This window comes from Saccharomonospora xinjiangensis XJ-54, from assembly GCF_000258175.1.
Lineage (GTDB): Bacteria > Actinomycetota > Actinomycetes > Mycobacteriales > Pseudonocardiaceae > Saccharomonospora > Saccharomonospora xinjiangensis.
This window is the reverse complement of sequence record NZ_JH636049.1, coordinates 2830323-2884774: the sequence shown is the minus strand read 5'-3', so window position 1 is coordinate 2884774 and position 54452 is coordinate 2830323. Positions and strand designations below refer to the sequence as shown.

The following is a 54452-nucleotide window of genomic DNA, read 5'->3' as shown; positions in this document are numbered from 1 at the left end:
TCACCGACCACGGCGGGCAGGTCTACCTGCCCGTGGTTGACCGATGACCGAGACGCCGAAGACCGCGCTCACCATCGCGGGTTCCGACTCCGGCGGAGGTGCGGGCCTTCAGGCGGACCTGCGGACGTTCTTCGCCTGCGGAGTGCACGGGATGACCGCGGTCACGGCGGTCACCGTGCAGAACTCGATCGGCGTGAGCGGGTTCACCGAGATCCCGCCCGGCATCGTCGCCGCGCAGATCGAGGCCGTGGCCAGCGACATGGGGGTGAACGCGGCGAAGACGGGAATGCTCGCCAGCGCCGAGATCATCTCCACTGTCGCGTCCACTGTGGACGCGCTTGGTTTCGGGAGGGAGCGGCAGACACCCTTCGTCGTCGATCCCGTGGCCGCGTCCATGCACGGCGATTCACTACTGCGTGACGACGCGCTGGAGGCGCTCCGCACGGAACTCCTGCCGAGAGCCACGCTGGTGACGCCCAACCTCGATGAGGTCCGGCTGCTGACGGGGCTCGACGTCAACGACGTCGCAGGCCAGCGCGACGCGGCCGAGGCTCTGCTCGCGCTCGGCCCGCAGTGGGTGCTCGTCAAGGGCGGGCACGCCACAGACAGCCCACGCTGCGTTGACCTGCTGTCGGACGGCACTCACGTGCTGGAGTTCGAAGGTCCTCGCTACGACACCCCGCACACCCACGGCGGCGGCGACACGCTGGCCTCCGCCATCACCGCGCATCTCGCGAAGGGGCTCGGGGTTCCCGACGCGGTGTCGGCAGGCAAGAAGTTCATCGAGCGCTGCGTTGCGGAGTCCTACCCGCTCGGCGCGGGCGCCGGCCCGGTCTCGCCGTTCTGGCGACTCGGGCCGGACATCCCTTCACCCGCATCGCGGGATTCCTGAAACCCCGCGAGCGCGCGTGTGTCAGCGGCGTGGGAACACTCCCACGCCGTTGGCCACGGCGCGGGGCCTTCCGTCGGAGGGATCGTTGACGACGGTGACGCTGCCCGCACCGTGCTCTCTGAGCACCATCGTCGATGACCCGCCGCCGTCGAGGTTGATCACGTCAGTTGCCCCGAACGACCGCATCAGCTCGGCGAGTTCGGCCACGGTCATGCCGACGCTGTCGTCCGAACGACCGTCAACGACGACAAGCCACACGGTGCGGCCGTCGGCGCTCACCCCCGCCGCGGTCCTCGGCGCGAGCGCTTTGGTGTCGAGCCCCGGCAGGTCCGCGCCCTCACGCGCGATGGGGAAACCACCGACCGCGAAGGACAGCGGCGGCCCTTCGGCAGGCACCAGCCGGTACTTCACGCGCACCCGATCGCCTGGGTCGAGCCGCTCCAGCTCGTCGGCGCCGTCCTCCCGGCCCACGAGCACGACGGTGTCGTCCGCGATCAGTCCCTCGCCCGGCCGGTCGTGCTCCCCGACCACGATCCCGTCGCGCACGACGACCTCCTCGGTCTCGTCGCTGCACGGTGCCTTGCGGCTGGTGTCACTACCGCAGGTGGCCCTGACCCTGTTGGCGCTGCCCCATTCGCTGGTGAACACCGCGATGCCGTTCTCGGCGAGCGCGTAGGTGTTGTAGCCCTCGATGTCGAAGACGTCCTCGCCGCTGATCACCCTGCCTGCGATGTCGAGCTCGGCCAGCCTGGCCTTGCCGTTGACCCCAACGCCGAGCACGTCACGGGTGGACGTCGTCGGCGGCAGCGCGGGACCGAAGCGCTGCGCGTCGGGGGCCGCCGTCTTGAGGTCTTCGCCTGCCGCGACGGCCGGTCCGACGGCGGCGCCCGTCGCGGGGATGCCGGGGTGCGTGGACGAGATGTTGAAGAAGTCGCCGTTGACCCCCGCGAGCGCACCCGCCGCGTCGGCCATGTCGGGCACCTCGTCGCGGGCGGCGACCCTGCCGGGGTGCAGCAGGTCCAGCCGCGCCTGCCGCAGGTCCACGGTCACCAGGTGACCCAGGACCCTGCCGTGTGCGGTGTCCAGCGTCAGCGAGCGGTACTCGACGCCCTCGGCGACGGTGGTGCCGTCTTCCGAAGCCGTGGCCGGGGCTGCGGGGAGGAGACACCCTGCGAGGACCGCCGCGGCAGCGAGCGAGCCGCCGCGACGAAGCAGTGGGGAGATCGTCATGCAGGCGAGGCTGGCATGGCACGCTTCCCCTCGGCCCAGCTGCCTGCGGCGTCGCGGTGAACGTGCGATGAACGAACGGCTGGATCACCCGAATGGCCCGAACCCTCGGCCTACGCTCACCTCTTCCGGCACAGGGGACACGAAAGCGCGCGTGATGATGTTGGGGCAGTTGTTGAGCTGGGTCGTGGAACTCCTCCTTTCCGACGAAACCACCTGGATTCTCGCCGTCGCAGCGGTGACGGCGATCGCCTCGCCTTTCGTCGATCGCTACGTCGTCCGGCGCAAGAGGCTGCACTACCGCGTCCAGTACAACTCCAAGATCGGCCTGAGCCCCGTCAACCTCCGTGACGACGACGACCAGGTGACGCACGTGGACTCCCAGCTGTCGCCGGTGATCGAACTGCTCGACCGGATGAGCATCGTGGTGATCCGCATCCGCAACACCGGGGTCGAGGACATCGCCGACGACGACTTCGCCGATCCGCTCGAGTTCTCCTTCGGGCGCAGAGTGGTGTGGAACGCCCGCATTTCCGAGCCGTCCGTCGAGTCGCATCGCAAACGGCTCAAGCAGGGTTTGGAGTTCTTCACCCGAGACGAACCTCGTCCATCCACAAAGGACCTCGCGGGGGTTCGCAGATCGCTGGGTGAACGGCTCGGCGTGTTGCTGAAGTCGCTGGTCGCGGGCAAGCCGGAACCGGAGAGAGCGGTGACACAGGCCCCGCAGTGGCACGGTGTCCGGCTTCGCAACCTGGCATTGCAGCGGCGGGAGGCGTTCAAACTCGTCGTGGTGCTGCGGGAACCGGACGACGCACTGGACAGCGAGGTGACGAAGGACATCTCCTGCTCAGGCGGCCACCTCTCCGGAGGGCGAGTGCTCGACGAGCGTCAGCAGCGCAGACTCACCTGGCCGCGCGCCGCCATGGCGATGGGCCTGCTGCTCACCGGCGTGCTGCTCACCACGATGCTCGTGGCTTTCTCCCGGCCCCAGCGGGTCTCCGAAGGAGTCGCCTGTGGCACGGGATCGCTGACCGTTGTGGGATCGAGCGCTTTCATGCCGGTGCTCGCCGAACTCGTCGAGCCGTACGAACAGGTATGCGGTGACGTGATCACACCGGAGAAGACGGGCAGCATCGGCGGGGTTCGCAGGCTGGCCGGTGCCGATTCCGGCGAAACGGGAGGGCTCGCCGCCCTGTCCGACGGGGAACCGCGCATCGCCGACGACGGCCTTGTCGCGCAGCCGCTTGCCGTGATCGTGTACGCGGTGGTGGTGGGTGACGGCGCCGGCATCGACTCCCTGACTCCGGACGAGTTACGAGGCATCTACTCCGGGAAGTACACCGACTGGAACCAACTGCGGCGTGGCCCGTCGTTGCCCATCCGCATCATCGGGCGAGGCCAGGAATCCGGTTCCCGGTTGACGTTCGAGTCCACCGTGCTCCGTGGCACCGAAGGCGAGTTGACCTCCGACTCGTGCGAGCGGGCCGACCGCTCCCCGACAGCGAACGTGATCCGCTGTGAACGCGGCTCCGAAACCGACGTGCTCGCGGAGGTCTCGACGACGCGGGGCGCGATCGGCTACGTGGACCTGCCCTCGGCCGTCGCGGCACGGACGGAAGGCGACGCGCTGACGATCGTGCAGCTGGGTGAGCACTTCCCTTCCATCGACACGGCGCGGCACGGCTACCCGTTCTGGACCATCGAGTACCTCTACACCCGCGGCGAGCACGAGGAGGGCTCCACGCTGGCGAGCTTCGTCGAGTACCTGCGCTCCGGCACGGCGAGAGCCGCACTCGCCGAGATGGGATATCCGCCGTGCCTCGACGGCGACGCAGGCCTCCACGAACTGTGTCGGGGATAGCGTCCGCGAACGGCCGACCTGCTCACACTCCGCCGGAGCCGTCGGTGACACTGGAGGGATGAGCGACAAGCGACCGCCGTCCGCCCTGACCATCGCCGGTTCCGATTCCGGAGGGGCCGCGGGGCTCGAAGCCGATCTGCGCACGTTCCTCACCTGCGGCGTGCACGGGCTCGTCGCTGTGACGGCCGTGACGGTGCAGAACACCCTCGGCGTTCACGACCGCTCCGACATCCCGGCGCGGATCGTCGCGGGCCAGATCGAGGCCGTCGCGGAAGACATGGGCGTCGATGCGGCCAAGACCGGGATGCTCGCCTCCGCCGAGATCATCGAGGCCGTCGCGGAAGCGTGCGAACGCGCGGGTATCGGTGGCAACGGGGCGACTCCCTTCGTCGTCGATCCCGTCGCCGCGTCCATGCACGGGCATCCGCTGTTCGACGACGCGGGGCTTTCGGCACTGCGTGAGCGGCTGCTGCCGATGGCGACCGTGGTGACCCCGAACCTCGACGAGGTGCGCCTGCTCACCGGCATCGAGGTGACGCGCAGGGAGCAGATGCCCGACGCCGCTGTGGCTCTGCACGCTCTCGGCCCCCGGTTCGTGCTCGTGAAGTCCGGTCACCTCACCGACGACCCGGAGTGTGTTGACCTGCTCTTCGACGGCACCGTGTTCACGGAACTGCCGGGGCCTCGCCACTCGACACCGCACACCCACGGCGCGGGCGACGCGATGGCTTCGGCACTGACCGCGGGTCTCGCTCGCGGGATGAGCATGCAGGAGGCCGCCAGGTTCGGGAAGTGGTACGTGGCCAACGCCGTCCGGCACTCCTACCCGATGGGGGCGAAGATCGGCCCGGTCTCGGCGTTCTGGAGGGTCGCGGACGAACCGGGCGCCTGAAACCCGGCCGTCAGTCACACCCTCGGCCGCTCCTCCTCGCCCAGCAGCGCTTCCAGTGCGGGAACGGCCGCCTCCAGTGCCTGGCGGTGTTCAGGGGAGAGCCGGTCGATGCGGGCGCTCAACTCGTGAATGCGGGTGGAGCGCACATCGGACAGCAGGCGTTCACCTTCGGCCGTGAGCGCCACGAGCCATGCCCTGCGGTCGATCGGATCGGGCTCGCGGTGCACGTACCCGCTCTCGACGAGCGCGGCCACGATCCGCGACATCGTGGCCGCGGCGACGCCCTCCCGTGCCGCGAGATCCCCGAGGCGCATCCGCCCGCACGACCCGAGCGTGGCCATGGCCGAGATCGCGCCGTGCCCCGGCCCCGGCGCGCTCGCCTGCCGCAGCGACCGGGAGAGCCGTCCGATGATCAGAAACAGCCTTCCGGGTACGTCGGACGACGACTCGGGCGACTCGGTCACATCGGGCTCCTTCGGTTCGCACCTCGGCGGGCTTTGCGCACACCTTACGGTCGGAAAAACCGGCTCAGGAGAGCGACCCTTCAGCGTGGCGGACTCGAAGCGTGTGCCCAGAACCGCTTCGGAATCCGGCCTGCCTGCCGCGCCAGCCTGCCCGCGATCACGGCCGCGCGCATGGCGCGCGCCATGCGCTCCGGGTCCTGCGCCCTCGTGACGGCTGTCGAGAGCAACACGCCGTCGCAGCCCAGTTCCATCGCGAGCGCCGCGTCGGACGCGGTGCCGACACCGGCGTCGAGGATGATCGGAACGCCCGCCCTCGCCACGATCAACTCGATGTTGTGCGGGTTGCGGATACCGAGGCCGGTGCCGATGGGCGAACCCAACGGCATCACAGCGGCACACCCGGCCTCTTCGAGGCGCAGAGCCAGCACGGGATCGTCGTTGGTGTAGGCCAGCACGGAGAATCCGTCGGCCACAAGGCGTTCGGCGGCCTCCAGTGTCTCGATCGGATCGGGCAACAGGGTGCGGTCGTCGGCGTGGACCTCCAGCTTCACGAGGTCGGTGCCGAATGCCTCACGCGCCAACTGTGCGGTGAGCACGGCCTCGGCGGCGTTACGGCAGCCCGCCGTGTTGGGCAGCAGTTCGATTCCGAGGCGCCGCAACAGGTCGAGCACCCCGGAGCCACCCTCGGCGTCGGCCCGCCGCAACGCGACCGTCGTCAGTTCCGTCCCCGACGCGACGAGCGCACGTTCGAGCACGCTCAGGTTGCTCGCCCCACCCGTTCCGATGATCAAGCGTGAGGTCAGCTTGTGGTCGTCGATGACAAGGTGGTCGCCTGCGTCGTTGGTGTGGTCGTGGCTCGTACGGCCCTCGGCGAGAGCGTCCTGGCCCACCTCAGGTTCGGTACCCGCGCTCATGTCACCCTCCCTGCACGGCGGTGAGGATCTCCACCGCCGCCCCTTCGACGACCTCGACCTCGCCCCATGCCCCTCGGCGGATCACCTCGCCGTCCACCGCGACGGCGACTCCCTTGGCGTCCCCGACGGCGATGGCCAGCACGTCGGCGACCGTGCTGCCGTCGGGAAGCTGTCTGCTCTCACCGTTGACAAACACCCGCATCAGCGCGCTCCTCACTCGCGTTCCTGTCCGGTCGTGCCTTTTCCGTGCCGGGCGGCGCCGGGGTGCCCGACAGCCACGCCAGCACCGCGTCCGAGGTGATCGGCGCCAGCAGGAGGCCGTTGCGGTGATGCCCCGTCGCCGCGTACACACCGTCGCTCAGCAGGCCGAGGTAGGGCACGTTGTCGTCGCTGCCTGCCCGAAGCCCTGCCGTGGTCTCGATCAGCTCGTACTCGGTGATGCTCGGGAAAACCCGCTCAGCCCCTTCGAGCAGTTCCCGCACACCCCGCGCTCGCACACCGGTGTCGAAGCCCGCCTCGTACTGCGTCGCGCCGAGCACCAGCGACCCGTCGTCCCTCGGCACCAGGTACACGGGGCGGGACTCGACCACGGCCCTGATCGTGTGCCGTGGCGGGGGGAGTGTGCCCCTGCGCGAACGCAGCCTCAGGATCTCCCCCTTCACCGGCCGCACCGCCGAGGCGAGTTCGGGATGAAGCGTGCCGCTGTGAGCGCCCGCGCAGAGCACCACGGCGTCGAACCGCCGCGCTCCGGACGACGCCGTCGCGACGCGGTCGGCTGCGAGTTCCACCACGGCCTCGGCAACGAACTCCGCACCACGCGCTCGCGCGGCGAGCAGCAGCGACTCCAGAAGGCGGCGGTTATCGACGAAGACGTCGCCCGGCACGAGCAGCCCCGACCGCACAGAGCCGAGGCCGGGTTCCGTGCGGCGGAGTTCCCTACCCGTGACGAGGGTGGCGCTCCTGCCGATGCCGTCGAGATACCCGGCGAGGACGCCGAGCTGGTCGGCATCGGCGCGGTCGAACGCGGCGACGATCGTGCCCTGCGCCGAAAGCCCGCAGTCGAAGCCCTGCGCCCGCAACTCACGCGCGAACGCGGGCCAGCGGCGTAACGACTCCTCACCGAGCGCGAGCGCGGCCTCCTCGCCCGGCCACGCCTCGGCGACGGGCGCGAGCATCCCGCCTGCCACCCAGGACGCACCACCGCGCGCGGGAAGGGGATCGAACACGGTGACGCGGTGACCTGCGGAGACCGCCCGCCACGCCACGGCGAGGCCGATGACACCGGCACCGACGACCGCGACGTCTGTACTCATCGAAGATCACGCTCCCTGCGCCGGCATGACCCGGATCAGGTTCCACGGTCGGAGCGCTTGCTCCCTCTCAGCCCTTCGCGGGCTCCCGTGCGGACGACTGCCAGCCTACCCCGCGCGTGCCGTGCGGCCGTACTACGGTGGCGGCATGCCCGGCCTCGACGGTGATCGCATCAGGAAGCGTCTCGACGACGCGCGGCTCTACCTCTGCACCGACGCCCGCGCGCGTCAGGGCGACCTCGCCGAGTTCGCCGACGCGGCACTCGCCGGCGGCGTGGACATCGTGCAGTTGAGGGACAAGACCGGCGGAAAGCCGCTCGAAGCGGCGCAGGAGATCGCGGCGCTTGAGATACTCGCCGAGGCATGCGCCAGGCACGGCGCCCTGCTCGCGGTCAACGACCGCGCCGATGTCGCGGTGGCCGTGGATGCCGACGTCCTGCACCTCGGCCAGGACGACCTTCCGGTCGCCGTCGCGAGGCGGATCGTCGGTGACGACGTGGTGATCGGCCGCTCGACCCACTCGTGGGAGCAGGCCGCCGCGGCTGCCACAGAGGAAGGCGTTGACTACTTCTGCGTCGGCCCGTGCTGGCCGACCCCCACCAAGCCGGGAAGGGCCGCGCCGGGACTCGACCTCGTCCGCGCCGTGTCCTCCGGCATCGAGACCACGCGACCGTGGTTCGCCATCGGCGGCATCGACCTGGCCCGCCTCGACGACGTGCTGGCGGCGGGAGCCGAAAGAGCCGTCGTGGTCCGCGCCATCACGGAGGCCGGCGATCCCGCCGAGGCGGCGCGGGAGCTACGGCACGGTCTCACCCGCGCGGGCTGAGTCCTCTCGCCGTCCTCTCGCCGTCCTCTCGCCGTCCTCTCGCCGTCCTCTCGCCGTCCTCTCGCCAGCCGCCTCACTCCTGGGAGCCCGGCTGCTCACCTCCCGCGGGATCGCTGGACGGCTCCCGCGACGGCTCGACGGACCCACCGGGTCCCTCGTCAACCGGAGTGCTCTCGTCCGGCTGCTCCGTCGGCTGGGTCGGCTCCACCGGCTCGGTCTCCCCTGGCGGAACGGTCCCGGTGCCGCTGCCGTCCTGGCCGTCCTCGTCGTTCCCGCCGTTCTCACCGCCCTGCTCGCCCTGGCTCTCCCGTTCGTCGGGCGGTACCGACGTCGAGGTGGTGCCGCCGTCGTCCGGCTGCCACAGGCCGTTCTGCGGCGACCGGTGCTCGCCGTCGGCTGCTCCGCCGCGAACGATGCTGCTCACCGTGGTCGAACCGTCCCCTGACAACGCTTTGCCGGTGACACCTTCGTAGCCGGTGACGACGAGCATCCCGATGACGAACGCCAGCGCACTCGTCGCCGCGAGTACCGGTCCCCTGCGGCGCCACCACTGGCGGCGTTCACGGGCGTTCTCGGCCTCGCCAGAGGAGGCCAGCACCCTGGTCCGCTCCCTGGCCTGGTGCATGGCCGCGTACTCGTCCAGCTGCTCCCGGCTCGGCGCGGGTAGGTACAGGGTCTTGTCGAGATCGGCCTGCCGCTCCCTGCGCCTGCGCCGCCCCGCCACAAGCTGTGCGGCCGCGCGGGTCCGCTCCAGGGACCTCATGAACAGTTCGCTGCCGACCGTCGTCACGACACTGAGCAGTCCAGCCCCGACCACGGTGCCGTAAACCCCGAGGGTGGAACACAGAAACGCCGCCGTCACGGCCGCGAGCGCGGCCGCGGCAACCTGCGCCGGTGACAATCCCGGCTTGCCAGGCTCGCGCGAATCGGTGTCGTCTGCCTTCGTCCTGTCGTCGATCATGCCTCTCGATCCGCTCGCACTCCCCGGACAACCCCTCTAACGTGACCATCGCCCGAGTTGCTCCCGGCGTTGCCCGACGTGAGCACGATTACGTCACATCAGGCTTTCCCTGCGAGACAAGACCATCCATTGTGGACCGAGGCCACTGACCCAGCGCGAAGGAACGGTCACGGACGGGTCAGCGTCGTGACGAACTTGTAGCGGTCGCCCCGGTAGATCGAGCGCACGTACTCCACCGGCTTGCCGTCCGAGGCGAACGTCTGCCGTGCCAGCAGCAGCACCGGCATGCCGACGTCGGCGCCGAGCAACTCCGCCTCCTGCGGGCCTGCGAGCGACGTCTCGATGGTCTCCTCCGCCCGGTCGAGTTCCACGCCGTAGCGGTCGCGCAACGCCTCGTACAACGAGCCGCCCGACGCGACGTGCTTGCGGAGGCCACGGAACCGCGCCGACGGCAGGTGCGTGGTCTCCAGCGCCATCGGTTCGCCGTCGGCGAGCCGCAGTCTGTGCAACCTCAGCACCTTGGCGCCGGTGCGGACACCGAGCAGTCTCGGCAGCTCACCCTCGGCGGGGACCTCGTCGATGTCGAGCACCTGCGACGACGGTTCCCTGCCCTGCGCGCGGATGTCCTCGGTGTAGGAGGACAACTCCAGCCGTTGGGCCAGCTTGGGTTCCGCGGCGAACGTGCCCTTGCCCTGCACCCGGTGCAACCGGCCCTCGGCCGTCAGATCGGCGAGCGCCTGCCTGACCGTGGTCCTGGAGACGGTGAACTCCGTCGCCAGTGCCCGCTCCGTCGGGATGGCCGATCCGGCAGGCAGGGATTCCAGCAGGTCGAGCAGGTGTTGTTTGAGCGCCCAGTACTTCGGCTCCCGCTGTGTTCGCGTGCCGGAAAGCGTCTCCACCATTGCCGACTCCCTCACTAAGACACCTACCCCCTCACCCTGGAACGTACCCTGCGGATAGTACGTTGAACGTGGTCAGTATTGGTCTAGACCGGTCAGGCCGCGACCTGGGTGACCGGCTCGGGTGAAAGCAGGGTGACGACGTTGAACGACACCGCATCTGGCAGGCACATGGCCGCCGAGGTGGCGCAGCAACCCGCCGTGCTCGCCGGGTTGGTCCAGGCACGTTCCGACATCGCCTCGGTCGCCTCCCGGATCGCCGAACGCCCCCCTCGGTTCGCCCTCCTGGCCGCGAGAGGGTCGAGCGACCACGCCGCCATCTACGCGAAGTACCTCGTCGAGGTCCTGCTCGGCCTGCCCGCGGGGCTGGTCTCGCCCTCCACCACCACGCTGTACCACGCGGAGCAGGACCTCTCCGACGTCCTGCTGATCTCGGTGAGTCAGAGCGGCGGCTCCTACGATCTGCTCGAGGTCACGCAGACCGCGAGGGCGCGCGGGGCGCTGACCGTCGCCGTCACCAACACCCCGTCGTCACCGCTGACCGAGGCCGCCGAGTTGTCGGTTGACGTCCGCGCTGGCACGGAGAACGCCGTCGCGGCCACCAAGACCTACTCGGCCACACTGCTCGCCCTCTACCTGCTGGTTGACGCGATCCGGGGCGGAAAGGGCGAACACGTCGCCGACATCGGCGAGCTGGCAGAGCGCACCCTCGCCGACACCGAGGACGACGTCGCGAGGGCTGTCGAGCGGTACCGGTTCGCCGACCGTATCCTCACCACCGCCCGCGGCTACTCGTTCGCCACCGCGCTGGAGGGTTCGCTGAAACTCGCGGAGACGAGCTACCTCTCCACCCGCGCCTACAGCGGTGCGGACCTCCTGCACGGCCCTGTCGCCGCCGTTGACACCGAGACCGCCGTACTCGGCGTCACGAGTGCGGGCAAGGGCGGCGCCGCGTTGCTCGACGTGCTCGACACGGTGTCGCAGCGCGGCGCGGACGTGCTGTGCGTCGGCTCGGCGGCGCGTTCCGTGCCCTCGGCCGCGCTGACCGTCCCCATCGCCGAAACCGCCGAGGAGGTCGCACCGATCCTGGAGGTGCTGCCACTCCAGCGCCTCGCGCTGGGGCTCGCGCTCGCCCGTGGCTACGACCCGGACTCCCCGCGCGGGCTTCGCAAGGTGACGAGGACGCGATGAGGCTCGCCGTCGGGGTTGACGCGGGTGGTACGTCCACGCGCGCCATGGTGATCGACGACAGCGGGCACGTCAGGGGCAGCGGCTCGGCAGGTGGAGGGAACCCGAACTCACATCCCCCCGAGTCGGCGGCGCTGGCGATGGCGGAGGCGGTGGCCCGCGCCCTCGGCGAGACCGGAGCGGACCCCGCCGACGTGTGCGCGTGGGTGATCGGCATGGCAGGGCGCAGCAAACTCACGGACCCCACGATCGCCGCCGTGTTCGAGCGCGCGTGGAACGGCCTCGGTCTCGTCCGTGCCGGACGGCCACGACTCGTGTCCGACGCGGTGGCGGCCTTCGTGTCGGCGACGCCCGAACCGGACGGCACGGTGCTCGTCGCGGGCACGGGTTCGGTGGCAGGCCGCATCAGGCAACGGGACCTCGTCGCCACCGTCGGCGGCTACGGCTGGCTGCTCGGCGACGAGGGATCGGGCTTCTGGCTCGGCAGGCAGGCCGTGCGGACGGCGCTCGACGTGCTCGGCGGCAACCACCCGCCGTCGCGGCTCGCCGATGCCGTGCTCCACAAGGCGGGTATCGAGGCGCACGCACCCGACGCGGCCTTCCGGCTGATCACCGCGGCCAACGCGGGGTCACCCATCGACCTCGCCCGCTTCGCGCCGCTGGTGAGCGCCGCACACGCCGAGGGCGACGCCGCCGCGCAGTCGATCGTGGAGCGTGCGGCGGAGCTGCTCACCGAGACCGTCCTCGCGGCGCGCGACGAGGGTGAGACCACTCCGGTTGTGCTCGTCGGCAGCGTGGTGGGCCGGAGCAGCCCGGTGGGCGACGCCGTGCGTGCCGCGCTGACAACCGCGACCGACGCCCCCGTGCTCAGCAGCGACAACGGCGTGCTCGGGGCTGCCTGGCTCGCGGCGCTGGACGCCTTCGGGCCCGGCCTGCCTCGCCCGGAAACGGGTACGGTGGAACAAGGCCCCCGGACCTCCCCCTCGCCGGGGGCCGCTTCCTGACCCGGTGAGGTGCCGAAGCGCCTGTGAGCCGTGCTCAGCCGGTTGCCGGCACAGACGCCGACACTCACGGTTGCCGACATGGTGTGCCGAGGGGTGCCGACAGGTGCCGTCAGCTCCGCTCGACGGCTTCGAGCGACGACGCGGGGTGCCGTAGTCCCGGATGGTCGTCGGGCAAGCAGCGGTATAGCACCCACCCGCTGGCCACGAGGGTGGCCAGCACCAGCGGCCACGACAACACCACCCGCGCGACGCTGAGCGCCACCACATCGCCTGCGGCCCAGAGCGCGCCGAACACGGCAACGCGCACCGAGTACTGGCCCACCCACAGCCAACTGGCGCGGGCGTAGGCGCGCACGAGCGCGGGGTCAGAACGCCACCGCGTCTTCTGGCCCAGCACGAAACCGACCACAACGCCGAGCATCGGCCAGCGCACCACGATGCTGATGGCCCATACGAGCGCGCTCGCGACGTTGGCCAGCAGTTGCGGGAGGAAGAAGTCCACCGCCCGGCCCGTGTACAGGGCGATCAGCGCGGCGACGACCACGGCGGCGAGGCTCACCAGCACAGCCCCCGCCCTGCCGCCTCGGGCGAGGCGGACCGCGCCGATCACGACGCTCACCGCGATCGCGACGGCGGCCCCCCAGCCGATGGACGAACCACCGGCAAGCCAGCCGATCCCGAACGCCACCGGTGGAAAACTCGCGTCCAGCGCACCCTTGCGCCCGCCGAGCAGGCTGGCGAGCGACTCGCGCCTGCCGTCGCCTCCGGACCCGTCGCTCACGTTCTCCAGCGTGCCGCAAACCTCGCCTCCGGGCTTCGACCGGGGCATCACCATACCGAGACGTTCACCACATACACCGAAAACAGCAGGACCAGGAGGGGAAAATTGTCGAGACTGGGGCTTGCGAACCAACCGACGGTAGCGTAGGTGGGTCTCGGGGGTGCATCCTGTCGGGTCGATTGCGGGATTTTCACGGGGCTTTTACTGGGAGGAGACGGTTGGTGACCCACTTCGACAGTTACGTCGCGATCGGGGACAGCTTCACCGAGGGCCTCAACGACACGCTTCCGGACGGCTCGTTCCGTGGCTGGGCCGACCGGCTGGCCGAGATCCTCGCCGGGGGACGCGACGACTTCAGGTACGCGAACTTCGCCATCCGGGGCAAGATGCTCGCGGAGATCATGGATGAGCAGCTGCCCATCGCGCTCGACATCAAGCCCGACCTCGTCACCGTGTGCGCGGGGGGCAACGACATCATCGTGCCCGGCGCCGACGTTGACGAGGTGGCTGCCGAGTTCGAGAAGGGCATCGTGAAGCTGCGTGAGGCAGGCATCGAGGTGCTTATCTTCACCGGTCCCGACACCAAGGGGCTCTCGGTGATGAGCATCCTGCGCAGCAAGGTCGGCATCTACAACGCTCACCTGTGGGCCATCGCCGACCGGCACGGAGCGAAGGTCGTGGATCTCTGGGCCATGCACGTCCTGCACGACCTTCGGGCATGGAGCGACGACCGGCTGCACTTCACGCCCGAAGGCCACCGCCGCATCGCCCTTCGCGCCGCCGAGGTGCTCGGCGTGCCTACCGAGAGCGACTGGCGCGAGCCGTGGCCGGAGAGCACCGCGCCCGTCAACTGGCTCACGCTGCGGCGTTCCGACCTCGAGTGGACGAAGACGCATCTGCTGCCGTGGATTCGCAGGCAGCTGCGCGGCGAGTCGATGGGCGACGGGGTACTGCCGAAGCGCCCGCAGCTCGCGCCGATCACGGTTCCCGCGCCGATGACCACGAAGCAGACCGTCGCGGCGCTGGCGGAGCAGTCCGTCGCCGAGCACTCGAAGTCGGCCTGAGGAATCGAGGAACCGAAGGGGCGTTCCCCTCCGCGATCCCGTAGGGGAACGCCCTTCTTCGGACACCCCTCGGAGACCCGGCCGGAGACGGTCGGTGCTCCACCCCGCGGTGACGTCGAACCGCGCGGTGAAGGGTGCGCTGCCGCTACCCTCGCCCTATGCCGGCTCCGCGTCTTCTCGCCGCGTTCGCCGCCCTCGCGGTGCTGGTCACCGGTGTGCTCGCACTCGTAGCCACCGTCGTCGAAAGGGGCGGCATCGAAGCCGACCTCACCGCCCGCTCGCGCGAGGCACTGAGCCGGTCGGGGCTGCCTGCCGAGGCGGTGAGCTTCTCAGGAAGGGACGCCACCGTGCGAGCGCGCTCGCCGCACGAGGCCCTGCTCGCCGAATCCGTCGTCGAGGACGTTGACGGTGTGCGTTCGGTCGATGTCGTCACCTCCGGCGGGCACGGCGGTCCGCCCACGCCCCAGCGCGGCGCCGCTCCAGCCGATCCTGGGGCCTCGGCCAAGGCACGGCTGCAACGTTCACTCGACGAGGTGCTCGCCGATAACCCGATCACCTTCCGGCCCTACTCCTCCGACCTCACGTCCGGCGGTGAGGACGCCGTGGCGCGGGTCGCCGAAACGCTGTCCGGTGCTCCCACGGATTGGCGGTTCGAGGTAGGGGGCCATACGGCGCGGGTATCCGGTGCGGACCCGGAAAGCGCCGAGGAGCTGTCGTACGCACGGGCCGAGGCGGTGGCCGAGGAGCTGGTGGACCTCGGTGTGCCACCCGACCAGGTGAAACCGGTCGGTTACGGCGATACCCGTCCCCTCTCGCGGCACGGCACATCCGCGATCGACCGGAGGGTGGAGATCAGCGTTCGTTAGCGCACGCGGCGCGAGGCACGACCTGGCAGGAGGCGCACGATGCTGTGGTTGTTCGGCGAGATCTGGCTGTGGTTGCTGGTCGCGTTCGTGCTCGGACTCTCGATGGCGGCGTTCGCGTTCCTGTCAGCGCGCCGATACCGGAGGGCCACGGCCGACGAGGAGCGAACCGACACGACCCCCAGGGTGGACGTACCCGATATCGTGCCCGACACCGAACGCACCCAGCGCATCCGAAGGGTCGGCCCTCAACTGCATTTCGGCGACCGCACGCCAGACCAGGGCACGCCATTGGAGAGCACCGCGAGGAGCAGGCCGGGTTACGACCTCGACGAAGTGCCCGACGAGGGCAGGCGAGCAGGCGTGTTGCCGCTGACGCCGTCGGAGTGGCATGCCCGCAACGAGTGGCCCGACGAACGCGACATCGCGGGCGCCGAGAAGGACGCGGAGGAGAACCGCCCGCGCCGCGAACGCTGACCGGTGAAGCTGATAAGTTCCCGGTTGATCCCCGGTTCGCGTTCGTAGTGAAGGACCGTGCATGCCGCTACCGCACTGGACGTCGGAGAACGTTCTCCCGCCAGGGCGGCACCTTGCCGACCTCTCCGACATCTACGAACGCTTCGTGTGGGACGCGCCGTATCGCAATGAGCGCGAGATCCTGTTCAGTGCGCTCAGCGGCTACCTCGGCGTGGTGTGCAGGCTGATCCCCTCGGGGCGCGCGTGGATAGGCGGGGAACTCGTCGTGCGGTCGGCTGAGGTGCCCCGCGACGTCGATGTGGTGTTCATCCCCGACGAGTGGGGAGCCCTGAAACGGCTCGACGGCCCAGCTCGATCCACCTTCTACGGCATGTTCACGCTCAGGGGCGTGATCGCGGAACACCCGGTGATGTATCTCGACCAGGTGCAGCCGGTCAGCGGCCTCGTGGACGGTTTCCTGTGCCACCCCGGCGACGAGGACGCCTGGGAGGCCGCGTGGTCGCGCGGGCCCGTGCCCGGCATGGTGAAGGGCTTCCCGGAGGTGGTGTGGTGAGCTTCCGGCAGATCGCCGAGAACATCCCCGGCGGCACCTGGCTCGACGACCTCGCGAGAGCATCGGCACTGGCCGCGCACGCGAAGTTCGAGCGCACGTCCCGTTCGCCGCTGCTGAGGGTCTCGGTCCTCGGCTCGTCCCATCTCGACGCCTACACCTCCTCCGACATCAGCCGCGCGCTTCAGGACGCCACGGCCAAGATCGGTCACATCGTGCGCAATCCGCAGGCCGAGATCACGTCGGTGCAGCCGTCCGACAGGGAGAAGGCGCCGCTCATCCAGCGCGGACAGGCCGGCAACGCGATGTTCTTCGGCTTCCCTGAGACCTCGATGCCTGACGCCCTGATCTCCGAAGGCATCGAGACGCTCTCCGAGCGCGCGGTCAAGGAACTCTGCGACTTCCTGCCGGTGAACGGCTCCGACGACGGCGCGCTCGACGCCGTGCTGCTCCAGCGAGACACCGTCCGCAACGCGGTGAGCGACATCGTCAACGCCGTGATGCGCACCGCCAGCATCGCCCTCTCACTCGTGCCGACGACGGGTGAGGAGGTCGCCCGAAGCATGACGAGCGAGCAAGCGAGGGTATTGCAGAGCAGTTTGCGTGAATCACGGGAGGACGTCGGGTACGAGACCGTCACGGGAAGGCTCGACGGTGTCCGCACCCGCAGGCGGATCTTCTACCTTGAACGCGACACCGGCTCCACCATCCAGGGCGCTGTGGCTCCCGATCTACTCGACAAGATCAAGGAGAACCTCGACCGCCCTGTCACGGCGCGGCTGCGGGTCGTGCGCACCACCACCATCGACGGCCGCAGGGGACGCCCTGTGTACGAACTGCTGGAGATCCGCTCGGAGACGAGCCTGTTCGACTGAGGCCGTCACCCATCGAATGGCAGGATCTCGAACGCCTTGAAACGGGGGGTTAACGGCCGGACCGCCCTGAAATCGCGCTGGTCGAGCGTGAAGATCTGGTTGGTGTTGTATCGGTCGGCCAAGACGACGCCCGCCGCGTCGGCGAGATCGAGTCGAAGACCGTCGTACTTCCCTCTGACCTCGTGTGCTTTCACGACATCGGCATGGCGAAGTTCGGCGAGCTTGTACTGGCCCGCAGCCATCCGGTCGAGCAACGCTTCCGAAGCCTGCATCGCTGCGGAGAACCCTAGATCCCGGCGAATCAGGTGGTCGAGTTCCGTCATGACGAACGGGGAGATCACCAATGGCTGGCTGTCCAGTACTGTGGCCGCCGCCGAGTGCTCCGGTTGTGCCGCGTCAAAGGCAGCGTGCAGCGCCGACGTATCCGCGACGATGATCACCGACGCGCTGTCCGCTCTTTGATCTGCTGATAGAGGTCGTCGTCCAGCTCCTCGGCGCTCCTGGCTCGACCGCTGTTGAAGACCGGCAACGGGCGCACATTCCTCGGCCGATGTGAGGCTTCGAGCACCATGGCGATTCCCCTACGGATCAGCTCGGCCTTGCTGATCCCTGTGGCAGCCGCCTCCGCGTCCAGCCTGATCTCCAACTCTTCCGGAAGATAGACTGTCGTTTTCACCATGCCATATATGGTACCACCCGTGCGTCGTCACCCCGCATACGAGTACGGCCCCATGTCACCAGTCCCGAATCTGGTGGCATGGGGCCGTACTCACGCAAATCCACACATCGCCGGTCGAGAACGGGCCTACCCCGAGCAAGGAGCACCCGGCTTCGTGACGGCGAACCTCACCAGCCGCGCCGTTGAGGTGCGGATACGGTAACAGACCGCGTCGGAACGGCTACGACCGCCCCGACGCGGTCTGCTCACGCCTGCGCGCCCGCCCTCGGTGTCAGCGGGTGAGCGGAGTGAAGTCCCGCGCGCCGATGAACGTCGGCCTCGGGTTCTTCGCCGCGAACGGCTCCACCAACGTGTTCTCCACGCTGTTGAACACGAGGAAGATGTTCGACCTCGGGTACGGCGTGATGTTGTTACCCGACCCGTGCATGATGTTGGAGTCGAAGAACAGCGCCGAACCGGCAGGCCCCGTGAACTGGTCGATGCCGTGCTCGGCGGCGAGTTTCGTGATGTCGTTCTCGCTGGGAACGCCGATCTCCTGCTCCTTCAGCGACGCCTTGTAGTGCTCCTCGGGGGTCTCACCGACGCACTGCACGAACGTGCGCTGAGAACCCGGCATCACCATCAGGCCGCCGTTGAACGGGTAGTTGTCGGTCAGCGCGATGGAGCAGCTCACCGCGCGCGGCCTCGGCATGCCGTCCTCGGCGTGCCAGGTCTCGAAGTCCGAGTGCCAGTAGAAGCCGTTTCCCTTGAATCCGGGCATGTAGTTCACCCGGCTCTGGTGAATGTAGACGTCAGAGCCGAGGATCTGCTGTGCCCTGTCCAGGATCCGGGGGTCGCGCGCCAACTCACCGATCAACTCGCTGATCCGGTGCACCTCGAAGATCGACCGGACGTTGCCGGACTTCTTCTCGGTGACGACGCGCTCGTCGGCCTTGAGTTCCTCGTCCGACGAGAGCCGCACGAGTTCCTGCCAGTACCCCTGTACCTCGGCAGGGGACAGCAATCCCTCGATGATCGAGTACCCCTTGGCGTCGTGCGAAGCAAGGGCGGCCGCGTCCATCGGGCCGTCCTGTTCGGCGCCCCAGACGGTGGGGTCCGTCCGCTCCAGCAGCGTCGCCTCACCGGCGACGCGGGTGGGGTACAAATCGGTGGTCCGGCTCTCCGCGAGAGTCACGTAACTCGCCTCCTCCGAGTGCCACTGTGCTGTTTTTCGGTCGGTTGTGTCGTTCCTTTTCTCGTTCTTCCGGGTGATACCCGTTCGGGATCCGTGGGAACCGCCCCAACGACGGCCCCCACGAAACCTGCACTGGGACCGCCTTGTCAGTCCTCGATGACGAGGGGGTAGACACCGTTCTCGTCGTGAACTTCACGGCCCGTGATCGGCGGGTTGAACACGCACACCGTGCGCATGTCGGTCTTCGGGCGCACCTGGTGCTTGTCGTGCTCGTCGAGCAGGTACAGCGAGCCGGGCTTCAGCTCGTAGGTCTCCCCCGTCGCCTTGTCCGTCAGTTCGCCCTCGCCCTCGACGACGAACACGGCCTCGATGTGGTTGGCGTACCAGAAGTCGTTGACGGTTCCGGCGTACAGCGTGGTCTCGTGCACGGAGAACCCGACCTTGTCCTTCGCGAGCACGATCCGCTTGCTCCGCCAGTTCGGCTGCTTGATGTCAGCCTCGGTGTCGGTGATCTCATCGACGGTCCGGACGATCAACTTTGCTCCTTCACAGGTCGGTTTCGGGATGGTCGGCACATGCTCGGTCAGTGCGCGAGCACGGCCTCGACGGACTCCTTGATGATGGAAAGGCCCTGCTCGATCTCCTCGTCGCTCGTGGTGAGCGCGGGCAGCAACTTCACCACTTCCCCGTCGGGGCCGGAGGTCTCCATCAGCAAACCACGGTCGAAGGCCGCGGCGCAGACCTTGCCCGCGATCTCGCCGTTCGGGAATTCCAGGCCGCGCGCGAGCCCTCGGCCCTTGGCGACGAGACCGGTGTCCGGGTACTGGTTCACCAGCTCGGTGAAGGTCTGGGCGATACGCTCACCCTTCGCCTTGGTGGCCTTCTCCAGCTCGCCGTCACGCCAGTACGTGCGCAGCGCCTCGGCGGCGGTGACGAACGCCGGGTTGATGCCCCGAAACGTTCCGTTGTGCTCGCCGGGAGCCCACACGTCGAGGTCGGGGCGGACGAGCGTGATGGCGAGTGGAAGGCCGTATCCGCCGATCGACTTGGAGAGACAGATCATGTCGGGCTTGATGCCCGCTTCCTCGAAGCTGAAGAACGGGCCAGTGCGCCCGCAGCCCATCTGAACGTCGTCAACGATCAGCAGGATGCCGTGGCGCTGGCACAGATCCGAGAGGCCCTTCAGCCATTCGAGGCGGGCGGCGTTGATGCCGCCCTCGCCCTGAACGGTCTCCACGATGACGGCGGCGGGCTCGTTCAGGCCGCTGCCGGAGTCGTCAAGCAACCGCTCGAAGTACAGGAAGTCCGGGTAGGCGCCGTCGAAGTACTTGTCGTACGGCATCGGTGTCGCGTGGACGAGCGGAACACCGGCACCGCCGCGTTTGAGGGAATTACCGGTGACCGAAAGGGCACCAAGCGTCATCCCGTGGAAGGCGTTGGTGAAGTTGATGACCGACTCCTTGCCGGTCACCTTGCGGGCCAGCTTCAGCGCGGCCTCCACGGCGTTCGCACCGCCGGGGCCGGGGAAGATGACTTTGTACTCCATGTCGCGCGGCTTCAGCACGACGTCGTTCAGCGTCTCGAGGAAGTCCCGCTTCGCGACGGTGAACATGTCGAGCGCGTGTGTCACGCCGTCGCGCGAAATGTAATCGATCAACGCCTTTTTCAACACGGGGTTGTTGTGCCCGTAGTTGAGCGCACCCGCACCGGCGAAGAAGTCGAGGTATGGTTTGCCGTCTTCTGAGTAGAGCCAACTACCCTGCGCCCGGTCGAACACGGTTGGCCAGCCACGGCTGTAGCTGCGCACTTCTGACTCGAGCGTTTCGAAGATGCTCACTTGCTCAGTCTCCTGCTATTGAGGAACAAATAGAATGGCGGCGAGATGGGTCACATTCGCGCCAATCGATCACTGTGGCCGTGCGGCGCCCGCGAGCGGACCGATCCGAAAGAGGTCCTCGGGCTCGTGCGCGTCGGGGAAGTCACCTTCCTCGAACAACCTCGATCGATCCAACGTGGCGTTCCACCTCTTCGCGAACGAGGAGAACAACCTGATCGAGGCCTCGTTGTCGGGCGTGATCGTCGTGTCCAGGTAGCGGACCCCGGTCTCGACGAGGCGGCCGAACAGCTCGTCGAGCAGCGTGCCCGCGAGTCCACGACCCCGCTGGGACGCATCCACGGCGACCTGCCACACGAGTACCGCGTCAGGATCGGTCGGCCGACGGTAACCGATGACGAAACCGACGATCTCACCATCGACACGGGCGACGACGGACGTCTCGGCGAAATCGACACACCACAGCAGGTAGGCGTACGACGAGTTGAGATCCAACTTCTGCGAATCGCGTGCGATTCGCCATAGGGCGGCGCCGTCCTGCTTGGTCGGCGTTTCGATCACAATGCGGCCCGCCGATTGATTATCGCCGTTGGCACGCTCGGAGTGCTTTCCGGACATATTCAAAGAACGTAACAGAGTGCTTTGAACGGTTCAGCCCGACGGGGTACGGCACAGCGTAGCTACCTGCAACAACGCAGAAACACATGTGACAATGCCGACAGAAAGGTTCCGATCATGACTTACGATGTGCTATGAGCACAGCCCTAGGGCCGCCGTATTCGGCGGGTACCTGAACAGGAACGGTAGTGGCGCCCGGCACAGAACGCGAGCGTCCGTATGAGTTAGCGCCCCGTCGGGTGAGTTCGTTACACCCGGACGCACCGGGCGCCACGATGTGGGCCGATGTGGATCTCAGCCCTTCTTCCCTGCGCTTGCCGCCTTGGCCGCCTTCTTGAACGAGCGAACCTCCTGGAGCGTCTGCTCGTCAACGACGTCGGCGATGGAGCGGCGCGAGCCCTCCTCGCCGTAGGCACCTGCCGCCTCGCGCCAGCCCTCCGGTCGCACGCCAAGTTGCTTGCCGAGCAGCGCGAGGAAGATCCTGGCCTTCTGGTCGCCGTAGCCGGGCAGCGCCTTGAGCCTGCGCAGCACCTCGAGGCCGTCCGGCTCACCTCCGGCCCACAGGTCGGCTGCCCGGCCCTCGTACTTCTCCAGCAGGTACCGGCACAAGGCCTGGATGCGCCTGGCCATCGCCCCGGGGAACCTGTGCACGGCCGGCTGACTGGCACACACGGCCGCGAACTCCTCCTCGTCCGCTTCGGCGATGGCACGGACGTCGAAGGAGCCCATCCGGTCCGCGATCTTCTTCGGCCCCGCGAACGCCACTTCCATCGCGATCTGCTGGTCGAGGAGCATGCCCGTGAGCAGCGCCGCCGGGTTCTCACTGAGCAGGGTGTCGGCGTCGGTGTCGCCAGTGAGATGCAGCGTCGGCGTCATGACCTCATCCTGGCAGACCGTCACAGCGCTCGCCGTAGGCGACACGGTCGGCCCTGCGGCGGCGGCCCCCTGACCTCGCTTGGCCTCACCTGGCCGCGATGCCGCGTTCCGATCGCCGCGCCCGCGGTGCGCTTCCCCCGCTGAGCGCCTGCATCACGACGCCCACCAGCCACACGCTCGCCAGCGCGATGACGGTCGGGTTCTTCACGATAAGCAGGACGCCGAGGTAGCCGTCCCTGGCGGACTCCGGCACCGCGGCACCGACGAGCTTCTCGGTGAGCAGGTCGAAGATCACGAATCCCGCCCCGAGCAAGCCGAGGTGGAACAGCAGGCTCATCGGGTGCTTCCGCAGGAACCGGCCCGCTTGTGCCCATGACGTCTCGACGCCGTCGAACGCCCAGCGGACGATCAGCGCGAGCAACACCAACCGCACCGCGCCGACAGCCACTTCGGAGGCCATCGAGACACCGCTCGGGATCTCCTCCTGCCAGGTGACAACGACGAGCCGCTGGATCCCGGGGAGCAACGAAAGCCCCACGATCACGCCGATGTGTCTCAGATAGAAGCGCCAGGTCCACACGAGCACCTCCGAGGCGAGCGTGACCTCGCTCGACAACTTGGCACGCACGGCGACCACCTCATTCGTTTTAGTTTAGTGAAGTAAAACGTATGGCGCGGTAAAGTGCAACCATGAGCGAGTCCCGGAATGCCGACCTCGGACGGGAGTTGAGCGCGGCCGTCGTGATGTTCCACGAGGCGGTGGGCGCCAGGCTGGGGCTGAGCGCGAGCGACCAGCGCGCACTGGCCCTCATCAGCAGGCACGGACCGCTCACGGCCGGACAGCTGGCCGAACACACCGGCCTCACCCCCGGAGCGATCACCGGCATGATCGACCGGCTCGAACGAGCCGGGCTCGCCAGCAGGAATGCCGATCCGGCCGACCGCAGGCGAGTGCTCATCAGCAGCACGGGACAAGGCGGTGACTCCGCGATCTTCCGTGACCTTGCCGCGGCAATGAACGCCGTCACCAGCCAGTACACCGAGTCGGAGCAGCAGTTGATCGCCGACTACGTGACCCGCACGATCAACGCGCTTCGTGAACAGACGAGGAAGTTGACGGAGCGCTGAGAGAGGAGGGCTGCCGCTGACGGTGACCGAACCGCCTGCGGTACTCGGTCGGGTTCACCCCGACGTGCTTGCGCAGCAGCAACCGCAGGTTCGACGCCGTGCCGAGCCCGCTGGACGCGGCCACCTGGTCGAGGGTCAGCTCGCCCTTCTCCAGCAACAGGCAGGCCAGGCGGACTCGCTCCCCCGTCAGCCACCCCAACGGCGTGGTGCCCAGTTCGGCCGCGAACCTGCGATGCAGGGTGGCAGGACTCACCGACGCCCGGCGAGCGAGATCACGAACAGTCAGTGGCTGGTCGAGACGTGCCTGGGCCCACTCGAGCACCGGCGCGAGGCCAGCCTCCGCGCGACGCGCCACAGGACGCTCGACGAACTGTCGTTGCCCTCCGTCCCGGTGACCGGCGAACACGGCACGTCTGCTCACCGCGTTGGCGACATCAGCGCCGTGGTCGTTGCGGATGATGTGCAGTCCGAGGTCGAGCGCAGCCGCACTGCCCGCGGCCGTGAGCACCGAACCCTCGTCGATGTAGAGGACGTCGGGGTCGAGGTCCACGCGCGGGAAGCGCGAGCGGAAGACGTCGGCCCAGCGCCAGTGGGTCGTCGCTCGACGGCCGTCGAGAACGCCGGCCTCGGCAAGAGTGAACGCGCCGGTGCAGAAGCTCATGAGCCGGGCGCCCCGCGACGCCGCGGTCCTGACGGCGTCGAGCACCGGCCCCGAAGGCGGCACCTCCGGGTCGGGCCGGTTGGGCACGAGTACGGTGTCGGCCTCCTCGACGGCTTCGAGCGGCGCGATACCGGAGATGGTGAAGAAGCCCGCGTGCATCGACACTGTCGGCGTCGCAGAGCAGAGCCGGAGCTCGTACCACGGTTTACGCAGCCGGCCTTCCAGTTCGGGCCTTCGCAGCCCGAACAGCTCCGTCGCCACCCCGACTTCGAATGGGTTCGACCCGTCGTCCACGATGGCGACCACGCGATGCGCCGACTGCGACGACTCTTGCGACATATGCGATTTGTAGCACTTACGGGGGACGCTCGCAGAAGCGATGATCAACTGATGGAGCACGCACCCATCGACCTCGCAGCAGCCCTCGCCACGTTCGACCAGCTGTGGAGCCCCCGCATTGTCACGACGGTGAACGACTACGACGTGCGCGTGGCCAAGGTGAAGGGCGAGCACGTCTGGCACGCCCACGACGACACCGACGAGTTCTTCGCCGTGCTCGACGGCGAACTCCAGATCGGACTGCGGGAAGGCGAGCGAGAGCGCACCGTGGTGCTGCCGAGAGGCTCGGTTTTCGTTGTGCCACGCGGCGTCGAGCACAAGCCGTCGTCGAAGGACGGCGCCGCCATCCTGCTGTTCGAGCCCAGCGGCACCTCCAGTGTCGGTGACCGGCACGAGACCGTGCCCGAGCACGTGGACGTCACCACGGGCCACGCTCTCGCCTGAACGACGGCCGGGCACAGGCTCGCATCCGGCTTCGGGCGACGTGCGCTTCGGTGGCCGAAGCGCACCAGCGGCACCTCGCCCCTGCGCCGTCTCCCGTTGCCGCGCCCTCGTGGCAGGTCAGCGCCGGAGCACGATCCCCCGCACGAACGCCGCCTGCCCCGCGTGCTGGAGGTCGTCGGCGATCACACTGACGAGCCGCACCCCCAGCGTCACCGGCGGGCTCCACGACTCGTCAACCACCACATCGAGATCCGCCTCTGTGATGCTCTCCAGGTAGGAGATCGTGTGCGCGTGAACGGCGTCGTGGTAGCCGGTCAGCAGCTTCGCGGAGTTGACCCGCACCGAGGCCACGTCCTCGCTCGTGTGCCCGAAACCGGTGTCGTCCTGCGGCAGCGGCAGCCCGAAGCGGTCGTAGAAGCCCTCCGCCGTCCACGACTGGTCACGTCCGGCCACTTCGGAAACGTGATCGTCCTGAACCCGCGTCAGGTGCCACAGCAACCACGCGATCGAGTTGGCCTGCTCGTCGATGCGACGGTTCAACTCGGTGGCGCCGAGCCCTCGCACGGCGTCGTGCACCGCCTCCCTGACACGCCCGAACCCGTCGATGAGTACGCCCATGCTGTCCATGCCGAGAATTCTCGTGCATCGGACGGGCGGGTGTGATGCCGAAAGGCCACGCGCAGGCGCACGGCCAGGAACCATCCGGAGCGCCTGCCTCGGGGTGCGGACAGGGTGCGCACACATGTGCGGGAAGTGCAGACACCCGTGCAGAGGGTGCGGACACATCGCGGGAGGTGCAGACACTCGTACACAAAGTGCAAGCACCCGTGCACAGGGTGCGGACACGGCTTCAGGGGGCGCGGCCGCAGAGGGCGTCCACCACCGTCGGGGACAACATCTCGTCGGCGACGAGACCGGAGAGTCCCACGCACGCGCCCCTGTCACCGAGCTGGGAGGCCGCGATGTCGAGCTTCCGTAACGCGCTGGCATGCGCGCCTGCCTCCACGGTCGCGCGCAATGCCTCCACGAACGGCGGAAGAACCCCCACCTCACCCCCGAGGCGGACGTAGCGGGGATTCACGATCGTCACCACGGTGGCGAGCACCGTTCCGACCAGCTTTCCCGCCGAGTACACCGCCTCGATGGCCTCGCGCCTGCCCTCGGAGACCCACCGCACGACGTCGTCCACCGAGCGAGCGCCGCTCGGGCGCAGCGACCGGACGAGAGCCTGCCCGCTCGCCTCGGCGGCGACACACCCGCGGCGCCCGCACGAGCAGCGCCGGTCGCTGCCCTCCACGCGCATGTGCCCGATCTCCCCCGCCGCACCGGTTTCGCCCCGGTGAGCCCTGCCACCGATGACGACCCCCGCCCCGATGCCCGTGCCCACCTTCACGCCGACCACCGTCGCCTCCGGCCTTCCCATCGCGTAGTAGTCGGCAAGCGCGAGTGCGTTGGCGTCATTCTCAAGCAGAACCGGAACGTCGAACGCGGCGACGAACGGGTCCCCCAAGCGCACGCCCGTCCACTCCCGCATCGTGGCAGGCGCGGTGGTGATGCCCGCTTCGTGGTCGATCTGCCCAGGGACGGAGAGCCCCACCGCGCGGAGTGTGCTCGCCCTTCCCGAGCCGCTGAGCAGCGAGCGGCCCTCCCCGACGAGCATCGGCAGCGTCGCATCAGGACTGTGCCGTGCAGACAGCCAGACGTCGCGTCTCGCGAAGACGGTGCCCCGAAGGTCGGTCACGGCGAGTGTCGCGTGACTCTGCCCGATGTCGGCGACCAGCGCTGTCAAGCCGGTGTCGTTGACGGCGAGCAGCTCAGCCCTCCTGCCTCCACTCGACTCCCTGTGCCCCGCACGCCGGACGAGGTCGGCCCTCCGCAGAGCGTCGAGACGTTCCACCATCGTGACGCGCGACACCCCGACCCGCTCCTGTAGCTCCTGGCGGGTGAGCGGCCCCTCCGCGCGCAGCACGGCGAGCACGTGCCCTGCGGAGGTGGGAGTGGTGTCGAGCATGTTGACAGGATGGCGCAGTCCACTTATGTTCACCAGCTAGACAAAAGTCGTGCGGTGCGAACCACACAGCCTGGGGGTCCCGATGCGGAGAGCCGGTCTCAGCCGCCGCTCACTCCTGCGTGCCGCCGGACTCGGCGGTGCAGCCCTCGCGGCTGGCTGCACCGGGTTCGCCACGACCGGCAACGGCGGCATGGTTTTCCTCTCGACGCAGTTCCGCCCGGTTGACGAGGCCGAACGGTTCCGGCGACTACTGGCGAGCGTTACGCCGGGCGAGGTCAGCTACGTCACCATCGAGGAAGGCCCATTCACCAGCCAGGTCCGCAGTCAGGTCGATGCGGGTCGCACTCAGCTCGGCCTTGTCGCCGGTCTGCACGGCGACCTCGCTCCGCTCGCGGGCGACTACCTCACCGACGTCACCGGCCTCCTGCGCAGGCTCGGCGATCGCGGCTGGCCGCCCGAATACCTCCGGCTCGCGCGCACGGGCACCGATCGCAGCTGGTATGTGCCGTGGGCGACGGCCAGCTACGTGCTCGCCGCACACGCCGACGCACTCGAACACCTCCCGCCGGGCGCCGAGGCCACGTCGCTCACCTACGACCAATTCCTCGACTGGGCCATCGCGGCGCGAAAAGCCAACGGCAACCGGCCCATGCTCGGACTCCCGGCAGGGCCGGAAGGCTTACTCCACCGCTTCACCCAGGGTTACCTGCTCCCGTCGTTCACGGGCGGCCAGATCACCACGTTCCGCTCGGCCGAGGCCGCGACGGCGTGGGAGTACCTTCGCGACCTCTGGGCCAACTGCGTCAGCGCCAGCACCACGTACGACTTCATGCAGGAACCACTGGAGACCGGTGAGGTGCGCATGGCGTGGGACCACGTCGTGCGGCTCGTCGAGGCGCCGGAGCGTGATCCGGCGCACTGGCGCATGCTCCCGAGCCCACGCGGTCCGCACGGGCTCGGCTACATGGCAGTCGTCGCCGGTCTCGCGATCCCGAAGGGCAGCACCGATCCGGCTTTGGCTGAACACACCATCGACGTTCTCTGCCGACCACGCACCCAGATCGAGCTTCTGCGTTCCAACAGCTTCTTCCCCACGGTGGACGCGGTGATCCCCGAAGAGCTGCCACCCGCGATCACCCTCGAGGCCGACGCGGTACGGCGCCAGCAAGAGGCCGAGGACGGCCTGCTGTCCCTTCCGCCCGTCGGGCTCGGCGCGAGAGAGGGCGAGGTGACAAAGGTCTTCCAGGACACGTTCCGCTCCATCGTGCTCGACGGCGAGCCGATTCGGTCCACTCTGGACCGTCAGGCCGCGAACCTCCAGCGCATTCTCGACGAGCTGCGCATCCCGTGCTGGGCTCCGGACCCGCAGTCGGATCGCTGCGAGGTGGCTTGATGACGAGGCTCGCTCGCTCACCGTGGGTTCTGTTGCTACCCTCCGTCATCCTCATGCTCGCGCTGTTCGGCTGGCCTGTGGTTCAGGCGGTGCTGGCCGCGTTCACCCGTGACGGCGAACTCACGCTGGATCACTGGCTGCGACTGATCGAAGACCCGTACTTCCTGCGGGCACTGCGCAACACGATGCTGCTCATCGTGATCGTCGTGCCGATCCAGCTCCTGCTCTCACTCGGCATGGCCCTGCTCGTGCAGGCACGCCCCCGCTTCGCCGGAGTCCACTTCTACCTCTGGTGTGTGCCACTCGCCATCTCCGAACTGGCCGCCGGACTGGTGTGGTTGTCGATCTTTGACAACCGGGGCTACCTGAACTCGTTACTCGTCTCGCTGGGGCTCTCCGAACACGGTCTGCCCTGGTTGGGCTATGACAACCCGGCGACGATGCTGCTCGCCGTCGTCGTCGCCGAGGTGTGGCGGGCCACGGCGTTGATGTTCGTGATCGTCGTCGCAGGCGTGCAGATGATCCCCCGCGACTACGACGAGGCCGCCCAGGTCTTCGGCGCGTCGTTCTGGCAGCGGCTGCGGCACGTCACACTCCCGCTGCTCGCACCGAGCCTCCAGGTGGCGCTGATCCTGCGCACCATACTGGCGCTTCAGGCGTTCGCGGTGGCACAGGCACTCACCGGCCGAGACTTCCCGCTGCTCGTCGGCGAGACCTACGAGTGGTACGTCAACCTCCAGAATCCGGCCGTGGCGAGCGCCGTCGCACTCGTGGTGCTCGCCATCTCTCTCGGCACCGCGGTGCTGTACCTGCGGACGGTGCGTGGTTCGGAGGACGCGCGATGAGCACACAGGTGACGACCTCGGTGAAGGCGCGGCGTGTCCTGCCTCCGGTTGACCGGGCTCCGTTGCGGCGACGGCGCAGGCGCGCCGCGGCCGCGCAGGCGGCCTGCACAACGGTGACGTTGTTCATGGCGCTTCCCATCCTGCTCATCGGTCTCGCGGCGGTCTCCTCGCGCGATGCGTTGGCCGAGTTTCCCAAGCCCCTCGTGCCGAGTGAGTTCTCCACCGAGACGCTGCGGGCTTTCGTGCAAGCCACGGGCACCGTCCCGGCGTTCGGCAACTCGCTACTCGTCGGCCTTTACACCGTGTTCTGGTCGCTCGTCGTCGGAGCGCCTGCCGGATACGCGCTCGCCAGACACGCCTTCAAGGGCAAGGACAGCTACCGGGTGTTCATGCTCCTCGTCAGGGCTCTGCCGATCGTGGTCCTCTCGGTCCCCCTGGCCACCATGTTCCTGCGGCTCGACGTCTACGACACCGTGTTCGCCACGACACTGGTCCATACCACGCTCGCGCTCCCGACCACCGTGCTGATCACAGCCAGCATCTTCGTCTCGGTGCCGAAGGACGTGGAGGAGGCCGCGCAGGTCTTCGGCTGCACCCGCTGGCAAGCCGCGCGCAAGGTCGTGGTCCCGCTCGCGCTACCCGGCCTCGCAGCATCGTCGATCTTCACGTTCGTCCTGTCGTGGAACGAGATCCTCGGCGCCACCGTGGTCACGCTCGGCCACCGCACCCTGCCTGCCCAGGTGCTGACGTCGCTCGCTGAAGCGTCCGTCGCCTACCGCTTCGCAGGCGGCTTCGCGCTGATCGTGCCCGCGTTGCTGTTCATCTTCCTGATGCGCCGATACCTGCTGAACATGTGGGGCACCACGCTTCGATGAGGGGGGTACCGCCATGGCCGAGGTCGTACTGAAAGACCTCGTCAAGACCTATCCGGGCAACGAATCCAGAGCCACCGACGCGGTGTCACTGGAGGTCGCCGACGGCGAGTTCATGGTCCTGCTCGGGCCGTCCGGCTGTGGCAAGACGACGCTACTGCGCATGGTCGCGGGACTGGAGCTGCCGGACTCCGGTCAGATCGTCATCGGCGACCGCGACGTCACCTATCTCGAACCACGGCGGCGCAACCTGTCGATGGTGTTCCAGTCCTACGCCGTGTTCCCGAACAAGTCCGTCGCCGACAACATCGGTTTCGGGCTGCGCGTGCGTGGAGTGGGCGCCGACGACGTGCGCCGCAAGGTGGCGTGGGCAGCCGAACTGCTGCAACTGACTCCCTACCTCGACCGTTACCCCGCTAAGCTCTCCGGAGGGCAGCGGCAGCGCGTGGCCGTGGCCAGGGCCATCGTTATGGACGCCGACGTGCTGCTCATGGACGAGCCCCTGTCCAATCTGGATGCTCTACTGCGGTTGTCGTTCCGTGCGGAGCTGAAGAAGCTGGTCGGCGAACTCGGCACGACCACGCTGTACGTCACGCACGACCAGGTGGAGGCCCTTTCGCTGGGTGATCGAGTCGCGGTGATGCGCGAGGGCGCCGTCGTGCAGTGTGCCGCGCCGACGTCGGTCTACGACGAGCCTGCCGACACGTTCGTCGGCGGGTTTCTCGGCAGCCCGCCGATGAACTTCCTGACCGGCACGGTCGGACATGACGGCACCGCCCTCCGCCTGGATCTTGGTGGGCAGTCGGTGCCGGTACCGCCCGCGCTGGCCTCCTACAAGGGCAGCGACCTCACTCTCGGCATCCGCCCCGAGTCCGTCACTGTGGAGGAGCCCGGCACCACGGCAATCGCTGACGACACGGCCACCGTGCGCGGCGCGCTCCAGGTGCTCGAACCGCTCGGCTCCGCCGTGTTACTGACCACCGAGGTGTGCGGGCAAACGGTGAAAGTACAGGCTCCCGCGGCGTTCCGCACCGAGCCCTCCTCGGAATTGCGACTGTGCATTCCCGCAGGCCAGTGCCGCTGGTACGACCCCGAGACCGGTTTGTTACTGGAGGTCCCGTGAGCACGGCCGCCGGCTCGGGGCGGCTTTCCGGCACCACCCTCGCCGCCCGCGCGGCGGCCGTGCTCCGGGACAACGACACCGGCGCACTCGTCACCGCGTCGCCCAAGCTGTACCCGCACATGTGGAGCTGGGACGCCGCGTTTATCGCCATCGGCCTTGCCTACCTCGACGTCCGCAGGGCACTCACGGAACTCGGCACGCTGCTGGCGGCCCAGTGGTCGGACGGGATGCTCCCCCACATCGTGTTCACCGACGCCGACGGCTACTTCCCAGGGCCGGACAGGTGGGGCACCGACACCGTCACGCGACGACCGGCCTCGGTGCGCACCTCGGGAATCTGCCAGCCGCCCGTGCATGCCATCGCGCTGCGCAGGATCGTGGACGTCGCCCGCGCTAATTCGGCAGGGGAAGCGGCACTCGCCGAGTCGTTCACCGCGCGAGCCTGGCAGGCGCTGTATCGCTGGCACCGCTGGATCGCACGCCACCGGATCGCGGAACCGCAGGGCCTGCTCACCATCGTGCACGGCTGGGAGTCCGGAATGGACAACTCGCCCCGCTGGGACGCGCCCTACGCCGGAGTCCGTCCCGGCCCTGACCTCCCCCCGTACGTGCGGCTCGACACACTCGGCGTTGACGACCCCGCCGAACGCCCCAGCGACGACGAGTACCACCGCTACCTGTGGCTCATCGAGCAGATGCGGCGTGTGGGCTACGAACCGGTCGAGGTGCTCGCCACCTCGGACTTCCGCGTGGGAGACGTGTTCAGCACCGCGTTGTTCGCGGTCGCGTGCGACGACCTCGCCGATCTCGCCGACGACCTCTCGCTGCCCTTCCGCGCCGAGGTCGCCGGCCTGCGGATGTGGGCAGCCCGTTCTCGCCGTGCCGTCGCCGACGCCGCAGACCCGGTCTCCGGGCTTGCCTTCGACCTCGATCTGCGCAGCGGCGAGCGGCTCCGCACCCGAACCGTCGCCGCATTCGCCCCGCTGCTGTGCTCCGCACTGGCGGAGCCCCTTGAGACACGCCTGCTCTCCGACCTCACCGGCCCGGACTGGGCAGGCCACCCAGGGCTCACCGCCGCCGTGCCGCCGTCGGTGTCACCCCGGGAGAACGGCTTCGATCCGCGCCGGTACTGGCGGGGTCCGCAGTGGCCGGTGGTCGTGTGGTTGTTCAGTTTCGCTCTCCGCAGAGGTGGCCACACCGCGCTCGCGCGGCATTGGAGACAGGAGGGTCTGCGGCTGCTCTCCGACGGCTCCTTCGGCGAATACTACGAGCCGTTCACCGGCGAGCCACTCGGCAGCACACAGCAGTCGTGGACCGCGGCCGTGGCTCTCGACTGGCTCTGCGGCTGGTGATCACCTCGCCGCCTCCTCCCCTGCCGGATCACACGCGCGCCACAGCCGTGCTCCGAAGCCGGAGATCCGCACGGTGCCCCGCACGAACGAGGGCCGCCTCACCGCGCGCGCAGCGTCGAGAACGACCTCGTCGGCCGCGAGCACCTCGTAATGCGTGCTCAGCGCGCCGTCCTCGGGACCGAGATCGGCGAGGCCGAACGCCACGAGCCTCGTGATGTAGCCGGGAACGTGGTCGGCGAGGGTCACGCCTGCCGCCCTGCCGACGGTCGAAGCGTTGCGCAGCACGAACCCGCCCGTGCCACCGAGAAGTGTGCGTTCTGCGACGTCGAGCGTAGGAAACGGTGAGCCCTCCGCAAGCGTGGCGAGCAGGCGCGCCTCGTCGGGTACGAGCGAGCGCAGCGCCGTCTCGTAAAGGCGAAGAGTGGCTTGCTGGCGACCGAGGTCGGCCGACTCGGTGAGCAGCTCTGCCATCAGAGCACGGAGCGAATCCGCACGGTGAGCCGGGAAGTGATCGGGCAAAGCGCCGGAATGCGGGACCCGTTCATTCTCGGCACTGGGTAACAGTTTCGTTAGCTGGTAACCCGTCCGAGCGGCCCACCCCGCCATTCTGCCTACGCGGTGTACCAGGTTTCGCGGCGCCACGCCCCGATATTACTGCGACGCACTATCCTTTCGGGTGGTTCTGACCGGGAGGGTAGAAACCCCAGAGCTGGAGTGCCTGACGAATGAAGTCGGCGCCGATCCGGTTCGCCTCCGCGACGTTGCCCTCCCGCCGGGCAGGCACGTCACCGCCCCAATCCACCACCCGATCACGCTCGGCGGAAGGGTGTTTCCAGTGCTCACCACATCCCGAGGGGCACGGCAGCTCGACAGTACGGAGAACACCGTGCTGCGGCTGCTCCCACGACAGCACCCCCGCGCCTTCGCACAGGGGGCAGTCGTCACTTCGGAACCTGGCCGAGTCCTCCGCAGTTCCCACAGGGGTCCTTCCGGTTTGGGGCGAGCCCGGAGCCGAGACAACGCGGGCAGTTCACCATGTCACCGAAGTTCATCGCGTCTTCCCTCACGTTTCCGGAAGCGAACACGACCATATTGGCCTGCCGACACGATCGTGACACCCCAACGGACAATTCACCCGTTCAACACGGTGAATTAACCCGTTCGTCAGTACGCCAGCCACTCCTTCGCGGCAGCCAGGCCGTCAACAGTGATCTGATGGCCTCCGCTGTGCCAGTGCTCGGTGACGTCGGCCCCTCGCTCCCTCAGCGCGGCGGCCAGCTCCTGGGCGGGACCGAGCGGAGCCATCGGGTCACGCCGACCGTTCACCATCAGCACCCGCGTGCCGGAAAGGTCGAGGCTCGGCGGATCGGGCACCGGGAGCATGGCCGCGAACAGCACAGCCTCCGTGACCACCTCGGGACGCGAGAGCAACACGGCAGCGGCGATGTTCGCCCCGTTGGAGAAGCCGGCGGCCACGAGCCTCCTGCCCCCGAGGTCGTAGCGTTCGCGCGCCTCGATCACGAAGTCGGCGAGCTGGCCGGCGCGGTGGACGACGTCCTCGGCGTCGAAGACACCTTCCGCGTGCCTGCGAAACCACCGGGCAGCGCCGTTCTCGGACACCTGGCCCTCGGGGGCGAGCATGGGCGAGGCTGGGCACAGCTCCTTGCCGAGCGCCAGGATGTCCGCCGGGCTCCCACCGGTTCCGTGCAGAAGCAGCAGAACCGGCGCCGAGGGACTGCCCTCGACGAACTCGTGGTCGAACATCAGCTCGCTCATGCACTCACCGGCTCATTCTCACTGGGCGCATCCGCTTCGGCCGACCGTCCGCCATGGCCTTCCAGCCTTCCCGCCATCGCCTGTGACGCGGCGCGGCCATCCTGCCCCGAAACGGCATCGGCTGAACGGCGTCGCTGAAATGGCGACGTCGGACAACAGCGCCCTCAGCGGAGCCCCTCCTCGGCAGGGCGGATACCTCTCACCATGTCCGGGTAAACTCTCGCGCGCAAGATATTGCGATGTCTACGTTTTTCTATACTGGCCCCCGTGCCGTCCGCCCCCGACGACGACGAACTGGTGAAGTGGTGGAGCCTCGTGATCGAGGGCTCCCTCACCACCCACGACCGGCTCATGGGCGAGATCACCGAGCGGTTCGGCCTTTCTCCCGCCTCTTTCGAGGTGCTGCTGCGACTGGCCCGAGCGCCGGGACACCGCCTTCCGTTGACTCACCTTGCCAGGGCGACGTCCCTGTCGAGCGGGGGCTTCACCAAGGTCGCGGACCGGATGTGCGCGGCAGGCCTGATCCACCGGTCGCCGAGCGGAAAGGACAGGAGGATCACCTACGCCTGCCTGACCGAGCACGGCGCCGACGTCGCACGGCGAGCTCGCACCACCTGCGCCGATCTGCTTCGCCACCTCCTGCTCGCCCCGCTCGGCCACGAAGAGTCGCGGGCACTGGCCGAGACGATGCGTGTTCTGCGGGACAGTTCACGAAATTGACGGCCGCCAATCACAAGATTTCATGCGCGTCAATCACTCACCGGCGTGACCTTTCCCGAAACGGTGTCACCTGATTCTGAAAAACGCCCTGGAAAGGGCGTGATTTCCCCGCGCGATCCTATTCCCCTACTGGGCGAAGTGATGTGCGACACCGAACCGGCGCGGCTTGATGGCGCCCGGATTCGGGTAGCAGAACGGCGAGGCATTCTCGCCTCGGTTACACGCCCTGTGTGTCTCGAGAAAGGACCATCTCATGCGCAGTGTCCGTCGCGGATTGGTTGCGACCGCCCTTGCTTTCCCGCTCGCGCTGGGCTTCGCCGGCGTCGCAGGCGCTTCGGAGAAGGGTGAAGTGGACTACGCCGCGTACGAGGCGAGCTTCGCCGCGGCAAGCCCCGAGGGTGCCGCAGCCGGCGAGGTGTCGAGCGAGGCTCTGCACGCCGAGTTCGAAAAGCACGGCAAGAAGCACCACGGCAAGAAGGACGGCGACGCCCGCCACGGCAAGCACGGCAAGCACGGCAAGGGCGAGAAGGAGATCGACTACGCCGCGTGGGAGTTCAGCGGTGCCGCCGCGGGCCCCCATGGCGCAATCGCGTGGGACATCGACTCGGAGGCTCTTCACGCCGAGAAGGGCTGAGGACGTTCCTTCGTCCAAGGTGCCCCGGACATCGATGTCCGGGGCACCTTTATGTGTTCTTCTGGTTGAGGACGTCGTCGAAGAAGCCGAGCAGCGCGGGCCAGACACCAGGAATCAGCAGTACGCCGAGAACCGTGAACACGGGAAAGAGAAAACCCGTTTCCACCTTATCCCCCGTGCGGAAACGCAACCAGCGCGGTGGCCGCAGTTCGTACCAGGTCTCGCCCGCGATGGGAACCGGGAACAGGAAGGGACACCCCGATTCGGTGAGCGCATCGCCGAGGCAGTGCGTGAAACAGCCGAGAGCTACCGCGATGCCGAGCAGTCCTGACACCGAATCGAGTTGCGCGAGCGCGCCGGGACTGTTCTCCGCGACCCACCACACGACGGCCCCCGCCGCCACGGGAAGCAGCCAGTCACCCAGCGCGTCCTCGGCGAGCAGCAGGCCGAACACCACGACTCCGACGACCACCCACGGCCCGCCTGCCGAGGTACCCGCCGCCGCCGCGCCACCAACGAGCAACGCGAACAGCAGCGTGTGGGAAAGGTGCCGGTGGCTGCCTTTCTTCCGTTCGTCCCTCGGTCCCTTCGTCACCCGGTACAGCGCGGCAGACGCGTTACGCAGCAGCCACGAAAGGCTCTTCGTCAGCGGCCCGAGGAGCTTGGACGCCCTCGCACCGGGGTGGTCCAGATCGGGCAACAGCGCATACCCCGCGGTCGTCGCCGCGAACACGAGCGCCTGCGAGAGCGTGGTGATACCCACCACCGGCGCCGCCGCAAGTCCGGCGCACCAGCCGGTCAACGCATGGGTGCGACCCATCATGGGAGTCGGGAACCTTCCAGCCGTCGGTCGGGAACGAGATCGAAATCGGTGCGAACAGTCTTCCCGACCGACCACGCGCAGTGATCAACACCCCTGCGCCGGACGCACACCGTGCTCGCCGACCCTACGAAAGTCGGGAATCTCGCGCCGGTTCGTCCGGATGTGAAACGTCTGTGAGTCCGCTCAGGATGATCGATCCAAACTTCTGTTGGAGGTCACCTGGTGGCAAGACAACCCTGGATGAGACGGCTCGGCGTCGCCACGGCGGTGAGCGCCGTCGCGGTGCTGGGACTCGGCGTTCCCCAAGCCACGGCCGGGCAGCAAGATCCGTTGCCGTCGCCGGAGCCCGGTGACGAGCAGCTCGACCGCGAGGACCGCATCCTGCTGGAGAAGGCGGAGAAGGCGGGCAAATCCTCGGTCACGCTGCTCGTCGCAGCGGAGCGGGGCAAGGCGGACACCGCCGAGAGCGAGCTGTCCTCTCTCGGCGGCACGGTGCGGGACACGAACGAGAAGCTCGACTACCTCAAGGTCACGATCCCGATCGCGAAGGCGGAGCAGGCCCAGAAGCTGCGCTCGGTGCACGCCGTGGATGTGGACGGGCTCATCGCGAGGGACGAACCGGAGCCGCTCGGCGCGACCGACCCGGCTCCCCAGCCCGCGCCCGGCACCGACACCCCGAAGAGCAACCCGTACCTGCCGACGCGGGACACCAAGGCCGACCGGTTCACCACGCTGTTCCCCCGCTGGGACGGCAGGGGAACCACGATCGCGATCCTCGACAGCGGTGTCGATCTCGACCACCCTGCCCTCGCGAAGACCAGCACGGGCGAGCGCAAGATCGTGGACTGGTACACGGCCAACTCGCCTTCGTCCGGCGACGGCACGTGGGTGAAGATGTCGAGCGAGACCCACTCCGGGGCGTTCACCGCGCAGGGTCGCGAATGGACCGCACCCGACGGCGAGCACACGTTCGGCCTGTTCTCCGAGACCGCCGGTGACCTGGGCTCCGGCTCCAGCGAACTGGGCGGTGACGTCAACAGGGACAGCGACCGCGAGGACAGCTGGGGTGTTCTGCTCGACACCGCGTCCAAGGAGGTGCGGGTCGATCTCGACGGCGACGGCGACTTCACCGACGAGAAGCCGATGCGCGACTACGCGGTCAACCACGACATCGGGTTCTTCGGCGAGGACGACCCCGCGACCGGTGTCGTCGATCGCATGGCTTTCGTCGTGCAGACCGACCAGCCCGGCTACGTCAACATCGGCCTCTCCGCCGGTGCGCACGGCTCGCACGTCGCCGGTATCGCCGCGGGTAACGACCTGTTCGGCGGGAAGATGGACGGCGCGGCCCCCGGCGCGAAACTGATGTCGGTGAAGGCGTGCCTCTCCACGCCTTCGTGCACGTCGAGCGGTCTCGTTGACGGCGTCATCTACGCCGCGACCCACGGCGCCGACATCGTCAACATCTCCATCGGCGGCCTGCCCGCACTGAACGACGGCAACAACGCGCGCGCCGAGTTGTACAACCGCATCATCGACACCTACGACGTGCAGCTGTTCATCTCGGCAGGCAACAGCGGTGCGGGGGCGAACTCCGTCGGTGACCCCTCCGTGGCCACCGACGCGCTGAGCGTCGGCTCCTACATCACCGACGACACCTGGCTTTCGAACTACGGCTCCGTCTCGTCGGAGGAGGAGAGCCTCCACCCGTTCTCCTCACGCGGTCCGCGTGAAGACGGCGGTTTCAAGCCCAACATCGTCGCGCCGGGCGCCGCCGTGTCCACCACGCCGAGGTGGCAGCCGGGCAGCGCGGTGCCGGGTACCTACGAACTGCCCGCCGGTTACGGCATGTTCAACGGCACCTCGATGGCGGCTCCGCAGGCCACCGGCTCCGGCGCGCTGCTGGTAAGCGCGTACAAGTCGATCTACGGCAAGCGCCCCGAGCCCTCGGTGCTGCGTTCGGCGATGACCTCGACGGCCCGGTTCGTCGATGGTGTCCCCGCGTACGCTCAGGGAGCCGGTCTCGTGGACACCATGAGGGCGCTCGACGTGCTTCGCGGCAGCGAGCACGCCGACGTCACGACGTCGGTCGAGGTCAACACGGTGCTGTCCCACCAGCTGTCCACTCCGGACACCGGTGTCGGCATCCACGACAGGGAGGGTGTGCAGGTCGGCGAGAGCTACACCCGCACCTATACCCTTGAAAGGAAGACCGGCCCGAAGAGGCCGGTGACCTACCGCGCGAGCTGGGTCGGCAACGACGGCACGTTCTCGTCGCAGCGAACCGTGACGCTGCCGCTCGGCCAACCGGTGACCTTCGACGTGCGGGTGAAGCCGTCGAAGACCGGTGCGCATTCGGCGCTGCTGCGCCTCGACGACCGCAGGACCTTCGGCTACGACGTGCAGACCATGAACGTCGTGTTCGCGCCGCTGGAATTCGCCGAGCAGGACGGTTTCACGGCGAAGGCGTCCGGCACGGTGGGCCGCAACCAGGTGTCGAAGGTGTTCGTCCGCGTTCCCGAAGGCACCGCCTCGATGAAGGTGGACATGGCCGCCGGTGGTGATGCGGGCAAGGGTCAAGTGCGTTTCGTCCGTTACGACCCCACCGGAATCCCCGTCGATTCCACGTCGTCGCTGGCCTGCTACAACCCCGACGCCGGTGGCGGCTGCCCCGGTGGCACGGCCACCAGCCGCACACTGACCGACCCGATGCCGGGTGTGTGGGAGATCGTGGTGGAGGCACGCCGGACCTCCGATGCCGCGACATCGCCGTGGTCGCTGACGATGGCCGTGCAGGGCGCCTCGGTGGAGCCGAACCCCGACGTCCTTCCCGAGGTGACGCTGGGCGAACCCGTGTCGCGCGAGTACACGGTGACGAACCGGCTCGGCAGCTTCACCGGAGCGCTGGAGGGCGTACCGCTCGACAGCGCCCGTAAGGAGCGCCCGAGCATCGGTGAAGGTGAGCAGCAGTCATACGACGTCACGGTGCCCGCAGGCGCCACGTCGCTGACCGCGACCATCGGTTCGGTGTCCGACGGAGGTGCCGATCTCGACCTCTTCGTCTACGACTGCACGTCGGGGACGTGTCAGCTCGCCGACTACACCGCCGACGGCGACTCCGAGGAGTCGGTGACCGTGGCGAACCCGGTTGCGGGCACGTGGCGGGTGGAGATCGACGCCTACGCGGTTCCCGCAGGCACCACCGAGTACGACTACCTCGACACCTACGCCGTCCAAGGGCTCGGAGTCGTCGAGGTCGCCGACGAGCCACAGGAGCGCGCCACCGGAGCCACGTGGACCGCACAGGCCACAGTGACCGCGAACGGTGACCCCGGCGAGGGCCGCCTTTTGCGGGGCGTGCTGACCGTGCGCACCACCGACGACCTGAGAGTCGGCAGCACGGAGGTGCTCGTGGAGTCCGTCACGGGCTGAGTTCCGGCGCGGAGAGTGGATCAGCCGGGTGCGGCCGTCGCCGTGCCCGGCTGATCTCGTCTTACGACACCGTCCTGGCATTCACCTGGCCTGCTCCGGGTACCCGGCGCGCATGGCTTCTCGACTCGATCCGTACCGGGCGAAACGGAGGAAGGGACGCACTCCCGAACCTCTGCCCGACGACGTGGAACCGGGAGAGGGTGGGGGCGAGCAGTTCGTCATCCACGAGCACCACGCGAGGCGGCTGCACTGGGACGTGCGGCTGGAACGCGACGGCGTGCTCGTGTCCTTCGCCGTGCCGAAGGGCCTTCCCGAGCAGCCGGGCACCGTGCGCCTCGCCGTCCACACCGAGGACCATCCTCTGGAGTACGCCACCTTCTCCGGCGACATTCCCAGCGGCGAGTACGGCGCGGGGCGCATGACGATCTGGGACAGGGGCCGATACGAAACCCTGAAGTGGAACGACCACGAGGTGTCCGTGGTGCTCCACGGCGAACGCGTCCACGGGCGGTACGTGTTCTTCCGCTCCCGTGGTGGCGAGGAGAACGGCAGAGACTGGAACGTCATCCGCTCCGACCCACCCGACGATCCCGAGTGGACGCCACTGCCGGAGAAGCTGAAGCCGATGCTGGCCGTCGCGGGAACGCTGCCTGATCCGGAGCACGATGCCGAGTACGCCTACGAGTTCAAGTGGGACGGCGTGCGCGCACTCGCCAGGGTCGAAGGCGGCAGAGCGACGTTCCACTCCCGGCGTGGCGACGACATCAGCGCGGCCTATCCCGAACTTCGCCCGCTCGGCGAGCAACTCGGCAGCACGAAGGTTTGGCTGGACGGCGAGATCGTGGCCATACGGGACGGCAGGCCCAGTTTCGCCGCGTTGCGGAACCGCATCCACGCAGGCGAGCAGCACGCACGGCGGCTGTCCCGGCAGCACCCTGTCACGTACCTGGTGTTCGATCTGCTTCACCTCGACGGCCGTTCGTGTCTCGGCCTGCCCTACCGACTGCGCCGCCGGTTGCTGGAGCGACTCGACATCTCGGGCGAGCACTGGCGGGTACCTCCCAGCTTCACCGGGGGCGGCGATGCCGTGGTGGTGGCCGCGGCTGAGCAGGGCCTCGAGGGAGTAATCGCCAAACGGCTCGACGCGCCCTACCGTCCCGGTGAACGCTCCCGGTCATGGGTGAAGATCACCGATCTGCTCACGTCGGAAGTGGTGATCGGCGGATGGCGGCCTGGCGAGGGAAGGCGGTCCGGCACGTTCGGCTCGCTCATGCTCGGCATACCGGACGGCGAGGGGCTGAGGTACGTCGGTCAGGTCGGCACCGGCTTCGACGACGCGACCCTGCGGTCGCTGGCGGCCCGGCTGCGGCGGCTGGAGCGCAGGAGAACACCGTTCACCACCCCGCTACCGAAGAGCAGGGCGGCAGATGCCCACTGGGTGAGCCCGAAACTCGTCGGCGAGGTGGCGTTCAAGGCGTGGACGGACGAAGGGAGGCTGCGCGCGCCGACCTGGCGTGGGCTGCGACCGGACCGTGGCCCCGAGGGGACGGCACGATGACAGGGCAACTCGTCGAGATCGAAGGCCGCCGCCTCCGGATGTCCAATCTGGACAAGGTGTTCTACCCGGAATCCGGGTTCACCAAGGGAGCGGTCATCGACTACTACGTGCGCATCGCACCGGTGTTGCTGCCACACCTGAGAGACCGCCCGCTCACCCTGAAACGCTATCCCAACGGCGTCGAGGCGAAGTCCTTCTTCGAGAAGAACGTCTCAGGCCACGCACCCGACTGGGTACGCACCGTGCGCATCGAGACTCCGGGGAGTTCCCGTGGCGCGGAGAGCGCGGACTTCGCGCTCGTGCAGGACCTTCCCACGCTGGTGTGGGCAGCACACCTTGCGGCCATCGAACTCCACATTCCGCAATGGACGGTTGGTCCCCGTGGCGCGAAGCGCGCCCCCGACCTGCTCGTGTTCGACCTCGACCCGGGAGCCCCCGCCACGATCGTCGAGTGCTGCGAGGTCGCATCGCTGCTGCGTGACACGCTCGCGGACGACGGCCTCACCGCCTACCCGAAGACCAGCGGTTCGAAAGGGCTGCAACTGTACGTGCCCGTCCGGACCCGCTCTGCCGAACGCACGAGCCACTACGCCAAGCGACTCGCCGAGCACCTCGAACGCGAGAAGCCGGAACTCGTCGTGTCCCGCATGGCGAAGAACCTCCGAGGCGGCAAGGTGCTCATCGACTGGAGCCAGAACAATCCGAAGAAGACCACCATCGCCCCGTACTCGCTGCGCGCGAGGCCGTCGCCGACCGTCTCGACCCCGGTGACCTGGGAGGAGGTCCAGGCATGCGAAGAGCCCGCCGATCTGGTGTTTCTCGCCGAGGAGACGCTCGGCAGGGTCGCCGACCACGGCGACCTCTTCGCCCCGCTGCTGGCGAGCGACCGCCCCACCCTGTGATCCCGCGTGTCCGCAGCCTGTGCGCGGGTGTTCGCAACGTGCGACACAAACACGCGTGCATAAGGTGCGGACACGCGTACGAGAAGTGCGGACACGCGTACGAGAAGTGCGGACACGGCGTCAGGGAGCGCGGAGCATCACGTTTGCGACGGCTGCCAAAGACGTACCCGGAGACTATGCTCGCCTCTATGCCACGGGCGGTCGATATGAGAAGAGCCGAAGACCGCCTGCGCCGGATCGAGGCGGTCACCGACGCGAAGTTCGCGTACCTGAGCCTCGAAGAGGTTCTCCAGGAATTACTGGACAGGGTGCGCGAGACGCTCGACGCCGACACGGCGACGGTCCTTCTCCTCGACAGCACTGAGCAGCAACTCATCGCCGCCGCCTCCTCGGGTTTGGAGGAGGAGGTACGGCAGGGCGTCCGGATTCGCGTTGGCGAGGGGTTCGCTGGCAGGATCGCCGCGAGGCGCGAGCCGTACATCATCGACGCCGTGAACGCGGAAACCGTGGTCAACCCGCTTCTATGGCGGAAGGGACTGCGCACCCTCGTCGGCGTTCCCCTGCTCGCCGAGAACCACCTGCTCGGCATCCTCCATGTCGGCACGACGAAGGAGCGCAGGTTCGACGACGACGAGGTGGAGTGGCTGCGGGTCGTCGGTGACCGAGTCGCCGTGCATGTGCGAAGCCAGCTCAGCTCCACCGAGCGCAACGCGGCGAACACTCTCCAACGCTCATTGCTGCCTGCCGAGCTGCCACGGGTCTCCGGCCTCGACTTCGGTTCCCGCTACGTGCCAGGCGAGCGCCTTGAGATCAGCGGCGACTGGTACGACGTGTTCACCCTGCCGTCCGGCAGAGTGTGTGTGGCCGTCGGCGACGTCGTCGGCAGGGGGCTCGCTGCCGCGATGGTGATGGGCCGGTTGCGAACCACCCTCCGCGCGTACGCGCTGGAGAGCGACGATCCGGCCGAGGTGCTCGCCAAGGTCGATCGGCATGTCAGGCACTTCGAGCCCGAGACAATGGCGACGGTGGCGTGCGGCATCTGGGAGCCGTCGTTCGACGCGGTGCGCCTCTCCCTGGCAGGCCACCTCGCCCCGGTCCTCGCGGTGCAGGACGCGCCGAGCCGCCTTCTCACCGAGGCCGAGGTGGACGCTCCCATCGGGGTCAGCTCCTCCGCGCAGGGGAGGCGCACCACCACGATCGCTGTTCCCTCCGGCGGGACGCTGCTCTTCTACACCGACGGATTGGTGGAGCGGCGGCAGCGCCAGCTCGACGACGGGCTTCGGCTGCTGTGCGAGGCCGTCCGCACCGGCCCTGCCGAGCTGTTGTGCGCCGAGGTCATGAGCAAACTCATCGGCGAGGAGACACCCGCCGACGACGTCGCTGTGCTCGCCGTTCGGAGGCAGCCCTCCACGGCGTCCCGGAAGCTGGACCTGGAGATCGACGCCGTCCCCGAGTCACTCGCCGATGTGCGCGGGGAGCTGAGGCGGTGGCTGCCCACGGTGGGAGCCACCGAGGACGACATCGCGGACCTGCTCATCGCTGTGGGCGAAGCCGTGGCCAACTCGATCGAGCACGCCTACGGACCGCAGGGCGGTAAGGTGGAACTTCACCTCGAAGCACATGACTTCGAAGTCCAAATCGGGATCTGCGACACGGGTACGTGGCGATCCCCAAGGGGCACCCACCGAGGGAGGGGAACACAGCTCATGCGCCAGCTCTGCGACGAGGTCACGGTAGACCACGACCAGACAGGCACGTGCGTTGTGCTGCGAAAGCGACTGGCGGAGAGCGAGCAGGCATGACCACTGCGAATGTCGAGGTCCGCTCACACGGCAACACCGTCGAGATCCTCCTGACCGGCGAGATCGACCTCTCCAACAGCGATGTGGTGAAGGAGAAGGTCTTCGCGTCCATCGACAACCATCTCCTCGCCGTGACCATCGACCTCGCCGGGCTGAGTTACATCGACAGCGCGGGGCTGCGGATTCTGTTCGCCCTCGCGGAGCGACTCCGCCTCCTGCAAACGACGTGCACCGTGATCGCGCCCCCCGGCACCCCAACCCGCCGTGTGCTGGAGATGTCGGGGATGGCCGCCGTGGCGCAGGTGAAACCCTGAGTCTCCGCGCCGTTTCTCCGCTGTCGGGGTGCGTGGTTACCCTGCCGGCGTGAGTACCGACACGGCCGCCAACCCCGCCTTCGCGCGGGAGGTCGCTCCCTACCGTCGCGAGTTGCTGGCCCACTGCTACCGCATGCTCGGCTCGGCGCACGAGGCGGAGGACGTGCTCCAGGAGACCCTGCTCAGGGCGTGGCGTGGCTACGCAGGCTTCGAGGGCAGGTCGTCTCTGCGCACGTGGCTGCACCGGGTCGCCACAACGACGTGCCTCAACGCGCTGAAAGGTATGCGGAGAAGGCCCACTCCGAGTGGCGTCGATGGCACGAGCAGCGACCCTTCCGACGACCTCGTGAACGGTCGTGAGGTGCCGTGGTTGCAGCCGATGCCCGACACGCTGGTCGATCTGCCCGACGATCCCGCCGCCGTCGTCTCGGGGAGGGAGAGTATCCGGCTTGCCTTCGTCGCGGCACTCCAGCATCTGCCACCTCGACAGCGTGCGGTGCTCCTGCTGCGCGACGTGCTGGCCTTGCGCGCTTCGGAGGTGGCCGACACTCTCGACACGACGACCGCCGCCGTCAACAGCCTGCTCCAGCGTGCCCGCGCGACGATGGACGACCTCACCTTGCGTCCCGACGCGGTGACGGAACCCACCGAAGCGGCACGGCGCGAGTTGCTCGACGACTACGTCGCGGCGTTCGAACGCAAGGACATCCCGAGGCTGGTGGAGTTGTTCACCTCCGACATCGTGTGGGAGATGCCGCCGTTCGTGTCGTGGTACCGGGGCGCGGACGCCGTGGGACGCCACCTCGCCACCCGCTGCCCCGGCAAGCCGGGTGGCATCCTCATGGTTCCGGTGACGGCCAACGGGCAGCCGGGTTTCGCGCAGTACTTCCGTGCCACCTCCGGCGAGGGCTACGACGCCTTTCTCGTGCAGATCCTGGATCCGTCGGCCGACGGCATCAGGCACGTGATGAACTATCTCGGCCCCGAAGTGTTCGACCTGTTCGGGCTGCCGAGGTGGGTCGCTCAGGCCGACAGCTCCGGGATGCGTTCGCCGTAGCGCGCCACGAGCTCCACGTTGCGCTCGTCCCCACCCGGCACGTTGGCGCTCGTCCACAACGGAAGTTCCACGCCTCGGTGAACGGCCAGGTCCTCCAGTTCGGCGAGCAGTGCCGCCCACAGGTACGCAGCGGCGACGGTGGAAGCGGCCGAGGTCCGGGGCGCGGTGGCCGGATACACGACGTCGCCCGGCGGCACATGGGTGTCGAGGACGACGGTGGCGAAATCGGCGAGCCTGCTGCCGCTGCGGTCGGTGGCCGCGGCCGACGCCGCGGTAGACGTGACAGCCACCACCGGCACACCCGAATCCCTCGCCACCTGCGCGATCTCGACCGGGTACGGGTTACGGCCACTGGTGGAGAACACCACCACCGCATCGCCGGTGCGGATGTCGGCGCGTTCGGCGAGACCTCGCCCCCTGCCAGGTACCCGCTCGGCAGCCGAGCTGCGCAGCGCCCCCGTCAGCGGAAGCACCTCGGGGTCCCACAGGGGTCGCACCGCGGCAAGACCACCTGCACGGTAGAACGTCTCGCACACCATCGCCAGCGAATGGCCTGCTCCAGCCGCGTGGACGATGCCGTCCCCGCTCACCACGTCGAGCAGCAGCCCAGCAGCCTTGCCCAGTTCCTCCTGCTGCGAATCGACGGCGTCGAGCAGCTCCCGCATCCTGTCACGCATCCGGCATGGTCTCCTTCACGTCCGTGATGAGCACGCGGCCATCTCATCTCCGCCGGCTGCCTCACGCAACCGGTGTGGCGCGAGCGCCACATCCAGCAGTGGTGGCGCCAACGCCACATCCAGCAGCGCTGGCGCCAACTCCACATCACGTGCGTTCCCGCGCGCGGCTCTCGCCACCTGCGGCACCCCGAACCTGTTGGGTGTGTTTCGTCACAGCCGCTCTTCCCTCGGAGTCCGGGGCAGGATTGCCACTTCCGGTCAGAACGCCAGCCGGATGCGAAGTCCCTCGGTGATCACGGCGTTCGACCCGTACAACGCGTTGATCTCCGAGTCTCCCAGTGCCCTGCCGTAGAGGCGAACCTCGTCCAGCTTGCCTGCGAGGTGTTGCGCCCCGTCGAGCCGCTGCCCGAGGTGAATGGCGAACGGGCGTTTCGGGCTCACCGAACCGAGTTCCGGTGCGGAGGTGGACGCGACGATCCGACCGTCCACATGCAACGTGAACCGGTCGCCGGCTCGGCGCAGCGCCACGTGATGCCAGCGTCGATCGTCGTAGGCGTCGCCGGTTTCGAGCACGGCGACGTCCTCACCGCTCTGCGCCCACGCCCTGAGCCGGTTCTGCCCCGGCTCAGCTCGCAGCCACACCTGCGAGTACACCGAACCCTGGTTGTACGCCCACAGCAACGGCTGCGGCGATGAGCCGCCGCTGTAGGAGAACCAGGCCGACCAGGTGAAATCGCCGCTGCTCACCGCCAGCTTCTCGGCGAAGGGCAGTTGCACGTGGTCGTCGATACCGTCCAGCGCCACGGCTGCGCCGAACCTCCCCGGCACGACGGCCGCCCCACCACGCAGCCAGGCGTCAAGGTCGTTCGGCGACGAGTCCTGGGTCACCGGCAACCCTTCGGTGTCGCCGTCGGGAAGGCCGAGGTCGGCTTCGGTGAATGTCGTGAACCACAGGTATCCGTGCGACCAGTGCACTGCCCGCTCGTACGCGAGGCCGACGCGGCCGTCGGCGAGCAGTGTCAGGTCGGTGTACGACGACATCCCCTCGTAGACCACCGTGCCACCGGAGGGATCGACCCACTCCGCTCCGCCCTTGTACGTGGAGCGGATCGCCATGCGCTCGCGCGTCTCCCCCTGGCGGGACGGCGCCGCTAACAGCACGCGGTTGTAGCGATCACCTCGGTCGGTCGCGCGCAGTTCAAGCGTGGATGCCTGCACCGTGGGCACGGCGAGGCTCCGCTCGGCCGCACCCGCGTGGAAGCGCTCGGAAAACCGCGAACCGCCGTCCACCGCGACCGCCGACGCCACGGTCGCCTCGCTCGTTCCCTTCTCGTTGCGCGCGAGCACGAACAGCGAGCCGTCCGGGCGTTCGAACACCGAGGGTTCCTGCACGTTCAACTCGGGTGCGGCCTCGTGGTCGTAGGCGCCGAGCCGCCACGTCAGCCCGCCGTCGTCGCTGTGGATCAACGCGACGCCCTTGGTGCCGTCGGCCGTGCGGTAGGTGGTCCCCGCCACGAGCCGTCCCCTGTGCACACTTCGCGTGAGCTGGATCGCGTGCGCGGGCCCTGTGGCGTAGGACGTCCATCCCGGTTCCGCGACCGAGTCCGTGATCTCGACGGGTTCCGACCACGTGACGCCGTCGTCGTCGCTGTGCTGCACCCATGCGCTGCGGTAGTTCCGGCTGGTCAGCAGCACGACCCTGCCGGTGCGCGAGTCCACGACGGGCGTGGGGTTGTGTGCCGTGGAATCGCCGCCCGCGTGAACCACGTGCGGATCGCTCCAGGTGGCACCGCCGTCTGTGGAGCGCACGACGATCACGTCGTGCCTTCCCGAGTCCGAACAGTCGGGCTTGCGTCCCTCGGCGAACATCAGGATCGTGCCGTCGTTCGTGGTGACGAGCGCTGGGATGCGATAGCAGTGATAGCCGTGGGTTCCGGGTGACAGGACGGCCTTTCCGGCGAGGTCGGCTGTGGGACGGGGGTCGTCTACGGCTGCGGGACGGGGGTCACTTGCCGCCGTGCCTGCCACGAGCGCGAGCAGGGCGAGCACGAGCAGGACTGTTCGCTGACGGAAGACGGGCATGACTGCTCCGTTCGGTCGCACTGGTCTTGACCATCGTGTGCCGGGCTCTCTAGTTTGCCGACATCGGACGTCCTATGTCCAGAACCCGACAGCGAGGAGGCGACGATGCCCGCCCTGTCCCGACGTAGCGCACTCTCACTGGCCGCCGCGGTGGCCGCGGGAGCCGTGCTGGCCGCTCCCGTTCCCGCCACAGCGGACCACTGCACCGGCGCCGTCCCCTATACCTCGGGAACGGAGGGCTACCACACCTTCCGCATCCCCGCGCTGGTACGAGCGCAGTCCGGCGACCTGCTCGCCTTCGCGGAAGGACGCATCGAGTCGGGCGGTGACACCGGCGCCATCGAGATCGTGGTTCGGCGCTCGAACGACGGCGGGTGCACATGGGGGCCGCTGTCCGTGGTGTCCAGCAACGGCGACGCCACGGCCGGCAATCCCAGCCCCGTCGTGCTTCCCGACGGCGACATCGTGCTCCTGACCACGCGCAACGGCCGCGTCACCGAACACGAGATCATGTCGGGCACAGTATCCGATGAGGACACTCGAAGGGTATGGGTGCAGCGGAGCACGGACGACGGAAGGACATTCTCGCGGGCCAGGGAGATCACCGACGTCGCGAAGGCGGAAAACTGGCGGTGGTACGCGACCGGACCCGGCCACGCCATCGTGCTTCGGAACTCCGAACACGCCGGCCGGATCGTCGTCCCCGCCAACCACTCCAGTGCTCCGCCCGAGGGGTCCACGGACATCGGCACCGAGGCCAAATACTACGGCGCACACAGCCTGATCAGCGACGACGGCGGGCACACGTGGCGGATCGGGTTCACCGACGACCGCACCGACGGCGTGATCGCGGCGAACGAGAGCACCGTGGCCGAACTTCCCGACGGGACGCTGTACTTCAACAGCAGGGACCACGGCACCGCCGAGGGCAACAGGGTGGACGCCTACAGCACGGACGGCGGGGAGTCGCTCGTCGAGCCCTACGCGCCACAGCCGACCATTGTGGACCCTCGGGTCCAGGGCAGTGTCCTGCAAACGACGCAGCCGAACGTTCTGCTGTTCTCGGCACCCTCCCACCCGGCACAGCGGCGCGCGATGGCCGTTCGGGTGAGCCAGGACGGCGGGAGGACATGGGGGGTGGCACACACGGTGTCGGACGACCCCGCGGCCTACTCGGACCTCGTCCAGCTCGACCGGCGCACGATCGGCCTGCTGTACGAGACGGGCAGCGACCGGCCGTACGAGACGATCACCTTCGAGCGACTGCCACTCCCCCGCCGCTGAAGCCGGTACCGAAAACCCCGAGCGCACGTCCGTGAAGTGCCGGCACTCGTACGTGAAGTGCCAACACCTGTGCACAGGCTGCGGACACGGCGATGTTCGCGCGTGTCCGCAGCCTGTGGACGCTTGTTTGCACTTTGTGGACGAGAGTTTGCAGTTCGGAGACGGAGTTGGTCGTTCGGAGACGGAGTGGGTCGTTCGGGGACGGAGTTGGTCGTTCGGAGACGGGGTCAGTCGGCTCGCTCGGCGTAGGTCAGCGACTCACCGCCGTGCACAGCCTCACCGGCCACAAACGTGGCCAGCACACCGACGGAGTCGATGGACGAGGCTGGCACGGCGGTGGGGTCGTCGTCGAGGAGCACGAGGTCGGCCTGCATACCTGCCGTGATCCGCCCACGCCGGTCCTCCTGGCCCGCCGCGTAGGCCGCGTGCGTCGTGAACGCGCGCAACGCCTCGACGGCGTCCACCCGCTCGTCCTCGGCGAGAACGACGCCCGCGCTGGTGGTGCGCTCGACCATGTTCCGCATCCCGGCCAGCGGAGCACCGGTTCCCACACACGGCCGGTCGGAGCTGCCCGGCACGCGCAGCCCCGCGTCGAGGAACGACCGGTGCCGGTACAGCCACGGCACGCGACCCTCACCGAGCGACTTCAGCATGGTGTCGCCGATCTCGTACAGGAACCTGGCCTGCGGGACGGGCACGATGTCGAGCGCCACGAGACGCGGAAGCTGATCGGGCCTCACCATCGCCGCGTGCTCGATGCGATGCCGCACTCCCGGCCGGGGGAACTCGCGCTGCGCTTGTTCGAAGGCGTCCAGTGTCAGGTCGATCGCGCGGTCGCCGATGGCGTGTGCCGCCACCCGCCAGCCGCTGCGGTGCGCGTCCAGGATGCGCTTGCGCAGCACCTCGGGGTCGTCGCCGAGCACGCCGAGCCCGCCGTCGCCCTCGAACGGCTCCGTCACGGCAGCGGTCCTGCTGCTCAACGCCCCGTCGGTGAAGATCTTCATCGGGCCGACACGTAGGAAGTCGTCCCCGAATCCGCTGCGTATCCCGAGATCCAGCCCGACGAGGTCGCCGACAAGCGGGTGAAGGGTCTCGGCCGCAGGCATCAGCTCGACGCGCACGGTCAGCTCACCGCGCTGCCGCGCGAGCTGGTAGGCGGCGGCCTCGGCGGGACTGTGGCCGATCCAGCCACCGCCGACACCCGCCTCCGTGACGTGCGTGAGCCCTTCGGCGACGTACACCTTCGCCGCCCGCGCAACGGCCTCAGCCAGCTCCTCGACCGGATACGGCTTCACCAGCGCATCGACGAGCTGCTGTGCCTGCTCGGCGAGCAGGCCGGTCGGCTCGCCCGAAGCGTCGCGCTCCACGACACCGCCCTCGGGCACGGTGGCCGTGCCGTCCAGAATGCCCGCGAGGCCGAGGATCACGCTGTTGACGGAACACATGTGTGCCGAGCGGTGCTTGAGCCAGACGGGGCGCCCTCCGCCAGCCCTGTCGAGGGCCGCGCGGTCGGGATGCCCGCCGAGCACGAAGTCGTCGTAGCGCGACCCGATGACCCAGGCGTCGGACGGCAGCCGCGCCGCACGCCTGGCCACCATGTCGTAGAGCTCGTCGAAGGAACGGCACCCCGAGAGATCGATCTCCGCGAGCGAAAGGCCGTACCACACCATGTGGTTGTGCGCGTCGGCGAAACCCGGTGTGAGCACCGCGCCGCCACCATCGACGACGGTGCGTGCCGAAAGACCCTCCACTTCCTCGTCCACACCCACGATGCGCCCGCCGAGTACCCCGACGGTGTGGGCTCTCGGTCGGTCCTCGCACATGGTCAGGGCACGCACGTCACGCAGAATCAGGTCGAGCACCGCGGTTCCTCCCTAGGATCGAGGCACGAGGTCAGCTGATTACGCTCGGAACTCGCTCGACGGTACCCGGGCTCGGAAGGAAGGGGCACCACGCTGTGCGGGAGAAGAGGGCCAGGCGCGCGGCGGCGATCGCGGCGGGGCTACTCGCGGCAGCGGCGTCGGCAGGCTGCGGCGGTGCCGGACCAGAGCAGAGCGCACCTGTGACCGAGACCCGCACGACGACGGTGCGCCCGTTCACCGGCGAGGGCGAGCCCGCACCGGGACTGCGAATCACTCAGTCGGTGTCCGCGAACTGCCTGCCCTCCGCGCTCAGTCCGGAGAACGAGCTGGCCCGCCGTTGCTTCACCAAGGAGACGTCCGTGGCGATGGACCCGTGTTTCGTGCCGGAGCGTCCCGTGGTGGAACAACGAGACCCGGACAACGAAGCCGCCGGAGCATTCGGGATGACGACCGTGGCCCTGTGCGTGTCCGGCCCGGGAAGCTCCGACGTCACCAAGGTCTACGTGCTGGAGGATCTCGGCGCCGGTGCGCGGGTCGCCACGCAGGCCGACCCGCACTGGGGACTTGAGCTGGCCGACGGCACCCGGTGTGTCAAGGCGCTCGGTGTTCCGGAAACCCGGAACAGCCAGCCCTTGAGCTACGGCTGCGACGACGGCGGCTTCTTGTACGGCTTCCCGGACTCGGCACGCGAGGTGTGGACGATCCAGCATCGTGCGGGCGGATCGGACGAGCTCACGCTCACCGAGGTGCGGACGGCCTGGCGGTGACCGACCAGCCTTCGCCTGCGGCGGTGTCAGCAGGCGAAGGCAGGTCACAGCCGTTCACACGGCCTCGGGCCACCGTCAGACGACAGCCTTGTCGGCGGCGTCATCGGCGGAGTCGGAGCCGGAGTCCGTGTCCTCGGAATCCTCGTCGTCCTCGTCCTCGTCGTCGGAGTCGTCGTCCAGCTTCCACTTGAGCTGGAACTCGATCTCCTCCTCGCCGTCACCGCGCTCGTGCTCGATCGAGAACGTGGCATGTGCGGGCACCCTGATCCGCTCACCGGCGATCTGGATACGAAACGGCTTCTCGGTTTCGAGCGCGTCGGCAAGGCGGCGGAGCTTGGCCACCACCTCTGCTGTCGGATACTCCTGCTCCACGTCGCGCGGTGCTCGCGGTGCTCGCGGTGCTATGGTCACCGGAATCCTCCCGAAAAGATGTCACTGGTAGCGACGATCTTGTCACGCCAGTCGGGAGTGAACGCGGCGATCTCGCGAAGTTCAGCCCTCGACGTTCTCGGCGTTCTCGTTGGGCTCGCCGGTCTCCGCAGTGGGAGGCCAGTTCTGTTCGGTCATCGCGCGGGTCCTCGGAAGCGAGCGAACGACGTCGAGGACTTCGGCGCGCAGCGCGTCAACGGCCGACACCGGGACGGCTCGCGAAGTCAGCACGTTGCCGACCCAGGTGGCCGCATCGCGCACGAGCCGTCCGTCTCCGGTGAGCAGCGCACCTTCGAGCGTGCGCAGCGGCTGCTCCACGCAATCGCGGATCACCAGCGTGAGATCGGTGTCGGTGACGATGTCGCCCCGGTCCACGACCCTGGCCGGTTCCCACCTGTCGCTGATCCGGCGAGCGAAGTGGTGATGTTCGGCGTCGAGGGTGCGCTGCTCGAAGACGACGTCCTGCGGCAGGGGGGACACCGGATCGACCGTCGCGGGCAGCTGGTCCGCGAGGTCGAGACCCTCACGCAGCGTCGGAGCCCACGCCGTCGCGCCGAGCGCCCGCGCACGCCTCGCGTCCTTCCCGAACGCGGCGCCACCCACCAGCACGGGAATACCAGCCGTTGTCGCCGACTCGATGCCACGGCGCGTGCTCGGCAGTCCGCCGGCGACGGAACAGCTCACGGCCACGACGTCGGGCTCCACCTGGTGCAGGTAGGAGTAGAGACGTTCGGCCGGTGTCGCCGCCCCGAGAAAGGTCACCTGCCATCCCCTGGCACGCAGGCAGGTCGCGACGACCATCGCGGCGAGCGCGTGCCACTCACGTTCCGCGCACCCGACGATGATGCGGCCCTTGGTGATGGGCAGTGAGCGGACCCTTCGCGCCACGGCCTCCGCCGCGGCGAGCGAGATCCCGGTGGCGATGTGTTCCTGCGCCACCGACCACTCCCCGCGCTGCCACCTCTCACCGATGCGGCGCTGCGCGGGCGTGATCACGTCGCCGAGCAGGGAAACAGGCTCCATGTCGCCGTCGAGTGCCTCGTCAACGAGTGCGACGGCGGCGGAGGCGTTGCCCTCGGCGAGAGCCCGCTCGAACCGGAAGAACAACTCCTCGAAGCCGGTGTCGTGCGATATCGGGGCCGAGGACATCCGGCTCACGCTCCGTTCTGCACGGCGATCACTGCGATGTCGTCGTGCGCCGCGCCGTCGAGGTGTTCGAGCACGCGCTGCTCGACCGCCTCACAGAGGGTGCCTGGGCTCGCCCCCGCGTACTCGGGAAGCATGAGGCGCAACCGGTCGTGGCCGAAGAACCCCTCCCTCCCGCGCGCTTCCTCGACCCCGTCGGTGTGGAGCAGGATGGTGTCCTTCGCGCCGAGCCCCAACTCGGCCTCGGTGAACGAGAGCCCTGACACGATGCCCGCGACCGTGCCTGCCACGGCGAACTCCTCCACGGTGCCGTCAGCCCGCAGGACGAGCGGCGGCGGATGTCCCGCCACCGACACGGTCACCGTCATCACCCGCTCCCCCGGCCTGCGCAGGAACCGCGCGCACGCCGCTGTCACGAACCGTTGCGACAACTGGGTGCGCAACACCTCGTTCAGCGCCCCGAGCACCCTTGCCGGTGACCGATCGAAGAAGGCCGCTGTCCTGATCGTCTGCCGGGCCAGGCTCGTGAACACGGCCGCGTCGATGCCCTTGCCACAGACATCGCCGATCACCACGGTGAAGTCGTCCGCGTCGCCGTGCACGTCGTAGAAGTCGCCGCCGATCCGCAGGCGCTGCTCACCCGGCCGGTAGCGGGCGGCCATGAACACGCCCGGATACTGAGGCAACTCGGGTGGGCGCAGCACCTGCTCCAGCGCCTCCGCCGTCTGGGCGCGTTCCTCGTAGAGCCTCGCCGACTCCAGCGTTGTGGAGACCCGCCTTGCGAACTCCT

General features: G+C 68.5%; 58 protein-coding genes and 1 riboswitch (2 of these 59 cut by a window edge). Of the genes, 29 read left to right on the top strand and 29 right to left on the bottom strand.

All coding sequences use genetic code 11. The features are described from left to right. Together thiC and thiD (SACXIDRAFT_RS12915) are read left to right on the top strand one after the other, a co-directional pair. Window positions 1–47 carry the end of a phosphomethylpyrimidine synthase ThiC gene (thiC, locus tag SACXIDRAFT_RS12920; RefSeq protein WP_006239009.1) on the top strand. It extends 1600 nt beyond the left edge of the window, so only the last 47 of its 1647 coding nucleotides appear in the window; the start codon falls outside the window, past its left edge; its stop codon occupies window positions 45–47. After that, on the top strand, window positions 44–892 hold the full coding sequence (gene thiD, locus SACXIDRAFT_RS12915) for a bifunctional hydroxymethylpyrimidine kinase/phosphomethylpyrimidine kinase (protein ID WP_006239008.1): 849 nt from the start codon (window positions 44–46) through the stop codon (window positions 890–892). Before thiC ends, thiD (SACXIDRAFT_RS12915) begins: the two co-directional genes overlap by 4 nt. Before the next feature lie 21 nt (window positions 893–913). Here thiD (SACXIDRAFT_RS12915) and SACXIDRAFT_RS12910 read toward each other — a convergent pair whose 3' ends face one another. Further along, on the bottom strand, window positions 914–2122 hold the full coding sequence (locus SACXIDRAFT_RS12910) for a phosphodiester glycosidase family protein (protein ID WP_006239007.1): 1209 nt from the start codon (window positions 2120–2122) through the stop codon (window positions 914–916). A 154-nt stretch (window positions 2123–2276) separates the two neighbouring features. On the opposite strand from SACXIDRAFT_RS12910, the gene SACXIDRAFT_RS12905 reads away from it, so the two are divergent. Both SACXIDRAFT_RS12905 and thiD (SACXIDRAFT_RS12900) read left to right on the top strand, forming a co-directional pair. Continuing rightward, window positions 2277–3980 carry a PstS family phosphate ABC transporter substrate-binding protein gene (locus SACXIDRAFT_RS12905; protein ID WP_006239006.1) on the top strand — a complete coding sequence of 568 codons (1704 nt, stop codon included), beginning with the start codon at window positions 2277–2279 and terminating at the stop codon, window positions 3978–3980. Between the two features lie 58 nt (window positions 3981–4038). After that, window positions 4039–4872 carry a bifunctional hydroxymethylpyrimidine kinase/phosphomethylpyrimidine kinase gene (gene thiD, locus SACXIDRAFT_RS12900; RefSeq protein ID WP_006239005.1) on the top strand — a complete coding sequence of 278 codons (834 nt, stop codon included), beginning with the start codon at window positions 4039–4041 and terminating at the stop codon, window positions 4870–4872. A gap of 14 nt (window positions 4873–4886) precedes the next feature. On the opposite strand, the gene SACXIDRAFT_RS12895 is transcribed toward thiD (SACXIDRAFT_RS12900), so the two are convergent. From SACXIDRAFT_RS12895 to thiO, 4 genes are all read right to left on the bottom strand, one after another. Then, window positions 4887–5336, bottom strand: a complete 450-nt coding sequence (locus SACXIDRAFT_RS12895; RefSeq protein ID WP_006239004.1) for a MarR family winged helix-turn-helix transcriptional regulator — start codon at window positions 5334–5336, stop codon at window positions 4887–4889. A gap of 80 nt (window positions 5337–5416) precedes the next feature. Continuing rightward, complete coding sequence (locus tag SACXIDRAFT_RS12890) at window positions 5417–6250, bottom strand: thiazole synthase (protein ID WP_006239003.1); 834 nt, start codon at window positions 6248–6250, stop codon at window positions 5417–5419. Window position 6251: 1 nt separating this feature from the next. Then, the gene (gene thiS / locus SACXIDRAFT_RS12885; RefSeq protein WP_006239002.1) at window positions 6252–6452 is read right to left on the bottom strand and encodes a sulfur carrier protein ThiS; all 201 of its coding nucleotides are present in this window, start codon (window positions 6450–6452) and stop codon (window positions 6252–6254) included. Next, window positions 6430–7563, bottom strand: a complete 1134-nt coding sequence (gene thiO / locus SACXIDRAFT_RS12880) for a glycine oxidase ThiO (protein ID WP_006239001.1) — start codon at window positions 7561–7563, stop codon at window positions 6430–6432. The genes thiS and thiO overlap by 23 nt, the downstream gene beginning before the upstream one ends. Then, window positions 7559–7662, bottom strand: a riboswitch (TPP riboswitch). (Overlaps the previous gene by 5 nt.) 46 nt (window positions 7663–7708) lie before the next feature. Between thiO and thiE the strand changes: the two genes are divergently transcribed. Next, window positions 7709–8386: a thiamine phosphate synthase gene (gene thiE / locus SACXIDRAFT_RS12875; RefSeq protein WP_006239000.1), complete on the top strand. Its 678-nt coding sequence runs from the start codon at window positions 7709–7711 to the stop codon at window positions 8384–8386. A gap of 73 nt (window positions 8387–8459) precedes the next feature. On the opposite strand, the gene SACXIDRAFT_RS12870 is transcribed toward thiE, so the two are convergent. Beyond that, window positions 8460–9347 (bottom strand): hypothetical protein, encoded by an 888-nt coding sequence (locus SACXIDRAFT_RS12870; protein ID WP_006238999.1) that lies wholly within the window; start codon window positions 9345–9347, stop codon window positions 8460–8462. A gap of 167 nt (window positions 9348–9514) precedes the next feature. Beyond that, window positions 9515–10249, bottom strand: a complete 735-nt coding sequence (locus tag SACXIDRAFT_RS12865) for a GntR family transcriptional regulator (RefSeq protein ID WP_006238998.1) — start codon at window positions 10247–10249, stop codon at window positions 9515–9517. A gap of 168 nt (window positions 10250–10417) precedes the next feature. Between SACXIDRAFT_RS12865 and SACXIDRAFT_RS12860 the strand changes: the two genes are divergently transcribed. Both SACXIDRAFT_RS12860 and SACXIDRAFT_RS12855 read left to right on the top strand, forming a co-directional pair. Then, window positions 10418–11437 carry an SIS domain-containing protein gene (locus SACXIDRAFT_RS12860; protein ID WP_198284377.1) on the top strand — a complete coding sequence of 340 codons (1020 nt, stop codon included), beginning with the start codon at window positions 10418–10420 and terminating at the stop codon, window positions 11435–11437. After that, the gene (locus SACXIDRAFT_RS12855) at window positions 11434–12438 is read left to right on the top strand and encodes an N-acetylglucosamine kinase (RefSeq protein WP_006238996.1); all 1005 of its coding nucleotides are present in this window, start codon (window positions 11434–11436) and stop codon (window positions 12436–12438) included. The genes SACXIDRAFT_RS12860 and SACXIDRAFT_RS12855 overlap by 4 nt, the downstream gene beginning before the upstream one ends. A 109-nt stretch (window positions 12439–12547) precedes the next feature. Here SACXIDRAFT_RS12855 and SACXIDRAFT_RS12850 read toward each other — a convergent pair whose 3' ends face one another. Further along, on the bottom strand, window positions 12548–13219 hold the full coding sequence (locus tag SACXIDRAFT_RS12850) for a DUF3159 domain-containing protein (RefSeq protein ID WP_040922630.1): 672 nt from the start codon (window positions 13217–13219) through the stop codon (window positions 12548–12550). Between the two features lie 221 nt (window positions 13220–13440). Here SACXIDRAFT_RS12850 and SACXIDRAFT_RS12845 point away from each other — a divergent pair, with 221 nt between their 5' ends. The 5 genes from SACXIDRAFT_RS12845 (at window position 13441) to SACXIDRAFT_RS12825 (ending at window position 17048) form a co-directional block, all read left to right on the top strand. Next, window positions 13441–14283, top strand: a complete 843-nt coding sequence (locus tag SACXIDRAFT_RS12845; protein ID WP_006238994.1) for an SGNH/GDSL hydrolase family protein — start codon at window positions 13441–13443, stop codon at window positions 14281–14283. 158 nt (window positions 14284–14441) lie between these two features. Next, window positions 14442–15149, top strand: a complete 708-nt coding sequence (locus SACXIDRAFT_RS12840; RefSeq protein WP_006238993.1) for an OmpA family protein — start codon at window positions 14442–14444, stop codon at window positions 15147–15149. A 39-nt stretch (window positions 15150–15188) separates the two neighbouring features. Then, window positions 15189–15623: a hypothetical protein gene (locus tag SACXIDRAFT_RS12835; protein WP_006238992.1), complete on the top strand. Its 435-nt coding sequence runs from the start codon at window positions 15189–15191 to the stop codon at window positions 15621–15623. Between the two features lie 61 nt (window positions 15624–15684). After that, on the top strand, window positions 15685–16176 hold the full coding sequence (locus SACXIDRAFT_RS12830) for a DUF6932 family protein (RefSeq protein ID WP_006238991.1): 492 nt from the start codon (window positions 15685–15687) through the stop codon (window positions 16174–16176). Next, window positions 16170–17048, top strand: a complete 879-nt coding sequence (locus tag SACXIDRAFT_RS12825; RefSeq protein ID WP_006238990.1) for a hypothetical protein — start codon at window positions 16170–16172, stop codon at window positions 17046–17048. Before SACXIDRAFT_RS12830 ends, SACXIDRAFT_RS12825 begins: the two co-directional genes overlap by 7 nt. A 5-nt stretch (window positions 17049–17053) precedes the next feature. Here the strand turns inward: SACXIDRAFT_RS12825 and SACXIDRAFT_RS12820 are convergent, their stop codons facing one another. The 8 genes from SACXIDRAFT_RS12820 to SACXIDRAFT_RS12785 all read right to left on the bottom strand — a co-directional run bounded on the left by SACXIDRAFT_RS12820 (window position 17054) and on the right by SACXIDRAFT_RS12785 (window position 22857). Next, a complete protein-coding gene (locus SACXIDRAFT_RS12820; RefSeq protein ID WP_006238989.1) occupies window positions 17054–17488 on the bottom strand; it encodes a PIN domain-containing protein in 435 nt (144 codons plus the stop codon). Beyond that, window positions 17485–17727 carry a ribbon-helix-helix protein, CopG family gene (locus tag SACXIDRAFT_RS12815; protein ID WP_006238988.1) on the bottom strand — a complete coding sequence of 81 codons (243 nt, stop codon included), beginning with the start codon at window positions 17725–17727 and terminating at the stop codon, window positions 17485–17487. The genes SACXIDRAFT_RS12820 and SACXIDRAFT_RS12815 overlap by 4 nt, the downstream gene beginning before the upstream one ends. A 271-nt stretch (window positions 17728–17998) precedes the next feature. Then, entirely contained in the window at window positions 17999–18901 is a 903-nt protein-coding gene (thpD, locus tag SACXIDRAFT_RS12810; protein ID WP_006238987.1) for an ectoine hydroxylase, read from the bottom strand. A 146-nt stretch (window positions 18902–19047) separates the two neighbouring features. Next, on the bottom strand, window positions 19048–19437 hold the full coding sequence (locus SACXIDRAFT_RS12805) for an ectoine synthase (RefSeq protein WP_006238986.1): 390 nt from the start codon (window positions 19435–19437) through the stop codon (window positions 19048–19050). Between the two features lie 47 nt (window positions 19438–19484). Continuing rightward, window positions 19485–20738, bottom strand: a complete 1254-nt coding sequence (gene ectB / locus SACXIDRAFT_RS12800; protein WP_006238985.1) for a diaminobutyrate--2-oxoglutarate transaminase — start codon at window positions 20736–20738, stop codon at window positions 19485–19487. 69 nt (window positions 20739–20807) lie between these two features. Continuing rightward, window positions 20808–21353 (bottom strand): diaminobutyrate acetyltransferase, encoded by a 546-nt coding sequence (gene ectA / locus SACXIDRAFT_RS12795; protein WP_006238984.1) that lies wholly within the window; start codon window positions 21351–21353, stop codon window positions 20808–20810. Window positions 21354–21647: 294 nt separating this feature from the next. Further along, complete coding sequence (locus SACXIDRAFT_RS12790; RefSeq protein ID WP_006238983.1) at window positions 21648–22229, bottom strand: HhH-GPD-type base excision DNA repair protein; 582 nt, start codon at window positions 22227–22229, stop codon at window positions 21648–21650. 85 nt (window positions 22230–22314) lie between these two features. Further along, window positions 22315–22857 carry a hypothetical protein gene (locus SACXIDRAFT_RS12785; RefSeq protein ID WP_006238982.1) on the bottom strand — a complete coding sequence of 181 codons (543 nt, stop codon included), beginning with the start codon at window positions 22855–22857 and terminating at the stop codon, window positions 22315–22317. Window positions 22858–22919: 62 nt separating this feature from the next. On the opposite strand from SACXIDRAFT_RS12785, the gene SACXIDRAFT_RS12780 reads away from it, so the two are divergent. After that, a complete protein-coding gene (locus SACXIDRAFT_RS12780; protein ID WP_006238981.1) occupies window positions 22920–23357 on the top strand; it encodes a MarR family winged helix-turn-helix transcriptional regulator in 438 nt (145 codons plus the stop codon). Here SACXIDRAFT_RS12780 and SACXIDRAFT_RS12775 read toward each other — a convergent pair. After that, on the bottom strand, window positions 23314–24357 hold the full coding sequence (locus SACXIDRAFT_RS12775; RefSeq protein WP_006238980.1) for a helix-turn-helix domain-containing protein: 1044 nt from the start codon (window positions 24355–24357) through the stop codon (window positions 23314–23316). The genes SACXIDRAFT_RS12780 and SACXIDRAFT_RS12775 overlap by 44 nt on opposite strands. A 51-nt stretch (window positions 24358–24408) precedes the next feature. Here SACXIDRAFT_RS12775 and SACXIDRAFT_RS12770 point away from each other — a divergent pair, with 51 nt between their 5' ends. Then, a complete protein-coding gene (locus tag SACXIDRAFT_RS12770) occupies window positions 24409–24801 on the top strand; it encodes a cupin domain-containing protein (protein ID WP_006238979.1) in 393 nt (130 codons plus the stop codon). Between the two features lie 117 nt (window positions 24802–24918). Here the strand turns inward: SACXIDRAFT_RS12770 and SACXIDRAFT_RS12765 are convergent, their stop codons facing one another. Both SACXIDRAFT_RS12765 and SACXIDRAFT_RS12760 read right to left on the bottom strand, forming a co-directional pair. After that, window positions 24919–25428, bottom strand: a complete 510-nt coding sequence (locus tag SACXIDRAFT_RS12765; RefSeq protein WP_006238978.1) for a mycothiol transferase — start codon at window positions 25426–25428, stop codon at window positions 24919–24921. Window positions 25429–25651: 223 nt separating this feature from the next. Next, window positions 25652–26812, bottom strand: a complete 1161-nt coding sequence (locus tag SACXIDRAFT_RS12760) for an ROK family transcriptional regulator (RefSeq protein ID WP_006238977.1) — start codon at window positions 26810–26812, stop codon at window positions 25652–25654. A gap of 82 nt (window positions 26813–26894) precedes the next feature. Between SACXIDRAFT_RS12760 and SACXIDRAFT_RS12755 the strand changes: the two genes are divergently transcribed. Genes SACXIDRAFT_RS12755 through ggh form a run of 5 tightly spaced genes read left to right on the top strand, consistent with a single transcriptional unit; the run spans window position 26895 to window position 32397 of the window. Further along, window positions 26895–28205, top strand: a complete 1311-nt coding sequence (locus SACXIDRAFT_RS12755; protein ID WP_006238976.1) for an extracellular solute-binding protein — start codon at window positions 26895–26897, stop codon at window positions 28203–28205. After that, window positions 28205–29050 carry a carbohydrate ABC transporter permease gene (locus SACXIDRAFT_RS12750; RefSeq protein ID WP_006238975.1) on the top strand — a complete coding sequence of 282 codons (846 nt, stop codon included), beginning with the start codon at window positions 28205–28207 and terminating at the stop codon, window positions 29048–29050. Before SACXIDRAFT_RS12755 ends, SACXIDRAFT_RS12750 begins: the two co-directional genes overlap by 1 nt. Continuing rightward, entirely contained in the window at window positions 29047–29925 is an 879-nt protein-coding gene (locus tag SACXIDRAFT_RS12745; RefSeq protein WP_006238974.1) for a carbohydrate ABC transporter permease, read from the top strand. The genes SACXIDRAFT_RS12750 and SACXIDRAFT_RS12745 overlap by 4 nt, the downstream gene beginning before the upstream one ends. A gap of 13 nt (window positions 29926–29938) precedes the next feature. Then, entirely contained in the window at window positions 29939–31045 is a 1107-nt protein-coding gene (locus SACXIDRAFT_RS12740) for an ABC transporter ATP-binding protein (RefSeq protein WP_006238973.1), read from the top strand. Further along, window positions 31042–32397: a glucosylglycerate hydrolase gene (gene ggh / locus SACXIDRAFT_RS12735; protein WP_006238972.1), complete on the top strand. Its 1356-nt coding sequence runs from the start codon at window positions 31042–31044 to the stop codon at window positions 32395–32397. Before SACXIDRAFT_RS12740 ends, ggh begins: the two co-directional genes overlap by 4 nt. Here the strand turns inward: ggh and SACXIDRAFT_RS12730 are convergent, their stop codons facing one another. The 3 genes from SACXIDRAFT_RS12730 to SACXIDRAFT_RS12720 all read right to left on the bottom strand — a co-directional run bounded on the left by SACXIDRAFT_RS12730 (window position 32398) and on the right by SACXIDRAFT_RS12720 (window position 34173). Next, the gene (locus tag SACXIDRAFT_RS12730) at window positions 32398–33003 is read right to left on the bottom strand and encodes an Abi-alpha family protein (RefSeq protein ID WP_050986932.1); all 606 of its coding nucleotides are present in this window, start codon (window positions 33001–33003) and stop codon (window positions 32398–32400) included. Window positions 33004–33061: 58 nt separating this feature from the next. Next, window positions 33062–33376: a hypothetical protein gene (locus SACXIDRAFT_RS12725; RefSeq protein WP_006238970.1), complete on the bottom strand. Its 315-nt coding sequence runs from the start codon at window positions 33374–33376 to the stop codon at window positions 33062–33064. A 185-nt stretch (window positions 33377–33561) separates the two neighbouring features. After that, on the bottom strand, window positions 33562–34173 hold the full coding sequence (locus SACXIDRAFT_RS12720; protein WP_040922161.1) for an alpha/beta hydrolase: 612 nt from the start codon (window positions 34171–34173) through the stop codon (window positions 33562–33564). Between the two features lie 267 nt (window positions 34174–34440). On the opposite strand from SACXIDRAFT_RS12720, the gene SACXIDRAFT_RS12715 reads away from it, so the two are divergent. Continuing rightward, the gene (locus SACXIDRAFT_RS12715) at window positions 34441–34893 is read left to right on the top strand and encodes a MarR family winged helix-turn-helix transcriptional regulator (RefSeq protein ID WP_006238968.1); all 453 of its coding nucleotides are present in this window, start codon (window positions 34441–34443) and stop codon (window positions 34891–34893) included. Between the two features lie 253 nt (window positions 34894–35146). Further along, entirely contained in the window at window positions 35147–35527 is a 381-nt protein-coding gene (locus SACXIDRAFT_RS12710; protein ID WP_006238967.1) for a hypothetical protein, read from the top strand. A 49-nt stretch (window positions 35528–35576) separates the two neighbouring features. On the opposite strand, the gene SACXIDRAFT_RS12705 is transcribed toward SACXIDRAFT_RS12710, so the two are convergent. After that, window positions 35577–36350 carry a metal-dependent hydrolase gene (locus SACXIDRAFT_RS12705; protein WP_006238966.1) on the bottom strand — a complete coding sequence of 258 codons (774 nt, stop codon included), beginning with the start codon at window positions 36348–36350 and terminating at the stop codon, window positions 35577–35579. Window positions 36351–36572: 222 nt separating this feature from the next. On the opposite strand from SACXIDRAFT_RS12705, the gene SACXIDRAFT_RS12700 reads away from it, so the two are divergent. From SACXIDRAFT_RS12700 to SACXIDRAFT_RS12675, 6 genes are all read left to right on the top strand, one after another. Next, the gene (locus SACXIDRAFT_RS12700) at window positions 36573–39782 is read left to right on the top strand and encodes a S8 family serine peptidase (protein WP_006238965.1); all 3210 of its coding nucleotides are present in this window, start codon (window positions 36573–36575) and stop codon (window positions 39780–39782) included. Window positions 39783–39894: 112 nt separating this feature from the next. After that, entirely contained in the window at window positions 39895–41340 is a 1446-nt protein-coding gene (gene ligD / locus SACXIDRAFT_RS12695; protein ID WP_040922159.1) for a non-homologous end-joining DNA ligase, read from the top strand. Beyond that, on the top strand, window positions 41337–42242 hold the full coding sequence (ligD, locus tag SACXIDRAFT_RS12690; protein ID WP_006238963.1) for a non-homologous end-joining DNA ligase: 906 nt from the start codon (window positions 41337–41339) through the stop codon (window positions 42240–42242). Before ligD (SACXIDRAFT_RS12695) ends, ligD (SACXIDRAFT_RS12690) begins: the two co-directional genes overlap by 4 nt. Window positions 42243–42430: 188 nt before the next feature. Beyond that, the gene (locus tag SACXIDRAFT_RS12685) at window positions 42431–44044 is read left to right on the top strand and encodes an ATP-binding SpoIIE family protein phosphatase (RefSeq protein ID WP_040922158.1); all 1614 of its coding nucleotides are present in this window, start codon (window positions 42431–42433) and stop codon (window positions 44042–44044) included. Further along, window positions 44041–44358: an STAS domain-containing protein gene (locus SACXIDRAFT_RS12680; RefSeq protein ID WP_006238961.1), complete on the top strand. Its 318-nt coding sequence runs from the start codon at window positions 44041–44043 to the stop codon at window positions 44356–44358. Before SACXIDRAFT_RS12685 ends, SACXIDRAFT_RS12680 begins: the two co-directional genes overlap by 4 nt. A 49-nt stretch (window positions 44359–44407) precedes the next feature. Continuing rightward, window positions 44408–45415, top strand: coding sequence for a sigma-70 family RNA polymerase sigma factor (locus tag SACXIDRAFT_RS12675; protein ID WP_040922157.1), 1008 nt, complete (start codon window positions 44408–44410; stop codon window positions 45413–45415). On the opposite strand, the gene SACXIDRAFT_RS12670 is transcribed toward SACXIDRAFT_RS12675, so the two are convergent. After that, entirely contained in the window at window positions 45382–46092 is a 711-nt protein-coding gene (locus SACXIDRAFT_RS12670; protein ID WP_006238959.1) for a sugar isomerase domain-containing protein, read from the bottom strand. The two genes, SACXIDRAFT_RS12675 and SACXIDRAFT_RS12670, sit on opposite strands and share 34 nt — an antisense overlap. A 258-nt stretch (window positions 46093–46350) precedes the next feature. Further along, a complete protein-coding gene (locus tag SACXIDRAFT_RS12665; protein WP_006238958.1) occupies window positions 46351–48174 on the bottom strand; it encodes a sialidase family protein in 1824 nt (607 codons plus the stop codon). A 105-nt stretch (window positions 48175–48279) separates the two neighbouring features. On the opposite strand from SACXIDRAFT_RS12665, the gene SACXIDRAFT_RS12660 reads away from it, so the two are divergent. Further along, window positions 48280–49458: a sialidase family protein gene (locus SACXIDRAFT_RS12660; protein ID WP_006238957.1), complete on the top strand. Its 1179-nt coding sequence runs from the start codon at window positions 48280–48282 to the stop codon at window positions 49456–49458. Window positions 49459–49685: 227 nt separating this feature from the next. On the opposite strand, the gene SACXIDRAFT_RS12655 is transcribed toward SACXIDRAFT_RS12660, so the two are convergent. Then, on the bottom strand, window positions 49686–51320 hold the full coding sequence (locus SACXIDRAFT_RS12655; protein ID WP_006238956.1) for an amidohydrolase: 1635 nt from the start codon (window positions 51318–51320) through the stop codon (window positions 49686–49688). Window positions 51321–51415: 95 nt separating this feature from the next. On the opposite strand from SACXIDRAFT_RS12655, the gene SACXIDRAFT_RS12650 reads away from it, so the two are divergent. After that, window positions 51416–52087 (top strand): hypothetical protein, encoded by a 672-nt coding sequence (locus SACXIDRAFT_RS12650; protein ID WP_040922156.1) that lies wholly within the window; start codon window positions 51416–51418, stop codon window positions 52085–52087. 75 nt (window positions 52088–52162) lie between these two features. Here SACXIDRAFT_RS12650 and SACXIDRAFT_RS12645 read toward each other — a convergent pair whose 3' ends face one another. The 3 genes from SACXIDRAFT_RS12645 to SACXIDRAFT_RS12635 all read right to left on the bottom strand — a co-directional run. After that, a complete protein-coding gene (locus SACXIDRAFT_RS12645; protein WP_040922627.1) occupies window positions 52163–52492 on the bottom strand; it encodes an amphi-Trp domain-containing protein in 330 nt (109 codons plus the stop codon). An 87-nt stretch (window positions 52493–52579) separates the two neighbouring features. Continuing rightward, entirely contained in the window at window positions 52580–53665 is a 1086-nt protein-coding gene (locus SACXIDRAFT_RS12640) for a cobalamin B12-binding domain-containing protein (RefSeq protein ID WP_006238953.1), read from the bottom strand. Window positions 53666–53670: 5 nt separating this feature from the next. Next, window positions 53671–54452, bottom strand: partial view of a PP2C family protein-serine/threonine phosphatase gene (locus SACXIDRAFT_RS12635; RefSeq protein WP_006238952.1) — the 3' portion only. Its footprint extends 529 nt past the window's final position; 782 of the gene's 1311 nt are visible here — the last part of the coding sequence; its start codon lies off the right edge, out of view; it ends in the stop codon at window positions 53671–53673.

Excerpts from the sequence above, each read along its gene's own strand:
- SACXIDRAFT_RS12710 (WP_006238967.1), top strand. The coding sequence starts at position 35,147 with ATGCGCAGTGTCCGTCGCGGATTGGTTGCGACCGCCCTTGCTTTCCCG.
- thiD (WP_006239005.1), top strand. The coding sequence starts at position 4,039 with ATGAGCGACAAGCGACCGCCGTCCGCCCTGACCATCGCCGGTTCCGAT.
- SACXIDRAFT_RS12860 (WP_198284377.1), top strand. The coding sequence starts at position 10,418 with ATGGCCGCCGAGGTGGCGCAGCAACCCGCCGTGCTCGCCGGGTTGGTC.
- SACXIDRAFT_RS12770 (WP_006238979.1), top strand. The coding sequence starts at position 24,409 with ATGGAGCACGCACCCATCGACCTCGCAGCAGCCCTCGCCACGTTCGAC.
- thiE (WP_006239000.1), top strand. The coding sequence starts at position 7,709 with ATGCCCGGCCTCGACGGTGATCGCATCAGGAAGCGTCTCGACGACGCG.
- SACXIDRAFT_RS12745 (WP_006238974.1), top strand. The coding sequence starts at position 29,047 with ATGAGCACACAGGTGACGACCTCGGTGAAGGCGCGGCGTGTCCTGCCT.
- thiO (WP_006239001.1), bottom strand. The coding sequence starts at position 7,563 with ATGAGTACAGACGTCGCGGTCGTCGGTGCCGGTGTCATCGGCCTCGCC.
- ligD (WP_040922159.1), top strand. The coding sequence starts at position 39,895 with ATGGCTTCTCGACTCGATCCGTACCGGGCGAAACGGAGGAAGGGACGC.
- SACXIDRAFT_RS12720 (WP_040922161.1), bottom strand. The coding sequence starts at position 34,173 with ATGAGCGAGCTGATGTTCGACCACGAGTTCGTCGAGGGCAGTCCCTCG.
- SACXIDRAFT_RS12755 (WP_006238976.1), top strand. The coding sequence starts at position 26,895 with ATGCGGAGAGCCGGTCTCAGCCGCCGCTCACTCCTGCGTGCCGCCGGA.
- SACXIDRAFT_RS12830 (WP_006238991.1), top strand. The coding sequence starts at position 15,685 with ATGCCGCTACCGCACTGGACGTCGGAGAACGTTCTCCCGCCAGGGCGG.
- ectA (WP_006238984.1), bottom strand. The coding sequence starts at position 21,353 with ATGTCCGGAAAGCACTCCGAGCGTGCCAACGGCGATAATCAATCGGCG.
- SACXIDRAFT_RS12660 (WP_006238957.1), top strand. The coding sequence starts at position 48,280 with ATGCCCGCCCTGTCCCGACGTAGCGCACTCTCACTGGCCGCCGCGGTG.
- SACXIDRAFT_RS12705 (WP_006238966.1), bottom strand. The coding sequence starts at position 36,350 with ATGATGGGTCGCACCCATGCGTTGACCGGCTGGTGCGCCGGACTTGCG.
- SACXIDRAFT_RS12670 (WP_006238959.1), bottom strand. The coding sequence starts at position 46,092 with ATGCGTGACAGGATGCGGGAGCTGCTCGACGCCGTCGATTCGCAGCAG.
- thiS (WP_006239002.1), bottom strand. The coding sequence starts at position 6,452 with ATGCGGGTGTTTGTCAACGGTGAGAGCAGACAGCTTCCCGACGGCAGC.
- SACXIDRAFT_RS12870 (WP_006238999.1), bottom strand. The coding sequence starts at position 9,347 with ATGATCGACGACAGGACGAAGGCAGACGACACCGATTCGCGCGAGCCT.
- SACXIDRAFT_RS12780 (WP_006238981.1), top strand. The coding sequence starts at position 22,920 with ATGAGCGAGTCCCGGAATGCCGACCTCGGACGGGAGTTGAGCGCGGCC.
- SACXIDRAFT_RS12740 (WP_006238973.1), top strand. The coding sequence starts at position 29,939 with ATGGCCGAGGTCGTACTGAAAGACCTCGTCAAGACCTATCCGGGCAAC.
- SACXIDRAFT_RS12815 (WP_006238988.1), bottom strand. The coding sequence starts at position 17,727 with ATGGTGAAAACGACAGTCTATCTTCCGGAAGAGTTGGAGATCAGGCTG.
- SACXIDRAFT_RS12765 (WP_006238978.1), bottom strand. The coding sequence starts at position 25,428 with ATGGACAGCATGGGCGTACTCATCGACGGGTTCGGGCGTGTCAGGGAG.
- SACXIDRAFT_RS12665 (WP_006238958.1), bottom strand. The coding sequence starts at position 48,174 with ATGCCCGTCTTCCGTCAGCGAACAGTCCTGCTCGTGCTCGCCCTGCTC.
- SACXIDRAFT_RS12840 (WP_006238993.1), top strand. The coding sequence starts at position 14,442 with ATGCCGGCTCCGCGTCTTCTCGCCGCGTTCGCCGCCCTCGCGGTGCTG.
- SACXIDRAFT_RS12790 (WP_006238983.1), bottom strand. The coding sequence starts at position 22,229 with ATGACGCCGACGCTGCATCTCACTGGCGACACCGACGCCGACACCCTG.
- SACXIDRAFT_RS12865 (WP_006238998.1), bottom strand. The coding sequence starts at position 10,249 with ATGGTGGAGACGCTTTCCGGCACGCGAACACAGCGGGAGCCGAAGTAC.
- SACXIDRAFT_RS12680 (WP_006238961.1), top strand. The coding sequence starts at position 44,041 with ATGACCACTGCGAATGTCGAGGTCCGCTCACACGGCAACACCGTCGAG.
- ligD (WP_006238963.1), top strand. The coding sequence starts at position 41,337 with ATGACAGGGCAACTCGTCGAGATCGAAGGCCGCCGCCTCCGGATGTCC.
- SACXIDRAFT_RS12905 (WP_006239006.1), top strand. The coding sequence starts at position 2,277 with ATGATGTTGGGGCAGTTGTTGAGCTGGGTCGTGGAACTCCTCCTTTCC.
- SACXIDRAFT_RS12640 (WP_006238953.1), bottom strand. The coding sequence starts at position 53,665 with ATGTCCTCGGCCCCGATATCGCACGACACCGGCTTCGAGGAGTTGTTC.
- SACXIDRAFT_RS12890 (WP_006239003.1), bottom strand. The coding sequence starts at position 6,250 with ATGAGCGCGGGTACCGAACCTGAGGTGGGCCAGGACGCTCTCGCCGAG.
- SACXIDRAFT_RS12910 (WP_006239007.1), bottom strand. The coding sequence starts at position 2,122 with ATGACGATCTCCCCACTGCTTCGTCGCGGCGGCTCGCTCGCTGCCGCG.
- SACXIDRAFT_RS12730 (WP_050986932.1), bottom strand. The coding sequence starts at position 33,003 with ATGGCGGGGTGGGCCGCTCGGACGGGTTACCAGCTAACGAAACTGTTA.
- thiD (WP_006239008.1), top strand. The coding sequence starts at position 44 with ATGACCGAGACGCCGAAGACCGCGCTCACCATCGCGGGTTCCGACTCC.
- SACXIDRAFT_RS12835 (WP_006238992.1), top strand. The coding sequence starts at position 15,189 with ATGCTGTGGTTGTTCGGCGAGATCTGGCTGTGGTTGCTGGTCGCGTTC.
- SACXIDRAFT_RS12685 (WP_040922158.1), top strand. The coding sequence starts at position 42,431 with ATGCCACGGGCGGTCGATATGAGAAGAGCCGAAGACCGCCTGCGCCGG.
- SACXIDRAFT_RS12775 (WP_006238980.1), bottom strand. The coding sequence starts at position 24,357 with ATGTCGCAAGAGTCGTCGCAGTCGGCGCATCGCGTGGTCGCCATCGTG.
- SACXIDRAFT_RS12855 (WP_006238996.1), top strand. The coding sequence starts at position 11,434 with ATGAGGCTCGCCGTCGGGGTTGACGCGGGTGGTACGTCCACGCGCGCC.
- SACXIDRAFT_RS12750 (WP_006238975.1), top strand. The coding sequence starts at position 28,205 with ATGACGAGGCTCGCTCGCTCACCGTGGGTTCTGTTGCTACCCTCCGTC.
- SACXIDRAFT_RS12760 (WP_006238977.1), bottom strand. The coding sequence starts at position 26,812 with ATGCTCGACACCACTCCCACCTCCGCAGGGCACGTGCTCGCCGTGCTG.